Origin of the sequence: Chitiniphilus eburneus, from assembly GCF_005048205.1 — a bacterium.
In the GTDB taxonomy this organism is placed as follows: Bacteria; Pseudomonadota; Gammaproteobacteria; order Burkholderiales; family Chitinibacteraceae; genus Chitiniphilus; species Chitiniphilus eburneus.
The window spans coordinates 1-57,671 of the sequence record NZ_SUMF01000012.1; the positions used below are offsets into that span (position 1 = coordinate 1).

Here is a 57,671-nt window from a genome sequence, read left to right on the forward strand (position 1 = left end):
TGCAGTGCGCCGGACTGCAACAGGCCGCGGGACAGGTTGTCCAGCCAGATGCGTTGGCCCAGGGGTTTGATGGCGGCGATCTTGCTCATGACGAAACACCTCACAGATTGAAGTCGGTAAAAGAAAGCGTCGCCACAGGACGGCGACATCAGCGCGCATTATCCGTCAAGGCCGGGCGTTTGGCATTTGCGGGAGCGCAAGGAGCCTGTGCGGACCAATTACCGATCGATAGGCACCGGACGACGATTGGTGGCTCCGGCAAAACCGGGCGCGCATCCGCTGCGACCGGCGGGCCGGCGAGTCGTTCCGGCTACTTCATCCCTGCCCACGTCGCAGTGCGCCGAATGGCGGGCTTCAATCGACCAGCAGGCGATGCTCGGGAAAGCGCGCGGCGAACTCGCTGCCTTCGCCCAGCCTGGATTTCACCGCCAGTTGCGCCTGGTGGCGTTGCAGGATGTGCTTGACGATGGCCAGCCCCAGCCCGGTGCCGCCGGTGGCGCGCGAGCGGCCCCGGTCCACCCGGTAGAAACGTTCGGTCAGGCGGGGGATATGCTCGGGCGAGACGCCGATGCCGCTGTCGCGCACCGCGAATACCGGCAGGCCTTGCTCCAGCCGCCACGACAGGCCGATGGTGCCGCCGGCCGGGGTGTAGCGGATGGCGTTGGAAACCAGGTTGCCCAGTGCGGAATGCAACTCGTCGTGATTGCCGATCAGTCTGGCGGGTGCGATTTCCTCGACGGCGATCTGGTGCCGGCCCTGCGACAGCCCCTCGGCCTCGGCCTGGAGCAGACGGATCAGTTGCGGTACGTCCACTTCTTCTTCTTTCAACTGCTGGCCGTTTTCCAGGCGCGACAAGGTGAGCAGATCGTCCACCAGCCGTTGCATGCGCTGGGTCTGCTCCACCATCAGGTGCAGTTGCTGGACACGGGTTTTTTCCTCCATCTCCGGCATGTCCATCATGGTTTCGGCGAAGCCACCGACCACGGTCAGCGGCGTGCGCAGTTCATGCGAGACATTGGCGATGAAGTCGCGATGCACCATCTGTACCCGATCAAGCTGGGTGATGTCGCGCGACAGCAGCAGCTTGCGCGTGGAATCGAACGGCACCAGTTGCACCGACAGCACCTGCTCGGCGGGGCGCGTGGTGCGGATGATCTGGGGGTGGGCGAAATCCTGGGTGCGCAGGTATTCGCGTAGTGCGGGTTGCCGCACGATATTGGTCACCACCTGCCAGATGTCCGAAAGCCGGTCGATGCCCAGGTGCAGCGTGGCGGCGTGGTTGCACCATTCGATGCGGTCATGCTCGTCCAGGATGATCACGCCGTCCGGCAACGCCTCGCCTGCACTGGTAAAGCGCTCCAGCGTGTTGGACAGCTTGTCCTGGTTTTTCTGCTGGGCACGCACCTGGGTGTAGAGCCGGTCGAAGACTTCCTGCCAGAGCAGGAAGCTGGTGGGCACATTGTCCACCCGCGGGTGACACACCCAGCGATACAGCCGCCCCAGGTTGTAGAGGTGGAAGCTCGCCGACAGCGCCAGCAGCGCGCAGGCCAGCACCAGCCCGCTGACGCTACCCCAGACCGCGCCGACGAACAGCGAGGCCAGGATCACCGTCAGGTAATAAATGATCGAGCGCAACCAAAGCATTCGGGATTCCGGCGCGAAGAAAGTGGAGGGTTGCGAAGGCGGGCCCGACTGGGGCGGGCTGGCGGCATGCGCTGGGGCCAGTCGTCGAACGATCCGTCACCGCTGCGGGCTCGACCGGCCGCTGGTTCGAAGCGGGAATGGATCATCGGATAACGGGCTTTATGGTGGAGCGATTCTATTACGGTTGTTGCAGACGGCCCCGCACTCGGTGCGTGGTTCTCCGGTAGCGGCGCATTCAATGCGCCGAAAGCCGGTAGCCGGTGCCGCGCACCGTCTGGATCAGCTTGTCGTAGCCGGAGGCCTCCAGCGCCGAACGCAGGCGGCGGATGTGGACATCGACGGTACGCTCTTCGACGAACACATGATCGCCCCACACCTGATCGAGCAATTGCGAGCGCGAGTGCACGCGTTCCGGGTGCGTCATGAAGAAATGCAGTAGGCGGAATTCGGTGGGCCCCAGGTCGATGGCGGCATTGTTGCCGGTGACGCGGTGCGTCGCCGGGTCCAGGCGCAGGCCCTGCACTTCGACCATGTCGTCGGTGATCTGCGGCGAGCGGCGACGCAGCACTGCCTTGATCCGTGCCTGTAGTTCGCGCGGTGAGAACGGCTTGGTGATGTAGTCGTCGGCACCGGTTTCCAGGCCGACGATCTTGTCCTGTTCGTCCGAGCGCGCCGTCAGCATGATCAGCGGGATCTGCCGGGTGCGTTCCTCGCCGCGCAGCTTGCGCGCGAAATCGATGCCGGACATCCCCGGCAGCATCCAGTCGAGCAGGATCAGATCGGGCAGGGCGTGCCGCACGATCTGCTGGGCGGATTCCACCGAATCGGCGCGCATCACATGGTGGCCGGCTTGCGACAGGTTGAAGGCGATCAGTTCCTGGATGGCGGGTTCGTCTTCGACGAGCAGGATATTGGCAGGCATGCGCTACCTCGCGGGGCAGGGGCGTTGGGAATGTTGCGAGATTAAGGCTCGTCTGTGAACGTAATATTACAAGTCGCACGACATACCGCTTGCGGTGTCGCTGGCGCGACAGGCGTGAGCGGCGGCGCGTGGGTTCCCGCGCACGCACGCGGCTGGCGGCAACGTTTCGGGCCTTTTTTGTATGAACAGCCCCGGGCCAAGGCGCTATCATTGCGGCTTGCCGTACACCGACCCGAAGGCATCTCATGGCCGGGCTGAATCCCGATTCCGCTGTACCCACGGACATTATCCTGCATCGCGTCAGCGCCACGCTCGAGCTGGCCTTCGACGACGGCGCCCGTTTCACCTTGCCCGCCGAATATCTGCGCGTCCATTCGCCCTCCGCCGAGGTGCGCGGCCACGGCGCCGGCCCGGGCGTCCTGCAGGTGGGCAAGCGCGGTGTGAACATCACGGCAATCACGCCGGTGGGCCATTACGCCATCAAGCTGGTGTTCGACGATGGCCACGATTCCGGCCTGTATTCCTGGGACTACCTGCACCAACTGGGCCGTGAACATGCCGCCCGGTGGGCCGATTACCTCGACCGTCTCGCCGCCGCCGGCGGCTCCCGAGACCCCGCCTGAAAGAGAATTCCATGTCCGATCCCACTACTCATTTCGGCTACAAGACCGTCAACGAATCCGACAAGGCGCAGAAGGTGGCCGAAGTCTTCCATTCGGTGGCGCAGAAATACGATGTGATGAACGACCTGATGAGCGCCGGCCTGCATCGCGCCTGGAAGTTCTTCACCATCGAGACCAGCGGCGCCAAGCCGGGGGACCGCGTGCTGGATATCGCCGGCGGCACGGGCGATCTGTCCAGGGCATTCTGCAAGAAGGTGGGCAAGACCGGCCAGGTATGGCTCACCGACATCAACAGCTCGATGCTGGGCGTGGGGCGCGATCGCCTGCTGGACGCCGGCTATGCCGTGCCCACGGCGCAATGCGATGCCGAGAAGCTGCCTTTTCCGGACAACTATTTCGACATCGTCACCGTCGCCTTCGGCCTGCGCAACATGACGCACAAGGATGTCGCGCTGGGCGAGATGTATCGCGTGCTGCGCCCCGGTGGCCGGTTGCTGGTGCTGGAGTTCTCCAAGGTATGGACGCCGCTCAAGCCGGTGTACGACCTGTATTCGTTCAAGTTGCTGCCGTTCATGGGCAAGCTGGTGGCGCAGGATGCCGATTCGTACCAGTACCTGGCGGAATCGATCCGCATGCATCCGGACCAGGAAACGCTGAAGGCCATGATGCAGGACGTTGGCTTCGGCCGCGTCGAGTACCACAACATGTCGGCCGGCATCGTCGCGCTGCACAAGGGGTACAAGTTTTGATCCTGTCCCGGCTGCTCAACCGCCTGCTGGCGCACGATGCGGCGGCCACGGCCGAGCTGGGCCGGTACGCCGGGCGCACGGTGCGGCTGGTGTTTCCGGTCATTTCCGATACGCTGACCATCAGCGCCGAAGGCCGCTTCGCCGACCATGACCAGCCCGCGGAGGCCACGCTGCGATTGCCGCTGGCCTTCTTCATTGCCTTCATGTTCGACCGCACCGCCGCGCAACAGCGCCTGGCGCTGGAAGGCGATGCCGAGCTGGCGGCCGGCGTGGGGCGCGTCCTGGGTGGTATCCGCTGGGATCTGGCCGATGAATTGTCGCAACTGGTGGGCGACGTGGCGGCCAACCGGCTGGTGTGGCTGGCGGGCAAGGTGGGCGGTGTTCCGGGCGCCATCGGCTCGCGCATGGCGCTGCATCTGATCGAATACTGGCGCGACGAAGCCTCGCTGCTTGCCGATAAGGACGCCGTGGCGCGTTTCTGCGGCGAGGTCGATACGCTGCGCGACGATGTGGCGCGGTTGGACAAGCGCCTGCAACAACTGCTCAAGAAATCCGCCTGATGCGCCTGTTTCGCCTGTTCAAGATCGCGCATGTGATTGTCCGCTACGGACTCGATGAATTCCTGCTGGGCCACGAGCGCGTGCATGGCCTGCGCCCGCTGATCAATGGCCTGTTCTTCTGGCGCCGGCTGGAGGCACCGCGTGCGGTGCGCTTGCGGCTGGCGCTGGAAAGCCTGGGGCCGATCTTCGTCAAGTTCGGTCAGGTGCTGTCCACCCGTCGCGATCTGCTGCCCGAGGATATCGCCGACGAACTGGCGCGTTTGCAGGACCGCGTGCCGCCGTTCCCCGGCGACGTGGCGGTGGCGGTGATCGAAGCCAGCCTGCGTAAACCGGTGGCGGCGCTCTACGCCGAATTCGACCGCACGCCGGTGGCGTCCGCGTCGATCGCCCAGGTGCATCGTGCGCGCCTGTTCAATGGCCAGCCGGTGGCGGTGAAAGTGTTGCGCCCCGGCATTGCGCCGGTGATCGAAAGCGATCTGGCGCTGATGCGGGTGATGGCGGCGCTGGTGGAAAAGCTGTTCGTCGATGGCAAGCGCTTGCGCCCGCGCGAGGTGGTGGCCGAATTCGACAAATACCTGCACGACGAGCTGGACCTGATGATCGAGGCCGGCAATGCCGCGCAGTTGCGTCGCAACTTCCTCGGCTCGGACCAACTGATCGTGCCCGAGGTGTATTACGACTGGACCAGCCGCGAGGTGCTGACGCTGGAATGGATGGACGGCATCCCGGTCGGCCGGGTGGATGAGTTGCTCGCGGCCGGGATGGACCTGAAGAAACTGTCGCGTTTCGGTGTGGAAATCTTCTTCACCCAGGTGTTCCGCCACGGGTTTTTCCACGCCGACATGCATCCCGGCAATATCTTCGTCGCCGCCGACAACCGCTATATCGCGCTGGACTTCGGCATCGTCGGCACGCTGTCGGACAGCGACAAGCAATACCTTGCGATCAATTTCCTGGCGTTCTTCAATCGCGATTACCGCCGCGTGGCGACGGCGCACATCGAATCGGGCTGGGTGCCGAAAGAGACGCGCGTCGAAGAGCTGGAAGCGGCGGTGCGCACCGTCTGCGAGCCGATCTTCAACAAGCCGATCTCCCAGATTTCATTCGGGCAGGTGCTGCTGCGCCTGTTCGAAACCAGCCGCCGTTTCAACGTGGAAATCCAGCCGCAACTGGTACTGCTGCAAAAGACCCTGCTCAACATCGAGGGCCTGGGCCGGCAACTGGACCCGGACCTGGACCTATGGCAGACCGCCAAGCCGTTCCTGGAGCGCTGGATGAACGAACAGATCGGCTGGCGTGGTTTGCTGGCCAACCTGAAGCACGAAGCGCCGCTCTGGGCCACCGTACTGCCCAGCCTGCCGCGCCGTCTGTCCGAACTGGCCAGCGTCGATCACGTCGGACTGCTGGTCGAGGGCTACCAGGGCCTGATGGGCGAACAGCGCAAGCGCAACTGGCTACTGGGCGCCATCGCCGCGTTGCTGGCGGCGTTGCTGGTGACGCTGTGGTGGTAAATCCAGACCCCACACCTTGAACCACTGAGGACACGGAGAACAGTGAGGTCCACAGCGGACAAACAGGAACTCACGGAAACGGTGTTCTCTGTGCGACTCGGTGTTCTCACCGTTCTCCGTGGTTCAGGATTTAGGGCGTGTCGTCACCTGTTTCGCGGCAGCGCTGGGCCGAAAAAGCACCAGCCACCAGGCGCATGACGCAGGCAATAACCAGTTATTGGCAAGGCGTGCAACGCGGTGGATGGTTTTCTTTTCGGCCCAGCCCTGCGGGTTCGGCGCATTTCGGGCGCAGCGCGGTGTCGCTGGCCGCTTGCGGTATCCATACCGCCGCGCGTCCAGCGCCTGGCGCGGCATCCCGAACTGCACCGAACGCTGCCGCGAAACAGGTGACGACACGCCCTAGGGTTTAAAACCCCTCACCACTCGATCTCGCCCCCACCCACCCGCCACACCTTGCCGCCGACGCGCACATGGCGGGCGTCATCCACGTGCAAGTGGAGCACCGACAGGCGCGTGACCAGGCGATGGATGGTGTGGCCCTGTTCCAGCTTGAGCGAGAATGGCGGTTTGCCGCCCTGGTTCAGCATCCAGCCGCCGATGGCGGCGGCGGCGGTGCCGGAGCCGAATTCCTCGTACAGATTGAATTGATCCGAATTGAAGACGCGCAGGGTGGCGAGGTCGCCGTCGCGACACCACACCGCTGCCGCCGCCACCTGGCCGGGCACCTGCGCGTGCTGGGCCAGCAGCGCCGCCTGGGGCGCGGCCTGCAAGACACTCTGCCGGCTGCGGGTTTCCACCAGCAGGATGTCCATGCCGGCATTGACCAGGCGGGGTGTGCCCACGACGTCCTGCGGCAATAGCCCCAGCCCGGCCAGCAGCGTTGGCGTGGCCACGCCGCTCGGCCGCGCGGCGGCGGGGCGGGAATGGAACCACCACAGGTCATCGTGCGGCCACACCCGCGTATCGCCATGGGCGCCGTAGAACAGTTGCGGTTCGCGCACCCCTGTCAGGTGCGCGCAGGCGGCGGCCGCCGCCAGCATGGCCTGGCCGGAGAATGGCTGTTCATATTGGGGGGTGTAGACGCGCAGCCGGCGGTGGGCCACATCGAGGAAAACGGTTTCGGGCGCCTGGAGCTGGTATGCCAGTGCCTGCATGGTGCGCGGGTCAGGAAATTCGGGGGTTTCGCAGACGACCACGCCGCCGCCGCCGGTGCGCCGTTCGCCGAAAACATTGAAATGGTGAAAGCGCAAGAGCAGGGGCATGGGTATTCAGTACGCTGCAATGAAGCGACCAAGGCAGGTCTTTATTGATACAATGCCGCGGATTTGTCCACAAAACGTACCCATAGTCCCCACCGCCATGTCCGTATTAGAACCGATTGCTGAGAAAGACCTGCCGCTTAAGCGCGACCTTGATCTGTTGGCCCGGGTGTTGGCCGATACCATCCGTGAACAGACCGGCCCGGCGACGGCGGAGCGCATCGATGCAATCCGTGATCTGGCGTTCCGCTATGTTCAGGGCAACGATGCCGAAGCCGGCCGCGCGCTGTCACGCTCGTTATCGTCGCTCGATCCCGAAAGCACCGTGGCCCTGGTGCGTGCCTTCAGCTATTTCTCGCATTTGTCGAACATAGCGGAAGACCTGCATCACAACCGCCGCCGTCGTGCCCATCGCATGCAAGGCTCCGCGCCGCAGCACGGCAGCATCGCATCCGCCATTGATGCGCTGATCGAACGTAATGTGAAGCCTCATGACATCCTGGGGCTATTGGGTGAAACACTCATCGCACCGGTCCTGACCGCCCATCCCACCGAGGTGAAGCGCAAGACCATCCTCGATTGCCATCGTGCCGTGGCGGAGCTGTTGTCGCAGCGCGACCGCTATGCGATGACGCCGGAAGAGGAAGTCGCCAATCAGGAGGCGCTGGAGCGCGTGCTGCTCACCCTGTGGCAGACCCGCGAAATCCGTACCTTCAAGCTGACGGTGCAGGACGAAATCGAAAACGGTTCGACCTACTTCCGCAATACTTTCCTGCACGAAGTGCCGCGCCTGTACCTGGATCTGGAAGACCGGCTGTCCAAGCTGACCGACCAGCCGGTGGCACTGTCGAATTTCGTGCATATCGGTAGCTGGATCGGCGGTGACCGCGACGGCAATCCGTTCGTGACCGCCGAGGTGCTGCGTTACGCCATCTCGCGTCAATCCGGCCTGGCGCTCGATTACTACTATCAACAACTGGGCAAGCTCGAAAACGAGCTGTCGATGTCCACCCGCCTGGTGCAGGTGGATCAACGCCTGCAAAAGCTGGCGGAGCAGTCGCAGGTCAACCTCGCGCGCCGCGCCGAGGAACCGTACCGCGTCGCGGTCGGCCATATCCGCGCCCGCGTCTTTGCCACTGCCACCCAGATCGGCACCTTCCACCACGCGCTGCATGATGTGGCCCATGCCCCGGCCTATACCAGCGCGCACGAACTGGAAGCCGACCTGGAAACCGTCTTCGATTCGCTGATCGCGCATGGCGCGGGCAAGCTGGTCAACGGTCGCCTGCGTCGCCTGCGTCGCGCGGTATCGGTATTCGGCTTCCACCTGGCGCCGGTCGACATGCGCCAGCACGCCGGCACCCACGAGCGCGTGGTCGCCGAGCTGTTCGAGAAGGCGGGGCTGGAGGACTACCTGGCGCTGGACGAAGCATCGCGCCGCGTGGTGCTGCTGCGCGAGCTGGCCAGCCCGCGTCCGCTGATCTGCCCGTATATCGATTACAGCGCCGACGTGCAGAAGGAGATCGACATCCTGCGCGCCGCCGAGGAAATGCAGAATCGCTACGGCGAGGCTGTGTTGCCCAACTACATCATCTCCAATTGCGAGTCGGTCTCCGACATGCTGGAGGTGGCGGTGCTGCTGAACGAAGTGGGGCTGGTCCAGTTGTCGCCCACGGTGCGCAGCAAGATCAACATCATTCCGCTGTTCGAAACCATCGGCGACCTGCGCGGTTGCGGCCAGATCATGACCGATCTGTTCTCGCTGCCGCAGTGGCGCCAGTTGCTGTCCTGCCGCGATCTGGTGCAGGAAGTGATGCTGGGCTACTCCGACTCCAACAAGGACGGCGGTTACCTCACGTCGAACTGGGAGCTTTACAAGGCCGAGCTGAACCTCGTGGAGGTCTTCAAGCAGGCTGGCTTCAAGATGCGTCTGTTCCATGGCCGCGGCGGTACCGTCGGCCGTGGCGGTGGCCCGGCCTACGACGCGGTGCTGGCGCAGCCGGCCGGTTCGGTCAACGGGCAGATTCGCATCACCGAGCAGGGCGAAGTGATTGCGGCCAAGTACGCCGACCGTGAAGTGGGCCGGCGCAACCTGGAAATCCTGATCGCCGCCACGCTGGAGGCCAGCTTCCCGGAGCCGATGCCGGAGGATTTCGATCCCACCGATCGCCGTCGTCTGATGGAAGGCCTGTCGCTGCGTGCCTACCAGGCCTACCGCGACCTGGTATACGCAACGCCGGATTTCATCACTTATTTCCGCGAAGCCACGCTGATCAACGAGATTCCGAACCTGAACATCGGTTCGCGTCCCGCCGCGCGCAAGAACACCAACTCCATTGCCGATCTGCGCGCCATTCCCTGGGTGTTCAGCTGGTCGCAATGCCGGTTGTCGTTGCCGGGCTGGTATGGCTTCGGCACTGCTATCTCGGAATACCTGAAGGACAAGGGCGACGAAGGGCTGGAAACGTTGCGCGAACACTATCGCACCTGGCCGTTCTTCCAGGTGACCATCTCCAACATGGAAATGGTGCTGGCCAAGTCCGATATCGCCATCGCGGCGCGTTACTCCGAACTGGTGAACGATCAGGACATCGCCAAGCGCATCTTCGAACGCATCAAGGGTGAATGGCAGCGTTGCGTCGACGCGGTGCTGGCGATTACCGAGCATCCGGAGCTGCTGGGCGACAACCCGATGCTGGCCCGTAGCCTGGATAACCGCCTGCCGTACCTCGATCCGCTGAACCACTTGCAGGTGGAGCTGCTCAAGCGCCTGCGCGGCGGCGAGGAGAGCGAAGAGCTGCGCCACGCGGTCCACCTCACCATCAACGGTATCGCGGCCGGCCTGCGCAATAGTGGCTGAGATCGTTGTGTCCCAGAAGAAGCCCGGTATTTGCCGGGCTTTTTCTTTGTGGCGAAGGATGGCTGGCCCGGCCACCGCGCACATGGCTATCATGCAAGCCATGTTCGCCAATCTGCGCCTGTTGCCACTGTTGTTGCTGCTGGGTCTGCCCACGCCGGGATCCGGCGCGGGTAAGGGTGGCAGCGTGCCGACCCACTTTGGCGACCGGATGGAAGCGGCGCTGACCTGCCGTTCCGAGTTTTCCACCGCGCACTGGCGCGATTACTTCCGTACCTATCTGGGCACGCCGCTGCGCACCTGGGGGGAGGCGGAATGGTTCGACTCCCATAACGCCGTGCTGGCGGGTAACCAGTCGAAGGAAGTTTTCGTCAATGTCCCGGAAAGCGGGGCCTTGATCGTCGGCGCGCTGATCCCGGCGCCGGTTGCCGATGTCCGGCGCAATATCGAACAGCGTCTGTCGATCCGGTTCGAGCCATTGCCCGGCCCCTATCCGCGCTATCTCTCCAAGTTCGGCAGCGTGCTGGTCGGGCTGCCCAATCGGCAGACCAAGTGGTACTGCGCGCGCTGGCATCTGGGCAATCGCCCTTAGGGTGAATCGACCTTCAAACGTGGGTGCGAAGGAGGAAGGCCGGATGCAGGGCAAGGCACAACGCAGCCATGCGCCCGGCCTTCGTCCTTCCCTGCGGGTTGGTCCGTGGGCCGGTGTCTGCTTTGTCGCACGGCTTGCAGAGAGGAAGGCTCTCTGCGGCGCCGCGCTTCGCGCAGCCATCCGGCCCACGGACCAACGCATCCCATGTTTGAAGGTCGATTCACCCTAGGGCGATCCGACCCAACACCTATCCCCTCCGGCTGGCTAATACCATTTGCGCCACTGGATTTGTCAGTTTGGTGCTTGCAAAGATTTTGTCCGCACGCCATTTTCAATATTCCCTTTTTCTAATGAAGTAGGCGGTTGTTGGAAAGTCGAAAGTATTGCTGGAAGGCGGGGGGATAGCCGTTTACTTTCTCTTACTGCATTTCGTCGGCGACAGGCGTGTATTGCACGTAGCGACTAATAGCAAAACTACGAACAACCTTGCACCATATCTACATCAGATAACGTTTATATTGCGATGCAACATGGTGCGGCTGTGGCTGCAAACGGCGTTTTCATTGCGCCCATTACCGGTGCTGGTGCGGCGCAATCAGGCGCCAATTGGTGCATTTTGTAGTTCGATTACAGTTTGGTTTTCTGCCGATGAACGGCATAAAAGAGGGAGTGCAAGGTGTTGGTTGACATCGAGTAGGCCATCAGCGGTAATGAAGCCTGTCTACGCCGACTACACGCCCAGGTAGTCAGGCGCCGGAAAATGAAACGAGCGATGCTGTCAATAATCTGACATCGCAGTGGACCGGCAAGACCAGTGGATGCGCGTGAATAACGCCAATCAAGAGGATGGAGACTAATAAGATGTCGCAACTGAATCGCTTTGTACTCGCAGCAATTCCGGCCGCCTTGGTAGCAGTCCAGGCATACGCCGCCTACCCGGCCTGGCAAGAGGGTAATACCTATGCCGCCGGCACCATGGTCAGCTACAGCGGCCATGACTATCAGGCTCTGGTGACGCACACCGCTTATGTGGGCGCCAACTGGAATCCCGCTTCCACCCCCACGCTCTGGCAGGACAAGGGCGCTTCCACCGGTACGCCGACCCCCACCCCGACGCCGACCCCCGTTGTAACGCCGACGCCGACTCCGGTCGTGACGCCGACGCCGACCCCGGTCGTCACTCCCACCCCATCCGTCACCCCGACGCCCACCGCCACCTGCTACGCCGCGTGGAATGCCTCCACCGCTTATACGGCACCCACCCGCGTGACCTACAACGGCCGCAATTACGAAGCCAAGTGGTGGACGCAGGGCGACAACCCGGCGCAATCCGGTGAGTGGGGTGTGTGGAAGGATCTGGGCGCTTGCGGCGGTGCTACGCCGACGCCGGTGGTCACCCCGACCCCGACGCCTGTTGTAACCCCGACGCCGACGCCGGTTGTGACGCCCACCCCGACGCCGGTGGTGACCCCGACGCCGACCCCGGTCGTGACGCCGACTCCGACGCCTGTCGTTACCCCGACTCCGACGCCTGTGGTCACGCCGACGCCGACCCCCGTGTCGCCCACGCCGGTGGCCGGCAAGATCGTCGGTTCGTACTTCGCCCAGTGGGGTGTGTACGGTCGTGGCTACGAAGTTGCCGATATCGTGTCCAGCGGCTCGGCCAGCCAGCTCACCTTCCTGAACTACGCCTTCGGTAACCTGTACGTGAAGAACGGCGGTTACGAGTGCGACATCCTCACCCGTACCGAAACTGGCAATGGTGACGGTGGCGATGCCTGGGCCGACTTCGGCCGTACCCCGAGCCGTCGTGTCGACCCGAGCGATGCGATCAAGTGGGACGACAAGATGGCCGGTAACTTCCGCGAGCTGAAGGCGCTCAAGGCCAAGTTCCCCAACATCAAGAACATGATCTCGCTGGGTGGCTGGACCTGGTCCAAGTGGTTCTCCAATGCCGCTGCCACCGACGCGCTGCGCAAGCAACTGGTGAAGAGCTGCATCGACATCTACATCAAGGGCAACCTGCCGGTGGTGGATGGTCGCGGTGGCGCCGGTGCCGCAGCCGATGTGTTCGACGGTATCGACATCGACTGGGAGTTCCCGGGTGTCCAGGGTGTGGGTTACAACACCGTGGCGGCCAACGATGGCGAAAACTACCGCCTGCTGCTGGCCGAGTTCCGCAAGCAGCTCGACGATCTGGGTGCCACGACTGGCAAGCACTACGCGCTGACCATCGCGCTGGGTGTGGGTAAGGACAAGCTCGACAAGATCAACGTCGGCTCGTACGCACCGTACCTCGACTGGATCAACATGATGACCTACGACTACAACGGTGCGTGGGATCTGACCCAGACGAACTTCCAGTCGCACCTGTATCGTGATCCGGCCGCACCGAACGACAAGTGCAGCGGCAAGGCTGGCGACACGTGCTTCGGTGACCGTAGCCTGGTGTCGTTCTACAACACCGACGACGCACTGAACCAACTGCTGTCGCAAGGTGCGCCTGCCAGCAAGCTGGTGCTGGGCCTGCCGTTCTACGGCCGTGGCTGGACCGGTGTGCCGAACGTCAACAACGGTCTGTACCAGAAGCCGACCGGTGCCGCTCGCGGTACCTACGAAGCGGGTATCGAAGACTACAAGGTGCTGAAGAACGCAGCCGGCACCGTGTATGTCCACCCGGTGACCAAGCAATCGTACAAGTACGATGGCACCAACTGGTGGAGCTACGACACCCCGGCCGTGATCCAGACCAAGGTCGACTATGCCAAGTCGAAGGGCCTGGGTGGTGTGTTCAGCTGGGAGCTGGATGGCGATACCACCGACGGCGAACTGGCCAAGGCCATGGGCAAGATGCGTCAGTAAGATCAAGCAACAATAAACAGCAGTACTCGACTAACCCTCCCGTTCGCGGGAGGGTTTTTTATTGCCGCCTGGCGCGTGTCGACTCGGTAAGCCTTCGGTCTGCCTGGAATCCGGCAGGCCTTTCCCGTGGCGACCAGCCATTGCGGTGGTGCTAAATCACCGAACGCTGATTATTGAATTGGCCCGAAGGTGGCATCTTTGCAATGTTTACAAGGATGGATTGCTGGCGATGAAAGGCGGTATTACGGCGATTGAAGGGGATGAGAATTAGAGAAAGGTTGTTGATTTTATGGGGTAAGGGGCCGATGATAATTGCGGGTTGTCACAAGATTGACAACCTTTAATAAATTAGAAAAAACGGATGGATGGATGGAGATGGAACCCAATGGCGCCACCACGCGATTGTACGCCGCTGCATGCCTGTTCCGGGCGTGCCGTCTTTCCCCGCGCACCGCGCATCCGGCAGGATGCCACATGGCGGGTCACCGCTGAACGCAAGGCGCGGCGCCGCGTTTCCCTCTTTCGCACCCCGGCATGCCTCGCGCTGCGTACCCCGTACCGGCGTCCGTTCCGGGCCGATGGCGTTGCTGCCGATTTCTCCGTCACGTTGCGCTGCCCGGCAATTGCCTGGCGATTGGTATTGTCGTCCCTGAGGGCTGATACCAATCCGCTCATTCCTGACAAGCGTATTGGCCGGGTATTCCAATTGGCGCTTTCCGCCAATTGGCTGCATGGCGATGCTGACTCCGTAGATTCCAATTCGATTACATCCGCCATCCGCGATTGGAAGCAATTGCCGAAATTGCGGGCGATGAACGATGCAGCGGCCTCCCAGGGCGGCGCTGCCCCCATTGGCGCCCCAGCGCGCTTTCCCTTCGGTTGAACGAATTTCGGCGGCATCCGCTGCCGGATAGCAGGTGGTCCAGCACTGCCTGTCTTGCCATATCCGTGCCCCCGGGCCCCGGATCTTTGCAAAGCGTATCGATGGCCTCTCCGCCATGCAGAACGGGGCGGGGCAGTTGGCCATCACTGATAGAGGATGGAGTGAGAATGTTAAACAAAGCCAAAGGGCGCGCGCGTCATGCCGTCCTGATCACCTTGTTGTCGCTGTCGGCCGGCGTTTTCGCCGCGCCGGCCTGGCAGGAAGGCAATACCTATTCCGCCGGCACCGTGGTCAGCTACAACGGCCATGACTACAAGGCCCTGGTGAGCCACACCGCTTATGCCGGTGCGAACTGGAACCCCGCCGCCACGCCGACACTGTGGCAGGATCTGGGCGTGACCACCGGCACCACGCCGACCCCGACCCCGGTCACTCCCACCCCGGCCGTGACCCCGACGCCGACCCCCGTCGTCACCCCGACCCCGAGCGTCACGCCCACGCCGTCCACCTCCACCTGCTACCAGGCCTGGACCAGCAGCGGCGTCTACAACGGCGGTGCGCGCGTGACCTACAACGGCGTGAACTACGAAGCCAAATGGTGGACGCAAGGCGACAACCCGGCGCAGTCCGGTGAGTGGGGCGTGTGGAAGAACCTGGGTAACTGCTCGGGTGGCACCACCCCGACGCCGACCCCGGTGACGCCCACGCCGACGCCGGTCACCCCGACGCCGACCCCCGTCACGCCGACGCCGACGCCGGTCACGCCGACGCCGACCCCTGTGACGCCGACGCCGGGTATTGCCCGTCAGGCCGGTTCGTACTTCGCACAATGGGGCGTGTATGGCCGTGGCTACGAAGTGGCGGACATCGCCAGCTCCGGCGCCGCAGCCAAGCTCACCTTCATCAACTATGCCTTCGGCAACCTGTACCAGAAGAATGGCGGCTACGAGTGCGCCACCGGCATCGACAAGCTGGAACAAGGGGCGACCAACCCGAATGCGCCGGACGCCGGCACCGGCGGCGACGCCTGGGCCGACTACGGCCGCACCCCGGCCCGCCTGGTCGATCCGAGCAAGCCGTACACCTGGGATTCGCCCGTTGCCGGTAACTTCGGCGAACTGAAGGCGCTGAAGGGCAAGTACCCGAACCTGAAGGTGCTGATCTCGCTGGGCGGCTGGACCTGGTCCAAGTGGTTCTCGGCCGCGGCCAAGACCGATGCGCTGCGCAAGCAACTGGTGACGTCGTGCATCGACACCTTCATCAAGGGCAACCTGGCCAGCTACAGCGGCCGTGGTGGTCCTGGCACCGGTGCCGGCATCTTCGACGGTATCGATATCGACTGGGAATTCCCGGCCGTGATCGGTCAGCCGTACAACACCGTTGCGCCGGAAGACAAGCAGAACTTCACGCTGTTGCTGGCCGAGTTCCGCAAGCAGCTCGACGCGCTGGGTGGCGGCCACAAGCTGCTGACGGTGGCGATCGGCGCCGGCAAGGACAAGATCGACCAGACCGAACCGGCCAAGTACAGCCAGTACCTCGACTGGATCAACGTCATGACCTACGACTTCCACGGTGGCTGGGATGCGCAGGGCCCGACCAACTTCCAGTCGCACCTGTACCCGGATCCGGCCGATCCCTCGATCGGTGTCTCGCGCAGCTACAACATCAGCGACGCGATCACCGCATTGAAGGCTGCCGGTGCACCGGGCAACAAGCTGATCGTCGGTATCCCGTACTACGGTCGCGGCTGGACCGGCGTGGCTGCCGGCGGCAACAACGGTCTGTACCAGGCCGCCACCGCACCGGCTCGCGGGACGTACGAAGCCGGCATCGAGGACTACAAGGTGCTGAAGAACGCAGCCGGCACCGTGTACGTCCACCCGGTGACCAAGCAGTCGTACAAGTACGACGGCACCAACTGGTGGAGCTACGACACCCCGGCGGTGATCCAGACCAAGATCGACTACGTGAAGTCGCAAGGCCTGGGCGGGATGTTCAGCTGGTCGCTCGACGGTGACCTGAACGGTGAACTGACCGGCGTGATGAGCGCTGTGAAGTAAGCCGGAACACCGGTATTGCCCCGCCCCGGCAACGGGGCGGGGCATTTGGCGCGGCGCGTTTTCCGACAGGGAAGGGCGCCGCCCATTCGCCCGACCACGGCATCAGACCGTAGCGGGCAAACCTGCCAAGCAGGTTGGGGACGGTTTCGCCGGCCATGCCGCTGGAGCCCCTGAGCAAACGCCGGACAGGCGTCATTCAAACGAGATGGAGTGAGCAATATGAACCGTAACAATCGCAATCCTCGCCGATTGCTGGTGGCCGGCCTGGTGGCGCTGTTTACCGCCGCCGGACTGTACGCTGCCCCCTGGGCGGAAGGCAGTACCTATTCCGCCGGCACCATCGTGCAATACAACGGCAAGAACTATAAGGCGCTGGTGACCCACACCGCCTATGTCGGCACCAACTGGAATCCCGCCGCCACGCCCACGCTGTGGCAGGAAGTGGCCGTCACGCCGACCCCGACGCCCACACCCGTGGTGACGCCGACCCCGACCGTCACCCCCACCCCCATCGTCACGCCGACCCCGGTGGTGACCCCGACTCCCACGCCGGTGGTGACACCCACCCCGACGCCCGTGGTGACGCCGACCCCGACGCCGGTCGTCACTCCCACGCCCACCCCGGTGACGCCGACTCCGCCCGCAGGCACCTGCCCGACCTGGGCGCCCGGCCTGTCGATCACCGCCGGTTCGTCGCTGCTGTACAACGGCAAGAGCTACAAGGCCCTGGTCACCCATACCGCGCAGGCCGGCTGGGATCCAGCCAGCGTCGCCGCGCTGTTCCAGCCCGACACCGCATGTGGCGGCACCACGCCGACCCCGACCCCGGGCGGCCCCACCCCGACGCCTGCGCCGACCACGCCGTTCTGCGCACCGGAATGGGCAGCCACCAAGATCTACCCGAAGGGCAAGGTCGTCGGCTACAAGGGCGCCGCGTATGAGGCACTGGTCGATACCTATGCCATTCCGCCCGACAGCACGGTCTACACCAACCAGTGGAAGCTGGTCGGCGTGCCCAATGGCGATCTCTGCCCGGTATCCGTGCCGAACAACATCAACTACGGCACCGCGCAGCCGGTGACCGGCAACGCGAACTCCGGCGTGGTCAAGCCCGCGGGCGCCGTCAGCGCCACCCGCATTGCCAATACCGCGTCCACCGCGCCGGCCGGCACGCGCGGCGGCATCAACCCTGCCACCGATCCGGGTGGCAACCATCCGGGCTTCGATGCCGATACCGGCGGCCGCGTCGCCAAACTGCCCCCCGGCACGCTGACCACGCAGCACAACGTCTACAGCACCGCCGCTGGCCAGGAACGCGTGGCCTACCTGGGCGACTGGGCGATCTATGGCCGCCGCTTCGACTTCAGCAAGCTGCCGGTGAAGAACCTGGACCGCCTGGTGTACGGCTTTGCGGGCATCTGCTTCCCCGCCGCCAAGAACACCCAGGACCCGGGTTTCCCGACCACCGCGCCGGCCGCGGTCAACCGGACCTGCGGCCTGGGCACCACCAAGCTGCCGGACGGCGCGATGGCGATGGCCGACTACGAAGCCGCATTCCTGCGTAACCAGCCGGGCGGCCAGACCGCCAAGATTTCCGGCATCGAAGGGATGTACGAGATCGGCAAGGACGACGTGGGCGGTGTGTTCGGCGTGCTGTACAACCTGCGCAAGGCCAATCCGAATCTGAAGCTCGATCTGTCGGTGGGTGGCTGGACGCTGTCCGAGGGTTTCCCGTGGATGGCTTCCGATGCCACGCGGCGCAAGGTGTTCGTCGATTCCATCGTTGCGTTCCTGGAGCGCTACGACTTCGACGGCATCGACATCGACTGGGAATACCCCGCCAGCGACGGCGCGGTGCCTGGCATGGCGCGTCCCGACGATCCGCAGAACTACCTGCAACTGCTGAAGGATCTGCGCGCGGCGCTGGACTGGCTCACCGTCAAGACCGGCAAGAAGTATCGCCTGTCGTCGGCGATCCCGGCCACGCAGGGCAAGATCGACAAGCTGGCCTGGACCGAAATCAACAAGTACCTCGACCGGCTGTACGTGATGACCTACGACCTGACCGGTGCGTGGGAACGCAACATCAGCCATCACACCCCGCTCTACAACAACCCGAACGCCAATGGCTCGTCCACCGGCTCGTCGGCGAGCTGGATGATCGAGTACCTGAACCGCCAGTACGGCGTGCCGTTCAACAAGATGATGATCGGCGTGGCCAACTACCACCGCTCGAAAGCCATCCTGCCGGGCGACATCACCGAGTACACCAACGGCCTGAAGGGTGATTCCAGCTTTGGCGATCCGAACTGGAGCGGCATGGCGTTCATCACCGGCATCGCCGGCGTGGGGAGCTGGGAAGCAGGCGTGGTCGAAGGCTACGACCTCTACCAGAACTATCTGGATCGCGAGATCAAGCCCCGTAACGGCTACCACCTCTACACCGACAAGCAGTCCAACGCCGACTTCGCGGTGAACCCGATCGGGGCCAGCGGCTGGTCGTACATCTCGCTGGAAACGCCGCGCACCGCCGGCCTGAAGGCGCAGTACGCCAAGGACAAGGGCCTGGCCGGGGTGTTCTTCTGGCAGATCGAACAGGACAACGGCTACAACCTGAACGCCGTGAATCACGTGCTCGGCAACACGCTGGTGAGCGACGTGGCGGACGGCAAGCCGCAAGACCAGATCGCCACCTGCGGCGAGAACGTCACCGCGGCCGAGTGCAAGGAGCTGATCAAGTCGATCAAGTAAAGCGTTTTTGAAGCCGCCAGCCCCGCTCCCGATTTCGGGGCGGGGCGCCGGCTTTTGGTCGGGAGCGCGCCGGTGCGCGCCACCCATTGCAGTGCCCATAAGGAGGATGGAGAGTGAAGTACCCCAATAAATTGATGACCCGTATCCTGGCCAGCGCGGTCTTCGCGCTGGGTGTGATGGCCGCGCATGCCGCGCCGGCCTGGCAGGAAGGGAACACCTACGCCGCCGGCACGGTGGTGAGCTACAACGGCCACGACTACAAGTCGCTGGTGACGCATACTGCCTATGCGGGCGCCAACTGGAACCCGGCCGCCACGCCGACGCTGTGGCAGGACCTGGGTGTCAGCACCGGCACGCCGACGCCGACGCCCACGCCGACGGTCACCCCGACTCCGACGCCGGTGGTGCCGACGCCGACTCCGGTCGTGACCCCGACGCCCACGCAGGTGGTCACCCCGACGCCTTCCGCCTGCTACCAGACCTGGAACAGTGGCTCGGTCTACACCGGCGGCCAGCGCGTGACCTACAACGGCGTGAACTATGAAGCCAAGTGGTGGACGCAAGGCGACAACCCGGCGCAATCGGGCGACTGGGGCGTGTGGAAGAACATCGGCAACTGTGGCAGCACCACGCCGACGCCGGTGACGCCGACCCCCGTCACGCCGACCCCGACGCCGGTCACCCCGACGCCGACCCCGGTGACCCCGACGCCGACGCCCGTCACACCCACCCCGACTCCGGTGACCCCGACGCCGACGCCTGGTAGTGACGGCCTGCCCAAGCATGTGCTGGTCGGCTATCTGCACGCCAGCTTCGCCAATGGCTCGGGTTATATCCGCATGGCGGACGTATCGGATGCCTGGGACGTGATCAACCTGTCGTTCGCCGAGCCGACTTCGTCGACCAGCGGCCAGGTCGCGTTCAAGCAGTGCCCGGCCACCGAGTGTCCCAACGTCGAATCCGAAGCCGAATTCATCGCCGCCATCAAGGCCAAGCAGGCCAAGGGCAAGAAGGTGCTGATCTCGATCGGTGGCGCCAACGGCCAGGTGCGCCTGGAAAGCCCCTCCGCCGCGACCGCCTTCGTCAATTCGGTGTCGGCCATCATCGACAAGTACGGCCTGGATGGCCTGGATGTGGACTTCGAAGGTCACTCGCTGCAACTGAACGCGGGGGACAACGATGTCGCCAACCCGACCTCGCCGGTGATCGTCAACCTGATCAGCGCGCTGAAGCAGTTGAAGGCCAAGTACGGCAGCAAGTTCACGCTGACCATGGCGCCGGAAACCTTCTTCGTACAACTGGGCTACAGCTTCTACGGCGGCACCTGCTCCGGCTGCGACACCCGCGCTGGCGCCTACCTGCCGGTGATCTACGCCCTGCGTAACGATCTGACGCTGCTGCACGTGCAGGACTACAACTCCGGCCCCATCACCGGGCTGGACAACCAGTACCACACGATGGGCAACGCGGACTTCCACGTCGCAATGACCGACATGTTGTTGAAGGGCTTCAAGGTGGCTGGCACCAACTTCAACTTCCCGGCGCTGCGTCCGGAGCAGGTGGCCATCGGCCTGCCGGCCAATGGCAATGCGGGCGGCGGCTTCACCAGCGTGGCGGATGTTCACACCGCGCTGAACTGCCTGATGAAGGCCACCAGCTGCGGCAACTACAAGCCTTCGGCCAGCTACCCCAACATGCGCGGCCTGATGACGTGGTCGATCAACTGGGACAAGTTCAACAACTTTGAATTCTCGACCCAGCATCGCGCGTACTTCAACGCCATGCCTTGATGGCTTAGCAGCATCGGCCCGGCGCAAGCCGGGCCCATAAGCGCCGAGGACAACCCCTCCTGGCGGCATCGTGTTCACGGGTCGTACCACGTGTTCGCGCTGCTTGTCGGGATGTCTTGCCGGGTGTTGTCACCGGCGCGCAAAAAGCCGCCACCGATCCGGGGGCGATGACGCCGAGCGGTCGGCCCGTCATCGCTTCCGGACCGGGAGCGCGGTTCCGGCGGAAAGACCCATCAGGGCGCCGCCACCCCCATTCGGGATATGGAGAGTGTGAAATGCAGAGCGTAATCAAGGCACGCCATCGGCGTGTGCTGGGCGGGCTGTTGTTCGCCCTGACCATCATGGCCGCGCAGGCCGCACCCGCCTGGCAGGAAGGCAGCAGCTACGCGGCCGGTGCCGTGGTCAGCTACAACGGCCACGACTACCAGGCGCTGGTTGCCCACACCGCCTATGCCGGCGCCAACTGGAACCCGGCCGCGACGCCGACGCTCTGGCGCGATCTGGGCGCCAGCAGTGGTGGCAATCCCACCCCGACTGCGACGCCCACCGCGACGCCGGTACCGACACCGACCCGAACACCCACCCCGAACACCACGCCCGCGCCCGCCACCTGCTATGTGGCCTGGAGCAGTGGCGCGGTCTACAACGGCGGCGCGCGAGTGACCTACAACGGCGTGAACTACGAAGCCAAGTGGTGGACACAGGGCGACAACCCCGCCCAGTCGGGCGAGTGGGGGGTGTGGAAGACGCTGGGCAACTGCGGCGCGACCACGCCGCAACCCACGCCGACCCCGCCACCCACGGCTACGCCGACGCCACGACCCACGCCTACCCCCACGCCCTCCTGCGCCGACTGGACCGCCAGCGGCAGCTATGGCGAAGGCACCGTGGTGCGCTATCAGGGCCAGAACTATCGGGCGCTGCTGCCGCATACGCTGGGGCCGGGCATCAACTGGGTACCGTCGAACTCGCCGCTGCTCTGGCAGGCGGGCGGCACGTGCCCCGGCACCGCGGCCACGCCGCCGCGATTCGCGGCGCCACCGGCGACCTGGCAGGAGCACTGGTTCGAGCATCAGCAGAACATGGCGCTGATCGCTTACAACGACACCGTCGCCATCTACTTCGATGCCGAGGTGAATCGCGACGCCGGTAAGTGGATGCTGCCGTACCTGACCCGGATGTGGCAGTACGCGCAGAAAACCTACGGTACGGCGCTGAGCACTGATCGCCTGTATTCGCTGCATCACGAAAGCAAGTACTGGGGCGGCCATCCCTCCACCGTTTACGACGCCTCGCACGACTACCGCAATGTCAGCGATGTGGGGGGCGGTAACTGGATCAATCCGCAGTACGAGGTGGTCACGCACGAGACGGGGCACGTGGTCGAATCGATCGCCAGCGGCAAGCATGGTTCACCCGCCTTCCCATTGTGGGGCGACAGCAAGTGGATGGAGTTCTACATCTACGACGCCTACGTCGCGCTCGGCATGACCCAGCAGGCCAGCGATGTCTACAACCGCTGGATCGTCGGAAGCGACAGTTTCCCGCGTGCCGGCACCTACTGGTTCCGCGACTGGTTCTACCCGTTGTGGCGTGACCATGGCCATGCGCAGGTGATGGTGAAGTACTTCCAGTTGCTGGGGCAGTACTTCCCCAACAACGGTCGCGACTACACCCGCAACCTGAACTGGGGCGAGTACATCCACTTCATGAGTGGCGCCGCCGGCAAGGATCTCAAGCCGATGGCGACGCAGGCCTTCGGCTGGCCGGCCGAGCGGGAAGCCCAGTTCCAGCAGGCGAAGCGGGATTTTCCGAACATCCGCTACTGAGCGGATTCACCGTCGCCGGCGCCGGTACGGGCCGGCGGCGGGCATGACGCAGTACGTCAATCACAAGGAGGATGGAGACGATGAAACAGCAAACCTCGCGCATGACGCGACTGCTGCTGGCCGCAGTACTGGCCGGTGGCGTGATGGTCGCGCACGCCGCGCCGGCCTGGCAGGAAGGGAACACCTACGCCGCCGGCACGGTGGTGAGCTACAACGGCCACGACTATAAGTCGCTGGTGACGCATACCGCCTATGCGGGCGCCAACTGGAACCCGGCCGCCACGCCGACGCTGTGGCAGGACCTGGGTGTCAGCACCGGCACGCCGACGCCGACCCCCACGCCGACGGTCACCCCGACGCCGACGCCGACCCCGGTCGTGACCCCGACGCCCACGCAGGTGGTCACCCCGACGCCGACGCCTTCCACCTGCTATCAGGCCTGGACCAGCGGCGGTGTCTACACCGGTGGCGCCCGCGTGACCTACAACGGCGTGAATTACGAAGCGCGGTGGTGGACGCAAGGCGACAACCCGGCGCAGTCGGGCGAATGGGGTGTCTGGAAAAACATCGGCAACTGTACCGGTGGCGTTACGCCGACCCCGACGCCGGTGACGCCGACTCCCACACCGGTGACCCCGACGCCCACCCCCACCACGCCGACTCCCACGCCGGTATCGTCGATCCGCTTCGCGCCGTACATCGACGTGAGTGGCAGCATGGATCTGTCGGCCTGGGCGCAGGCCACGGGCGGGCGCTATGTCTCGCTGGCGTTCTTCAACTCGGCGGGCGGTTGCAACGGTGGCTGGCCGACCGGCGAAGCGGGCCTCCTCAGTCAGGCCAACTCGCTCAAGGCGTTCGGCGGCAATGTGATCGTGTCCTCGGGTGGCTGGAATGCCAACGACCTGGCGCGTAGCTGCACTGACGCCTCCGCGCTGGCAACCACCTACGAGAACGTGCTGGATCGCTTCGGCACCAACCGTCTGGACCTCGACCCCGAAAATGCCCCGGGCAACAACAACCTGGAGCAGGCCGTGGTCGATCGCCGCAATGCCGCGGTGAAGATCCTGCAGGATCGCGCCAAGGCCAAGGGCAAGACCGTGTTCGTGTCGTACACCCTGGGGGTGAACCCGGACGGCGGTTTCAACGGCGAGAACCTGTACGTGCTGCAATCGGCCAAGAATGCCGGCGTCGAGGTCAGCCTGGTCAATCCGATGATCATGGATTACTACGACGGCGTTTCCGGTAACCAGATGGGCGCCCGCTCGATCCTGGCGTTGCAGAAGGTGCATGCCCAGATCAAGAACCTGTGGCCCGGCAAGACCGATGCCCAGTACTGGGGCATGTTGTCGGCCACCGCGATGATCGGTCAGAACGACACCCCCGTCGAAGTGTTCACTCTCGCCGATGCACGCCTGGTGCGCGACTTCGCCAGGCAGCAGGGGATGGGGATGCTGACCTTCTGGTCGCTGGGCCGTGACAACGGTAACTGCGCCGGCAGCACCGTCGCCAACTGGCAGTGCAGCGGTATCGTGCAGAACCAGTGGGACTTCAGCCGGATCTTCATGGACTTCTAACCGAGAGTGCTGAGTCGGCCTTCGTCTTGATGACGAAGGCCGACTCATTTTGTGCATGTCTGGGCATAAATGCGCGCATCGTCGCGCAATGGCGATTTTCTGACACCCGCTGGTATGCGAATGTCCTGACAAGTGAGCCGGATAACACTCGGAATATGCCGATAATCGTTGGATTTCACCGTATGAACGGATTTATCCAGCAAGTATCTGTTTTTTCTAATTTTCCCGGCGTGTCCAGGCGATTGACATGCCTTACAGCGCGGCGTAAACAGAGAGCGCACGGCAGGTGACCCCGTCAACCGGCCGACTAGACGAAAAACCATGGATGGAGGAATCCAATGAACGCACGTATCACCCCCCGGGTGAGCCGGCTGCTGGCCGCGCTCGTCGTTGCATGTGGCGTCATGGCCGCGCACGCCGCGCCCGCCTGGCAGGAAGGCAGCACCTACAACGCCGGTGCCGTGGTGACCTACAACGGTCACGACTACAAGGCACTGGTCACCCATACCGCCTATACCGGCGCCAACTGGAACCCCGCTTCCACGCCGACGCTGTGGCAGGACCTGGGTGTGACGACCGGCACCCCGACGCCGACACCGACCCCCGCCGTCACCCCGACGCCCACTCCGGTGGTGCCGACCCCGACGCCGATCGTGACGCCCACCCCGACTCAGGTGGTGACCCCGACTCCCGCGAACACCGCTTGCTATCAGGCCTGGGCTGCCGGTTCGGTCTACAACGGCGGTGCCCGTGTGACCTACAACGGCGTGAATTACGAAGCCAAGTGGTGGACGCAGGGCGACAACCCCGCTCAATCGGGCGATTGGGGCGTGTGGAAGAACCTGGGCAACTGCGGCAGCACCACGCCGACGCCAGTGGTGACCCCCACCCCGACGCCGGTCGTGACGCCGACGCCGACCCCCGTGGTCACCCCGACGCCGACTCCGGTCGTAACGCCGACCCCGACGCCGGTGGTCACTCCCACCCCGACCCCGGTCGTGACGCCGACTCCGACACCGATCCCGGGCAACGATGGCCTGCCCAAGCATGCGCTGATCGGTTACTGGCACAACTTCACCAACCCGGCAGGCCCGACCATGCGCATCCGCGACGTGTCGGATGACTGGGACGTGATCATGCTGTCGTTCGGTGAAGATGCCGGTAACGGCAATGTGACCTTCACGCTGGACGCCAACGGCGGTACCGAGGCCGAGTTCATCGCCGACATCGCCGCCAAGCGCGCCAAGGGCAAGAAGGTGGTGCTGTCGCTGGGTGGCCAGGAAGGCCGGATGACGTTGAACACCACGGAAAACGTGAACAACTTCGTCAACAGCCTGTACAACCTGATCAACAAGTACGGCCTGGACGGTATCGACCTGGATCTGGAAAGCGGCGCGGGTGTGGTGCTCGGTACTCCGATCATCAACAACCTGATCACCGCGATGAAGCAACTGAAGGCCAAGGTCGGCCCGACGTTCTATCTGTCGATGGCGCCGGAGCACCCGTACGTGCAGGGCGGCTACGTGGCGTACTCCGGTATCTGGGGGGCCTACCTGCCGATCATCGATGGTCTGCGCGACGATCTGACCATGATCCACGTGCAGTACTACAACAACGGTGGCCTGTGGACGCCGTATGGCCAGCTCAACGAAGGCACGGTCGATGGTCTGGTCGGCGGCAGCCTGATGCTGATCGAAGGCTTCAAGACCGTTGGTGGCGCGGGTTGGGAATTCAAGGGCCTGCGTCCGGACCAAGTGGCCTTCGGGGTACCGAGCGGCCGCAGTTCGGCCAACACCGGCTTCGTGACCACCGATGTGATCAACAAGTCGATGAACTGCCTGACCAAGCTGGTCGATTGCGGCACCGTCAAGCCGAAGCAGGCCTATCCGACCACGCGTGGCGTGATGACCTGGTCGATCAACTGGGACAAGCACGACGGCTACAACTTCTCCGCGCCGGTGAAGAGCCACCTGAAGACTCTGCCGTAATCCCGGCGGAGTGTGGTAAGAAAAACCGGGGCCCTGGCCCCGGTTTTTTCATGTGCAACAGCAGAGGACTGCCGGTGCGATCTCAGTTGCTGCTGGGACCGCCACGCATCTGGATGCGCATCATCACGTTGTCCGGCTTTTCGTCGTTGGGCACGTTGAGGTTGCGGTATTGAGGCGGGGCATTGGCGACAGTGGAGTCGTTCTCGCTGAGCGTGGAAGCGTCATCGGCGAAAGCAGGCACCGTGCTCAGCGCAAGCAAGCCGGCAAGCAAGCCGATCGTAGCTGTACGTACCATGATTGATCTCCTAGTGGTCCGGGAAAGGACTCCACTATGAGAGATCGTGAGCGGCGTTGGTTCCGGGATGAACGGTAGCGCCGATCAGTGGATGAGCATTTCGGCCGTGTATCGAAATGGCCTGTCAATTTCACCGCCATTGACCTATTTCAAGGAAATTTGCCTGGCTAGGGTTCGCCCCGATGGCGGTAGCGCGGTGGATGCCTAGCATGCCTGGATGGAATCCACTTCATTTCTTTCTGCCTTCGTCCTGCTGCTGCTGGTGACCGACCCATTCGGCAGCCTGCCGATCTTCGTTTCCCAGATGCGCAACGTGGCGCCACAGCGACGTACGATCGTGGTGGTCCGCGAAATTGCCGTGGCGTTTTGCGTGCTGTTCGCCTTCATGCTGTTCGGACGGCAGTTCCTGCATGTGATGCATCTGTCGGAAACGTCCCTGGGCATCGCGGGCGGCGTGATCCTGTTCCTGATCGCGCTGCGCATGGTGTTTCCGGCGCCACATGGCAACGGTGCCGACCACCCGACGGACGAACCGTTCGTGGTACCGCTGGCGATTCCGCTCATCGCCGGGCCATCGGCGCTGGCGACGGTGCTGCTGCTGGTATCGCGCGAGCCGGCCCGGTTGTGGGAATGGGTGACCGCCCTGGCGCTGACCATGATCGTCTGCGCGCTGACGCTGGCTTTCGCGGAGAAGATCAGCCACTGGCTGGGCGAACGGGTGACCACGGCGTTCGAGCGCCTGATGGGGCTGGTGCTCACCGCGATCGCGGTCCAGATGCTGCTCGACGGCATCCGGGATTACATCTCCAGCCTTGTTTGAGTACGCGGCGGCCACACTGGCTGGCGCCGCTTGATCGCGAGCAGAGGGCGTGCCAAGGTTTGGCACTACAATCCTCGCCATTTTCCCGCATGCGAACCAGGAGCCATCGATGAACCAAGACGAAATGAAACGCGCCGCGGCCGAAGCCGCCATTGCCCATATTCCGGAAGACTGCATCGTCGGCGTTGGTACGGGGTCCACCGCCAATTACTTCATCGACGCGCTGGCGAAGATCAAGGGGCGCATCGTGGGCGCGGTATCGTCGTCGGAGGCGTCGGTGGCGCGCTTGAAGGGCCATGGCATCGCCGTGTTCGACCTCAATGGCATCGATGCGTTGCCCGTCTATGTGGACGGCGCGGACGAGATCAACCACCAGTTGCAGATGATCAAGGGCGGCGGTGCCGCGTTGACGCGCGAGAAGATCGTCGCCGCCGTGGCGGAACGCTTCGTCTGCATTGCCGACGAAAGCAAGTACGTCAGCGTGCTGGGACAGTTTCCGCTGCCGGTGGAAGTGATTCCGATGGCGCGCTCCTACGTGGCGCGCGAGCTGGTGAAGCTGGGTGGACATCCCGCCTATCGCGAGGGCGTGGTGACCGATAACGGCAACGTCATTCTCGATGTGCACGGGCTGTCGATCACCGAGGCCACCAAGCTGGAAACCGAGATCAACCAGATCGTCGGCGTGGTGACCAATGGCATCTTCGCGCGTCGGCGTGCCGATGTGCTGTTGCTGGGCACGCGCGACGGCGTCAAGACCTATAGCTGAACGGCGCCACATTCCGGCCGGGGGCGCTCGCCAAGGCAGGCGGGCGCCTCTACACTGATTGCCTGGGGCCCGTGCACACTGCGTCGCCATGACGATTCGATCATTCCGATGTGAACGGGTTTTGAAACATTTATGTAACCTGGACCTGCTAATTTGCCATGATCAGTAAGCCGGAGAAACGACGCATGTCCGAACATATTTCCAAGCAGTTCGATGCCGAGCTCGAAGCCATTCGTTCGAGCGTGCTGGGCATGGCCGGCTTGGTTGAAGAACAGGTTCGGCTGGCAATGCAGGCGCTTGCCACGGGCGACATGAGCATCATCGAAAAGGTGCTGGAGCAGGAAGACCGCGTGGACCAGATGCACCTGGATCTGGACGACATGTGTATCCACATGATCGCGCGTCGCCAGCCCGCCGCGGGTGACCTGCGGATGGTAATGACGGTGATCAAGTCGGTCGAGGATCTCGAACGCATCGGCGACAAGGCCTCCCGCATCTGCCAGCGCGCCAAGAACATCTACGAAGCCGGCAAGCTCCAGGTGCCGCGCTTTGCCGAACTGAATCACATCGCACAACAGGCGCTGGACATGCTTTCGCGCGCGCTGGATGCCTTTGCCCGGCTCGATGCCGTGCCCGCCACGGAGGTGAAGCGCGCCGACCAGGTGCTGGATGCGGAGTACCGCGGCCTGCAACGGCAATTGATCACCGTGATGATGGAAGACCCGCGTTCCATTTCGTTGACGCTGGATATCCTGTGGATCGCCAAGGCGATCGAGCGGATCGGCGATCTGGCGGTGAACGTGGCCGAGCAGGTGGTTTATCTGGTCAAGGGCCAGGACGTGCGCCACAAGAGCGTCGAAGAGATGGACCGCGTGGTGACGGCCTCGCCGAGCGAGTAACCCTGTCCTTCTGCGATCGAGGCGGCTTCGGCCGCCTTTTTCGTTGCCGCGCCGCGCCGGTGTTTGCAAAAGGCCGGGGCCACCGCTATGTTAGGCGCCATCTTTCCCGACGGACCGCGCCATGCCGGATCGCCCCCTGATCGCCGCTGTCGATCTCGGTTCCAACAGTTTTCGCCTGCAAGTGATCCGGGTCGTCAGTGGCAGTCCCCGCCCGGTGACGACCTTGAAGGAAACGGTGCGACTGGGCGCCGGTCTGGACGGGGAGGGGACATTGACCGCCGCCGCGCAGGACGAAGCGGTGGCCGCGCTGGCCCGCTTCGCGCCGGTGCTGGCCGAACTGGGGCCGGACCAGGTGCGTGCCGTCGCGACCAATACCTTCCGGGTGGCCAACAATGCCACCGTATTCCTGCCACGCGCCGAAGCCGCGCTGGGTTTCCCCATCGAGATCATCGGCGGGCGCGAAGAGGCCCGGCTGATCTATCTGGGGGCCGCGCACAGCCTGCCGTCTTCCAAGGAACGTCGCCTGGTGGTCGATATCGGTGGTGGCTCCACCGAGCTGATCGTCGGGCGCCAGTTCACGCCGTTGTGTACCGAGAGCGTACCGCTGGGTAGCGTTTCCTGGAGCGCGCGATTCTTTCCCGATGGGGGCCTTTCCGAAGCGCGGTTGCGCGAGGCGGAGCTGGCGGCGCGGAGTGCCTTGCAACCCTTCGAGGCGGATTTCGGCAAGGCGCACTGGCAATCCTCGATCGGAACGTCCGGTACCGCGCGCGCGCTGGCGGATGTGCTGGAGGCGAATGGCCTGTCATCGCGAGGTATTTCGCGGTCCGGCCTGGGGCAACTACGGCAGGCGCTGTTGCGCGCCGGGCACATCGACCATGTGAAGCTGGCCGGCATCCGCGAGGATCGCCGTCCCGTGATGGGCGGCGGCTTTGCCATCATGGCGGCGGTTTTCGACGCATTCGGCATCGAGCAGATGGACATCACCTTCGGGGCATTGCGGGACGGGGTGATGTACGACCTCATGGCACGTCGTCGCGCGGTCGATGTGCGGGATCGCACCGTTGCCGCGTTCGCGAGGCATTGCCGGGTCGATGGCGCGCAGGCGGAGCGTGTGGCATTGCTGGCAGGAAGCCTGTTCGACCAGGTGACATCCGACGAGCCGGCGTTACGGCGGAGCCTGGCGGATGCGGCATTGCTGCACGAAGTGGGCGTGAGTATCGCGCAGGCTGATTTTCACAAGCATTCGGCGTATCTCTTGCGGCATGCTGACCTGGCGGGGTTTTCGCTACCCGAGCAGGAGCGGATGGCGGTACTGGTCTCGGCGCAGCGTGGCGTGCTGAGGGTGCCCGTTTCGCCATCGATGTGGCATGCGGTGCTGGCGTTGCGGCTGGCAACGCTGCTGTATCGCGCCCGTGCGGCATCGCCGCACCTGCCGTCGTTGGCCCTCGCAACCACAGGCGATGGCTATTGCCTGACGCTGCCGTCGCGCTGGCTGGACCAGCAACCCGTGATCCGATTCGCTTTGAACGAGGAAGCCGACGTATGGCAAAAGGCCGGAAAGCCGCTGCGCATCCAAGCCGTCTGAGACATCACCCCCGTGCGGACAAGGCGGGCAGCCCGCCGGGAACGCTGCGCTATGTCGGACCGGACAATCCGGAAGACACACTGGCCACATTGATCGAGTTCGGCCCGGACGAAGGGGCGTTCTTCGAAACGCGCTTTACTTCGCTGGAGGAAGGCAAGCAGTACACGCCACAGCAGAAGACTTTCTGGCTCAACCTGCATGGTCTGGGCAATGTGGAACTGCTGAAGTATGTGGGGCGGCGCTTCAATCTCCACCCGCTGGTGATGGAGGACATCCTCAACACCGAACAGCGCCCCAAGGTGGAAGTCTACGCGGGCTATCTTTTCATCATCGCGCGACTGGTACACCTGGAAGAAGGCGATCAACTGGGTAGCGAACAGATCGCCATCGTCCTCGGTCGCGGCTTTGTGCTCACCTTTCAGGAAAAGCCGACCGGCACCTTCAACAGCATCCGCGAGAGCCTGAAGAACGCGCAGTCGCAGATTCGCAAGCTGGGCGCGGATTATCTCGTCTACTCGCTGCTGGACAAGCTGGTGGATCGCTATTTCGGTGTGGTGGAAAAGTTGGGCGAGCGGATCGAGCTGGTGGACGACGACATCGCCGCCGGCCCGGTGCCGGAACATATGAACGAAATCCAGAATCTACGGCGCGCGCTGCTTTATCTGAAACGCGGGCTGTGGCCCACGCGGGAAGTGGTCAACGTCATGCAGCGCGACGACCCGGATTTCTTTCATGCCGAAACGCAGCTCTACCTGCGAGATGTCTACGATCATACGGTGCAGTTGATCGAAAGCACGGAAGCGCTGCGGGATTTGGTGGGCAGCTTGCAGGACACCTATCTGGCGTTGCAGTCCAATCGGATGAACCTGCAGATGCGGATGCTGACCGCCGTGACCACCATTTTCATGCCGCTCTCACTGGTGGCAGGCATCTACGGCATGAACTTCGACAACATGCCGGAGCTGCACTGGCAGGACGGGTACTTTCTGGTGCTGGGGGCGATGGGTATCCTAGCGGCGGGGCTGATTGGCTATTTCAAGCTGCGACGCTGGTTTTGACACGAGTTGTGGCGGATGCTCGCGGCGTTCGTCGCCGCTGCGACGGTCGTAGAGCACCAGGCCTTCCTCGGTTACGTAAGGCGGCTCCATAGCGACCACCTTGCGACGTTCTTCGCTACGGTTGACAAAGAAAAGCAACTCTTCTTGGGGTAATGGCAAGCTGGACATGGGCATCTCCTGCGAGAGCTTGTCAAGAAATGTTAGCGCAGAGCCGACAAACTGAACAAAAGTTTCGCTCAACGGTTACCAGAACCACGCTACGGCAAAAACGCCCAGCATGGCTAGCGCTACCGCAATCTTTGCCACTGCGCCGAGGATCAATCCGATCCACGTAGCGATACCCACCTTGCCGGCTCGTTCCAGATCGCGTCGCGCATAATATTCGCCCAGCGCGGCGCCGACGAATGGGCCCAGCAGCAGGCCCGGCAGGCCGGCAAAGATGCCCAGCAGCGAGCCCAGGATCGAACCCCAGAGCGCTTCCTTGCTGGCGCCGTATTTCCTGGCGCCCAGCGCGCCCGCCACGTAGTCGAGCACGATGGACAGCAGGAGCAGGATGCCCAGGACGATGAAAGGCAGCCAGCCGACTCGTTGAAATCCGTCTGCCCAGGCGGCAACCAGCATGCCGCCGAAGATCATGGGTGTGCCCGGCAGCATCGGCAGCAGCGTGCCGAGGAAGCCGACCAGCACCAGCACCGCAGCCAACAGGTACCAGCCGGCCTGGGCCGTCATCAGTTCAGTCATGGGGAATCCGACAAGGAGACATGTCGGAGGGAGCCCGCAAGCTGGATGAAGTTCCGCTTGCGGGCGAGTGGCTCAACGCGAGCGAGAGCTCCACCACAGCATGTGGGCGCCGATCAGGATCATGGGCAGCGATAGCCACTGGCCCATCGACAGGTTCATGGCCAGCAGCCCGAGGAAGTCGTCCGGCTCACGGGTGAATTCGGCGATGAAGCGGAACAGGCCATAGCCGAGCAGGAACATGGCCGAAACCTGGCCCGTCTTGCGTGGCTTGCCGGAATACCACCACAGCAGGGCGAACAGCGTGAGGCCTTCCAGGGCGAACTGATAGAGCTGGGAAGGATGGCGCGGCAACATGCCGTATTGCAGCAGCCACTCCTGCCACTGGGGGGTGGTCAGCGCGCTGCTGGCATCCGCCGCGCGGGCCTGCGGAAAGCCCATGGCCCAGGGCGCATCGATCCGGGTGACCCGGCCCCACAGCTCCCCGTTGATGAAATTTCCCAGCCGGCCGAATGCCAGTCCCAGCGGAACCAGCGGGGCGATCAGGTCGGTCACCTGCAGGAAGGTGCGCCCCGTCTTGCGACCGAACAGCCACATGGCGACCAGCACGCCGAGGAAGCCGCCATGAAATGCCATGCCACCTTCCCAGACCTTGATGATGTCGATGGGGTGGTGCAGGTAGAAGTCCGGCTTATAGAACAGTACGTAGCCCAGCCGCCCGCCAAGAATGACCCCCAGTACGCCATAAAACAGCAGATCGTCCATCTCCTGGCTCTGCCAGCCCGGGGGATTGCCGCGCTTGATGCGCCAGCGGCCCAGGCCGAGGAACAGCAGGAAACCCACCAGATACATCAATCCGTACCAGTGCACCGACACGGGGCCGAGCGAAAAGGCAATGGGGTCGAATTGCGGATGGACGAGCATGGGCAGGGGCTTTCCGATAAAATCGGCGCATTATACCTGCTTCGCCCGGCATCCCTTCGTTGTCAGTCCCGCATTCCGTCCCAGACTTTCCAGGTGGACGAAAAACCTTGCAGCAACAATCGCTTGTGCGGGGCAGACGCGAATTCAGCGTCATACGCTGGTATCGCTTGCGCGGATGCGACACGTTTTTTTGAACCGGCTTTTCCGAGGATTTGCTTCATGCCCGCCTATCGTTCCCGCACTTCCACCCATGGCCGCAACATGGCCGGCGCACGTGCCTTGTGGCGTGCAACCGGCATGAAAGAAGGCGATTTTGGCAAACCCATCATCGCCATCGCCAACTCGTTCACCCAGTTCGTGCCGGGGCATGTCCACCTGCATAACCTGGGGCAACTGGTGGCGCGCGAGATCGAAAAGGCCGGCGGCATTGCCAAGGAATTCAATACCATCGCCGTGGACGACGGCATTGCCATGGGCCATGGCGGCATGTTGTACAGCCTGCCGTCGCGCGACCTGATCGCGGATTCGGTGGAGTACATGGTCAACGCGCATTGTGCCGATGCGCTGGTGTGCATCTCCAATTGCGACAAGATCACCCCGGGCATGCTGATGGCCGCGCTGCGGCTGAACATCCCCGTCGTCTTCGTTTCCGGCGGCCCGATGGAGGCCGGCAAGGTCAACTGGCGTGGCGAAGAGCGTCATCTGGACCTGGTGGATGCGATGGTCGAGGCTGCCAACCCCGATGTATCGGATGAGGAAGTGGCGGAAGTCGAACGTAGTGCCTGTCCCACTTGCGGCTCTTGTTCCGGCATGTTCACCGCCAATTCGATGAACTGCCTGACCGAGGCGCTGGGCCTGTCGCTGCCGGGCAACGGCTCGTTGCTGGCCACCCACGCCGACCGCAAGCAATTGTTCCTGCAAAGCGGCCGTACCATCGTCGAACTGGCGCGTCGCTATTACGAACAGGAAGATCACTCGGTCCTGCCGCGTTCCATCGCAACGTTCGAGGCGTTCGAGAACGCCATTGCGCTGGATATCGCCATGGGTGGCTCGACCAACACCGTGCTGCATTTGTTGGCGGCGGCCAACGAAGCGGGTGTCGATTTCAAGATGACCGACATCGACCGCATGAGCCGCAAGGTGCCCTGCCTGGCCAAGGTGGCGCCGGCAACCGCGAAGTACCATATGGAAGACGTGCATCGCGCTGGCGGCGTGGTCGGCATCCTGGCCGAGCTTTCCCGCGCCGGCCTGATCCATCGCGACAACCCGACGATCCATGCCGCCACGCTGGGCGAGGCGCTGGACAAATGGGACATCGTGCAACAGCCGGCCGACAGCGTGGCGCACCATTTCTATCGGGCGGCACCGGGCGGCATCCCGACCACCATCGCGTTCTCCCAGTCGATGCGCTACCCGGACCTGGATCTGGACCGCGAAGAAGGCTGCATCCGTAACAAGGCGCATGCCTATAGCCAGGACGGTGGCCTGGCTGTGCTGTACGGCAACATTGCCGAGCGCGGTTGTATCGTGAAAACGGCTGGTGTGGACGACAGCATTCTCAAGTTCTCCGGGCGTGCCCGCATTTTCGAGAGTCAGGATGCGGCGGTGGAGAGCATCCTGGCCGACCAGATTGTCGCAGGGGACCTGGTGTTGATCCGCTACGAAGGCCCCAAGGGCGGCCCGGGCATGCAGGAAATGCTTTACCCGACCAGCTACCTGAAGTCCAAGGGGTTGGGCAAGGCATGCGCCTTACTGACGGATGGCCGTTTTTCGGGCGGTACCTCTGGCCTGTCCATTGGCCATGTCTCGCCGGAGGCTGCGGAAGGTGGCGCGATCGGCCTGGTAGAAGAGGGCGACATCATCCTGATCGATATTCCCAATCGCACCATCGAGTTGCAGGTGAGCATGGAAGAACTGGCTCATCGTCGCACCAGGATGGAGGCAAAGGGACGGGATGCCTGGAAGCCGGTGAACCGAGAGCGTTATGTCTCGCCCGCGTTGCGTGCCTATGCAGCGATGACGACCAGTTCCGATACCGGCGCGGTGCGGGATGTGTCGCAGGTGGAACGCAAGTAAAAGGCGGTTGCTTGCAACAGGACTGAAACGGGACGGCCTTGCCGTCCCGTTTTATTTGGTCGAGAGGAGTCTTTGCGATGAAATCGAACAGTGCCGGAGTCCGGCAGGCCATTCGCGCCGTTGTCGCGCGCATTCCCCATGCGCACGTTTGTACCTACGGCACGATTGCGCGCCTGGCGGGCTACCCGCGGCATGCCCGCCTGGTGGGGCGTTGCCTGGACGATGCGCTGCCGTGGCAGCGGGTGGTGAACCATCAGGGGCGGATCAGCCCGCGCGGGCTGGATGGCAATGATGATTTACAGCGAATGCTGCTGGAAGCAGAGGGCGTGGAGTTCGATGAAAAAGGTCGAATCGATCTGAAGCGATATGGCTGGGAAGGCGGTGAACCATAAAAAACAAGCCAGGACATCGCCTGGCTTGTTTTTCTACTGGGTATCGCTCAGGGGCAAATGCCAGGGTAATCGCTATCGATGTTGAACGGGCTGCATCGCCCTGGGGGGGATACCCCCTGGGTTTGATAGTCGTTGACAATCCCGATCAGGGAGAACTCGGAGACATCGCTGGCGTTGCCGGTGCTCAATGTCGCCGTGGCGGTCAGTCGTACATCCGCCCATCTCGCGAAATTCTTCGCATAGATGACATTGAAGAAGGCGAAACCATTGCTGTCGGTAACGACAAGGGCGGGGTTGACGGTCGCAGGCTTGCACTCGCCGCCTGTAGTGCAAGTGGTCAGCGCGCTGGCAAAAATCTGCCAGGCTGCGGGAGGCCCGGCATTCCAGTCCTGATAGCCCTTGAAATAGCGGATCGGTTCCAGCGTCAATGCAACGCTGGCATTCTTGACCGGCAAGCCATTCGCATCGGTGACCAGTACATTGAAGGGCTTGGAGTACTGGGTCTCGGTCGGCTGACTGGTCACGGAGGCAGTGCCCAGCTTCACGGACTTGGCGAGGTTACCCACCACAGTTACCGTAGTGTGGGCGGTGGCCGACCCGCTGGTTGCGGTAATGGTGATCGTGCGTGGGGTGGGATCGCCACCGGTCGTGACATCCCCGCCCACTTGTCCGGCGTCGTTTGTTTTGTTGGTCACATTGGTCAGGCTGCCGCTGTCCACCGACAGCACGACATCCGCGCCGCTGATGATCTTGTTGCCGCTATCCATGACTGTTGCGGTCACCGTTACCGAACTGTTGTTGGGTAGCTCTTTGCTGCTGAGCAGGAAGTCGATGCGGCTGGCTTGGGTGCTGGGAGTCGGTGTTGGGGTGGGGTCGGTACCGCCATCGCTATCTCCACCGGCGGAGCCATTGCAGCCAACAAGCAATGCGAGCGTAGCCACGGCGGCTATCTTTGCCGCGTGGGAATACCCGCGCAGCATCAGTGTCCTGATGTCCATTTCCTATTGAATCCTTTGATGGGTTTGCTGCTGAGTGTAAACAGCGCGCATTTAACCCTGATTCGTCCGTCGCGGGCAAATATTGGCACGTGGCTGTGTGCGACAAGCGACAGAAATGTTGGGGGGTGTTGTAAGTACAAGGATGGAATGCAAAAAGCCGCCTCTGTTGAGGCGGCTTTTTGCGTAAAGCTTGTGGTGGCCAGTCGCGGAATCGAACCACGGACACGCGGATTTTCAATCCGCTGCTCTACCAACTGAGCTAACTGGCCGCTGAAGAGAGGCGCATTAAACACCACCGGATTTGACGTGTCAACGCCTATCGCAAAAAAGCCTATCCCTGAGTGCGCTGCCACCTTTTGCTATCGCCTGCCTGCGCGGTTGAGCTCGGGGGGCTCCAGCAAGGGTGCCTGCCTAACAGCATGCGTGCCAGAAACCGGGGGCGGACGATATGCAGACGTTCAAGCGCCGTTGTTGCGTGCTGTGGTGCCGGTCTGTTGTGGCGTGGGCGGAATGAAACCTCCTTGCTGCCTCGCCAAAAAACGCATCGCTGTCGATATGGCATTGCTGGAGGGGCGATCCAGTAGGGCTGCGTCACCTGGCTGACTCTTGGCCGGGTAACGCCAATGGGCAACCTCCGGTGAAGGGGGTGTACGCCGGTTGCTGGAACCACGATTGCCAAGGGGCTGGAAGAATCATGGTGACCCGACCACATCTCTATAGCGTTTCTTGTTCACTGCTCCGCGACCAGGTTGTGAAGTTGATTGGGATATACAACTCCGCCGGATGCGGTGATTGAAGGCATCTCTTCACTATCACGCAGGCGGAGGTGTGTGGAGACGCTGGATTGGTTATGTCACAAACGCGGCTGCGTTCGTGGTACTGAATGGAAGAGCGGTTGAGGCAATGAGCTGCTGATAAACCCCTGCCGTGACAAAAATCGCATTGCATGCACGGCGTGAGTAAGGGGCCAAGGGAAGCAAAAACAGTTCTTGCGAGGGATTGCCTGAAGCAAATTTCCTTTTGGATCAGTCGTGTGTCCGATTTTTCCTGGCTGTTGCCGCAAAAGCGTTTGACACACCGAGGGGCGTTACCCATAATGCCGGTCTCTTGCAGGAGGGGTTCCCGAGCGGTCAAAGGGATCAGACTGTAAATCTGACGGCACTGCCTTCGAAGGTTCGAATCCTTCCCCCTCCACCAAATGCTGCTTCGCGGTGTGAAGTCTGCGTTACTGCTAGTGAAGCTAAGTCCTGCGGGTGTAGCTCAATGGTAGAGCAGAAGCCTTCCAAGCTTATGACGAGGGTTCGATTCCCTTCACCCGCTCCAAGACGCGCCGATGTAGCTCAGGGGTAGAGCACTCCCTTGGTAAGGGAGAGGTCATGGGTTCAATTCCCATCATCGGCTCCATTTTTACGCTGGCATATTTCAGGTTCTCGAGAAGGAAATATCATGGCAAAGGAAAAGTTCACGCGGACGAAGCCGCACGTAAACGTTGGCACGATTGGCCACGTTGACCACGGCAAGACGACGCTGACCGCTGCGATCACCACGATTCTGTCGAAGAAGTTCGGCGGCGAAGCCAAGGGCTACGACCAGATCGACAGCGCACCGGAAGAAAAGGCTCGCGGTATCACCATCAACACCGCGCACGTCGAATACGAAACCGAAACCCGCCACTACGCGCACGTCGACTGCCCGGGCCACGCTGACTATGTGAAGAACATGATCACCGGCGCCGCGCAAATGGACGGCGCCATCCTGGTGTGCTCGGCCGCCGACGGCCCCATGCCGCAAACCCGCGAGCACATCCTGCTGGCTCGCCAGGTTGGCGTGCCGTACATCATCGTGTTCCTGAACAAGTGCGACATGGTGGACGACGCCGAACTGCTGGAACTGGTCGAAATGGAAGTGCGCGACCTGCTGTCCAAGTACGACTTCCCGGGCGACGACATCCCCCTGATCAAGGGTTCCGCACTGAAGGCGCTGGAAGGCGACCAGTCGGAAATCGGCGAACCGGCGATCTTCCAACTGGCAGCGGCCCTGGATAGCTACATTCCGGAACCGGAACGCGCCATCGACCTGCCGTTCCTGATGCCGATCGAAGACGTGTTCTCGATCTCGGGTCGCGGCACCGTGGTGACCGGCCGTGTCGAACGCGGCATCGTCAAGGTTGGCGAAGAAATCGAAATCGTCGGTATCAAGCCGACGACCAAGACCACCTGCACCGGCGTGGAAATGTTCCGCAAGCTGCTGGATCAAGGCCAGGCTGGCGACAACATCGGCGCCCTGCTGCGCGGCACCAAGCGTGAAGACGTCGAGCGTGGCCAAGTGCTGGCCAAGCCGGGTTCGATCACCCCGCACACCAAGTTCACCGGCTCCGTGTACGTTCTGAGCAAAGAAGAAGGTGGTCGTCATACCCCGTTCTTCAACGGCTATCGTCCGCAGTTCTACTTCCGTACCACCGACGTGACCGGTTCGGTCGAGCTGCCGGCGGGTACCGAAATGGTGATGCCGGGTGATAACGTCGAAGTGGTGGTGTCGCTGATTGCGCCGATCGCCATGGAGCAAGGTCTGCGCTTCGCCATCCGTGAAGGCGGTCGTACTGTTGGCGCCGGCGTCGTCGCCAAGGTCATCGAATAAGTACTTCTCAAGAAGGGGTTGGATTGGTATAATCCTGCCCTTTCCCCGTAGGCGAGTAGCTCAATTGGTAGAGCACCGGTCTCCAAAACCGGGGGTTGGGGGTTCGAGACCCTCCTCGCCTGCCACGGTTTAGCTACAGGGCCGTTTCCCAGGGAACGGCCCTATGGCTATCCGCATTCCAGAACAGGCTCATGGAAAGCGTAGATAAATTAAAAGTTGCGGCGGCATTGTTGCTGGTCGTCGTTGGGGTTGGTGGCTACTACTCGTTGCCTGCCGATCAGGGGCTGCTGCGTGTGTCGGCCGTAGTGGTTGGTCTTCTTTTTGCCGCGCTGGTGCTGTGGTTTTCCCGGCCGGGCAAGGATTTTGTCGATTATGCGCGCGACTCCGTCAAGGAGGCGCAGAAAGTCGTCTGGCCGAACAAGAAGGAAACCTGGCAAATGACAGGGCTGGTGTTCCTGTTTGTCGGGGTTCTGGCGCTGTTTATGTGGGCGGTGGATTCCGGTCTTGCCTGGGTCTTCTATGACCTGATTCTTGGGCGTGGCTAATCGGCGTACGGGGTAGACGATGGGAATGCGTTGGTATGTGGTGCACGCTTACTCGGGTTTCGAGAAGAGCGTGCAAAAGGCATTGAAGGAGCGTATCGAGCGCTCCGAAGTGGCTCATATGTTTGGCCAGATTCTGGTGCCGGTCGAAGAGGTCGTCGAGATCAAGGGTGGCCGCAAGGCACTGACCGAGCGTAAGTTTTTCCCGGGCTACGTGCTGGTCGAAATGGATATGACCGACGAAACCTGGCACTTGGTGAAGTCGACCCCCAAGGTCACGGGCTTTGTCGGTGGCACGGGTAACCGGCCTACGCCCATCACCCAGCGCGAAGTCGATTCGATCCTTCACCAGATGCAGGAAGGTGTCGAGAAGCCGCGTCCCAAGGTGCTGTTCGAAGTGGGTGAGGTGCTGCGCGTGACCGATGGTCCGTTCGCGGACTTCAACGCCACTGTCGAAGATGTCGATTACGACAAGAGTCGTCTCAAGGTTTCTGTGCTGATCTTTGGCCGCGCAACGCCGGTCGATGTGGATTTTGCGCAAGTCGAGAAGGTTTGATCGGCTTGTTTCAGTGCTGGTCTTCGGATCGGTTTTGGTTGGGGAGCGAGGGTTCGTCCCTCGCGTTTGACCCGTTCAAGGAGTAAATCGTGGCAAAGAAGATTGTCGGCTATGTAAAGCTGCAAGTGCCCGCTGGCAAGGCCAACCCGTCGCCCCCTATCGGCCCGGCGCTCGGTCAGCGTGGTTTGAACATCATGGAATTCTGCAAGGCGTTCAACGCCCAGACCCAGGGCGTCGAGCCGGGTCTGCCGATTCCGGTGGTGATTACCGCCTACGCGGACAAGTCCTTCACTTTCGTGATGAAGACCCCGCCGGCCACCATCCTGATCAAGAAGGCCGCTGGCATTCAAAAGGGTTCGAGCAAGCCGCATACCGATAAGGTCGGCACCATCACCCGCGCCCAGCTGGAAGAAATTGCCAAGACCAAGCAGCCGGATCTGACCGCTGCCGACATGGACGCCGCCGTGCGTACCATCGCCGGTTCCGCTCGCTCCATGGGTCTGAACGTGGAGGGTGTGTAAATGGCTAAGGTTTCCAAGCGTCTGGCCGCTCTGAAGGCCGCCGTCGATCGCAACAAGCTGTACGCCGTTGATGAAGCCCTGGCGCTGGTCAAGGGCGGTGCAACTGCCAAGTTCAACGAATCCATCGACGTTGCCGTGAATCTCGGCGTCGATCCGCGCAAGTCGGACCAGGTGGTTCGTGGCGCCGTGGTGCTGCCCAAGGGTACCGGCAAGAGCGTGCGCGTTGCCGTGTTCACCCAGGGTGCCAACGCCGAAGCGGCCAAGGCCGCTGGTGCTGACATCGTCGGTTTCGAAGACCTGGCCGAACAGGTCAAGGCCGGCAACATGGATTTCGACGTGGTCATTGCCTCGCCGGATGCCATGCGTATCGTCGGCCAACTGGGCCAGATCCTCGGCCCGCGCGGCCTGATGCCGAATCCGAAGGTCGGTACCGTGACCCCGAACGTTGCCGAGGCCGTGAAGAACGCCAAGGCCGGTCAGGTTCAATACCGTACCGACAAGGCCGGTATCATCCACGCCACCATCGGCCGTGCTTCGTTTGAAGTGGCCGATCTGAAGGAAAACCTGGTTGCGCTGGTCGATGCCCTGCAAAAGGCCAAGCCCGCTGCTGCCAAGGGTGTGTACTTCAAGAAGCTCGCCGTCTCCAGCACCATGGGTGCCGGCGTGCGCGTGGATACCGTCACGGTCACGCAATAACAAACTTTGGGCCCGCGCCGGCTTGCCGGGGCGGGATTGTCAAAGACCGTAGGCGCCGCAAGGCTTAATCGTCAGCACTTTCGAGCGCTGCCAGCCCACGCAGACGGTGTGCCCAATCAAGGTTTTGCCCGGGAGCGTTCGCTTCCGGGGTCTCCTGAATGAAGGTCGCCGTTGGGGGTGCGAGTGATCGCGCCATATCTCTTGCAAGTGGAGGTAGACCTTGAGTCTCAATCTCGAAGACAAGAAGGCCGTCGTAGCTGAGATCGCGGTAGAAGTTGCCAAGGCTCAGACCATCGTCGTTGCCGAGTATCGGGGTATCGGGGTTGCCAACATGACTCAACTGCGCAAACAAGCGCGTGAGTCCGGCGTTTACCTGCGTGTTCTGAAGAATACGCTGGCACGTCGTGCGGTTCAGGATACGCCGTTCGCCGGTTTGGCTGACCATATGGTCGGTCCGCTGGTTTATGGCATTTCCGAAGACCCGGTTGCTGCAGCCAAGGTACTCAACAGTTTTGCCAAGAAGGACGACAAGATCGTCGTCAAGGCCGGTTCTTATGAAGGCAAGGTGCTGGATGCCGCCCAAGTGGCTGCGCTGGCCTCGATCCCGAGCCGCGAAGAACTGCTGTCCAAGCTGCTTTACGTCATGAAGGCACCGCTGTCGGGCTTCGCTCGCGGCCTGGCTGCCCTGGCGGAAAAGAAGCAAGGCGAAGCTGCTTAATTCGAACCCAATTCGTTTTACCGATTTTCAGGAGTTTTACAAATGGCTCTGTCCAAAGAAGATATCCTCGAAGCCGTTGCTGGCTTGACCGTGATGGAACTGAACGACCTGGTGAAGGCGTTCGAAGAGAAGTTCGGCGTGTCCGCCGCTGCCGTGGCTGTGGCTGCTGGCCCGGCTGCCGCCGCTGCCGTGGAAGAGAAGACCGAATTCGACGTCATCCTGACCGGCGCTGGCGCCAACAAGGTTGGCGTGATCAAGGTCGTGCGTGAAGTGACCGGCCTGGGCCTGAAGGAAGCCAAGGATCTGGTTGACGGCGCTCCTAAGGCAGTCAAGGAAGCCGTTGCCAAGGCCGACGCCGAAGCAATCCAGAAGAAGCTGGTTGAAGCGGGTGCTACCGCTGAAGTCAAGTAATACTCTGGTTCACTGCTAGAGCGGCAGGCGGAGCGATCCGCCTGCCATTTTGCGTTTGTCCGTGCGGGGTGATCCCGTCCAGGCAGGCGGCAAACCGGAAACCGCTCCACCTGCGTTTTGCGGTTTGTCCTTTGCGCCCCACTCCATGGAGAGCTTGTGAGTATGAATTACTCGTTCACTGAGAAAAAACGCATTCGTAAAAGCTTTGCGAAGCGGGCCAGTGTGCTCGACGTGCCGTTTCTTCTCGCGACCCAGATCGACTCCTACACCGATTTCCTGCAGCAGGAAGTCCCGGTCGGCGAGCGCAAGAATGCCGGCCTTCAGGCCGCTTTTACCTCGATTTTCCCGATCGTCTCGCACAACGAGAACGCACGCCTGGAATTCGTGCACTTCAACCTGGGCGATCCTCCCTTCGACGTGATCGAGTGCCAGCAACGCGGCATCACCTTTGCCGCGCCGCTGCGCGCGCGCGTGCGTCTGGTGATCATGGACCGCGAAGCGGCCAAGCCGACCGTGAAGGAAGTGAAGGAACAGGACGTGTACTTCGGCGAAATCCCGCTGATGACGCGTAATGGCTCGTTCGTGATCAACGGAACCGAGCGGGTGATCGTTTCCCAGCTCCACCGTTCGCCTGGTGTGTTCTTCGAACACGACAAGGGCAAGACCCACAGCTCGGGCAAACTGCTGTTCTCCGCACGCGTGATTCCCTACCGCGGCTCCTGGCTGGACTTCGAGTTCGACCCGAAGGACATGCTGTTCTTCCGGATCGATCGTCGTCGCAAGATGCCGGTCTCGATCCTGCTGAAGGCACTGGGCTACACCCCGGAACAGGCCCTGGCCGAGTTCTACGAAACCGATACCTTCATGATGGGCAAGGATGGCCTGTTCCTGGAACTGGTGCCGGAACGCCTGAAGGGCGAAGTCGCCAAGTTCGACATCATTGCCGACGATGGCAAGGTGCTGGCGCAGAAAGACAAGCGCATTACCGCCAAGACCATCCGTGATATCCAGACTGCCGGCCTGAAGAAGCTGTCGGTGCCGATCGATTTCCTGATCGGCCGCCTGCTGGCGCATGACGTGGTCAATGCCGATACCGGCGAGCTGGTGGCGCGCGCGAACGAGGAAATCACCGAAGAAACGGTGATCAAGTTCGAGCAGGCCAGTGTCGAGCAGGTCAAGGTGCTGTACGTCAACGATCTGGACCAGGGCGCATACGTGTCCGCCAGCCTGCGTGCCGACGAGACCACCGACCAGTACGCCGCCCGCGTGGCCATCTACCGCATGATGCGCCCGGGCGAGCCGCCCACCGAAGATGCGGTGGAAGGCCTGTTCAATGGTCTGTTCTTCGCCGAAGAGCGTTACGACCTGTCCGCCGTGGGCCGGATGAAGTTCAACCGCCGCGCCTATGCCGAGCTGGACGAGAAGGCAGCCGGCTGGCGCCGTCGCTTCGCCGAGCGCATCGGTCCGCAGGGCGATATCGGTCCGGGCGTGCTGTCGGTGGCCGACATCATCGCGGTGATCGGCATCCTGCTGGAGCTGCGCAATGGTCGCGGCGAAGTCGACGATATCGATCACCTGGGCAACCGTCGCGTGCGTTCGGTGGGCGAACTGGCCGAAAACCAGTTCCGCGCCGGCCTCGTCCGCGTCGAGCGTGCTGTGAAGGAACGTCTGTCGCAAGCTGAATCCGACAACCTGATGCCGCACGACCTGATCAATGCCAAGCCCGTTTCGGCCGCGATCAAGGAGTTCTTCGGTTCGTCGCAACTGTCGCAGTTCATGGACCAGACCAACCCGCTGTCCGAGATCACGCACAAGCGTCGTGTCTCCGCGCTGGGCCCGGGCGGTCTGACCCGCGAGCGCGCCGGCTTCGAAGTGCGCGACGTGCACCCGACCCACTATGGCCGCGTCTGCCCGATCGAAACGCCGGAAGGCCCGAACATCGGTCTGATCAACTCGCTGTCCTGCTATGCCCGCACCAACGAATACGGCTTCCTGGAAACCCCGTATCGTCGCGTGGTCGATGGCAAGGTGACCGACCAGATCGATTACCTGTCCGCCATCGAGGAAGGCAAGTACGTGATCGCCCAGGCGAACGCCGAGATCGATGCCAGCGGTACGCTGATCGACGAACTGGTGACCTGCCGCGAACACGGCGAAACCATAATGGCCGGCCCGGATCGCGTGCAATACATGGATGTGGCTCCGAGCCAGATCGTGTCCGTGGCCGCGTCGCTGATTCCGTTCCTGGAGCACGATGACGCGAACCGCGCGTTGATGGGCGCCAACATGCAGCGCCAGGCCGTGCCTTGCCTGCGCGCTGCCGCACCGTATGTCGGCACCGGTATCGAACGCACCTGCGCGGTCGACTCGGGTACCGCCGTGGCCGCGCTGCGTGGCGGCCTGGTCGACTACGTCGATGCCAACCGCGTCGTGGTCCGCGTCAACGATGACGAGACCCTGCCGGGCGAAACCGGCGTCGATATCTACAACCTGGTCAAGTTCACCCGTTCCAACCAGAACACCAACATCAACCAGCGTCCGATCGTGAAAAAGGGCGATCGCATCGCCAAGGGCGACGTGGTGGCCGATGGCGCATCGACCGATCTGGGCGAAATGGCGCTGGGTCAGAACATGACCATCGCGTTCATGCCGTGGAACGGCTACAACTTCGAAGACTCGATCCTGATCTCCGAGAAGGTCGTGGCAGAGGATCGCTATACCTCGATCCACATCGAAGAACTGAACGTGATGGCCCGCGATACCAAGCTGGGCCCCGAGGAAATCACCCGCGACATTTCCAACCTGTCCGAGCGTATGCTGGGCCGTCTGGATGAGTCGGGCATTGTCTACATCGGCGCCGAAGTGGAAGCCGGCGATGTGCTGGTCGGCAAGGTGACGCCCAAGGGCGAAACCCAGCTCACGCCGGAAGAAAAGCTGCTGCGTGCGATCTTCGGCGAAAAGGCGTCCGACGTGAAGGACACCTCGCTGCGCGTGCCGTCGGGCATGACCGGCACCGTCATCGACGTACAGGTGTTCACCCGCGAAGGCGTGGAGCGCGACAAGCGTGCCCAGTCCATCATCGACGAGCAACTGCGTCGCCATCGCCAGGATTTGAACGACCAACTGCGTATCGTCGAGAACGATCTGTTCGAGCGTATCGGTCGCATGATCGCGGGCAAGGTCGCCAATGGGGGGCCGAAGCGCCTGGCCAAGGGCGCCGAGATCACCATGGAATACCTGGATGATCTGCCTTCCAAGCACGACTGGTTCGATATCCGCCTGGCCGACGAAGAAGCCGCGCGCCAGCTGGAAGCGATGAAGGACCTGATTGCGCAGATGCGTGCCGACTTCGACCTGAAGTTCGAGGACAAGAAGCGCAAGCTGACCCAGGGCGATGAACTGCCGCCGGGCGTGATCAAGATGGTCAAGGTCTACGTGGCCGTGAAGCGCCGTCTGCAACCCGGTGACAAGATGGCCGGCCGTCACGGTAACAAGGGCGTGGTGTCGAAGATCCTGCCGGTGGAAGACCTGCCGTACATGGCCGACGGTACGCCGGTGGACATCGTGCTGAACCCGCTGGGCGTGCCGTCGCGGATGAACATCGGCCAGATTCTGGAAGTGCATCTGGGCTGGGCGGCCAAGGGAATCGGCCAACGCGTCGAAGCCATGCTGCGCGAGCAGCGCAATGCGGCGGAGCTGCGCACCTACCTGGACAAGATCTACAACTCCGCCGGCCGCGTCGAGGATATCGCCTCGTTGTCGGACGCCGAAGTGCTTGATCTGGCCCATGGCCTGCGTACCGGCATGACGTTTGCCAGCCCGGTGTTCGATGGTGCGAAGGAATCCGAAATCCGCACCATGCTGGATCTCGCCTATCCGAGCGACGATGCGCGTACCCAGTTGCTGGACTTCAACGACAGCAAGACACAGATGCAGTTGTTCGATGGCCGTAATGGTGAACCGTTCGAGCGCAAAGTAACTGTTGGCGTCATGCACTACCTGAAACTGCATCACTTGGTGGACGACAAGATGCATGCGCGTTCCACCGGCCCGTACTCGCTGGTGACCCAGCAGCCGCTGGGCGGTAAGGCGCAGTTCGGTGGTCAGCGCTTCGGTGAGATGGAAGTGTGGGCGCTGGAAGCCTATGGCGCCGCGTACACCCTGCAGGAAATGCTGACGGTGAAGTCGGACGATGTGAACGGCCGGACCAAGGTCTACGAGAACATCGTCAAGGGCGATCACCGCATCGACGCCGGCATGCCGGAATCCTTCAACGTGCTGGTGAAGGAAATCCGCTCGCTCGGTATCGATATCGATCTCGAAACCTATTGATCGTGTGAGGTGTGAGGGGTGCCTGCCAGGGCGGGCGCCTCACACCTGACTCCTCACCCTCACAGGAGAAAGATTCAATGAAAGGCTTACTCGAGCTCTTCAAGCAAGTCACGCAAGACGAAGAATTCGACGCGATCAAAATCGGGCTGGCCTCGCCCGAGAAGATCCGTTCCTGGTCGTTCGGCGAAGTGAAAAAGCCGGAAACCATCAACTACCGTACGTTCAAGCCGGAACGCGACGGTCTGTTCTGCGCGCGTATTTTCGGGCCGATCAAGGATTACGAATGCCTGTGCGGCAAGTACAAGCGCCTGAAGCATCGCGGTGTGATCTGCGAGAAGTGTGGCGTTGAAGTCACGCTGTCCAAGGTGCGCCGCGAGCGCATGGGCCATATCGAACTGGCCTCGCCGGTTGCCCACATCTGGTTCCTGAAGTCGCTGCCGTCGCGTCTGGGCATGGTGCTGGACATCCCGCTGCGCGATATCGAGCGCGTGCTGTACTTCGAAGCATTCATCGTGATCGAGCCGGGCATGACCCCGCTCAACCGTGGTCAGTTGCTGACCGAGGACGACTACTTCAACAAGGTTGAAGAGTACGGCGACGAGTTCGTCGCGATGATGGGCGCCGAGGCCGTGCGCGAACTGTTGAAGAACCTCAACAGCGACCAGGAAATCGCCACGCTGCGTCAGGAACTGGAAGCCACTGGTTCCGATACCAAGATCAAGAAGATCGCCAAGCGCCTGAAGGTGCTGGAGGCATTCTCCAAGTCCGGCATCAAGCCGGAATGGATGATCATGGACGTGCTGCCGGTGCTGCCGCCCGAACTGCGTCCGCTGGTTCCGCTGGATGGCGGCCGTTTCGCCACCTCGGACCTGAACGACCTGTATCGCCGCGTCATCAACCGGAACAACCGTCTGAAGCGCCTGCTGGAGCTGCGCGCGCCGGACATCATCGTGCGCAACGAAAAGCGCATGTTGCAGGAATCGGTCGATTCGCTGCTGGACAACGGTCGTCGCGGCAAGGCGATGACCGGCGCCAACAAGCGTCCGCTGAAGTCGCTGGCCGACATGATCAAGGGTAAGGGCGGTCGCTTCCGTCAGAACCTCTTGGGCAAGCGCGTCGACTATTCCGGCCGTTCCGTGATTACCGTGGGCCCGTACCTGCGTCTGCATCAGTGCGGCCTGCCCAAGCTGATGGCCCTGGAGCTGTTCAAGCCCTTCATCTTCCACAAGCTGGAAGTGCTGGGCCTTGCCACCACGATCAAGGCTGCCAAGAAGATGGTGGAAAGCCAGGAAGCCGTGGTGTGGGACATTCTGGAAGAAGTCATCCGCGAACATCCGGTGCTGCTGAACCGCGCGCCGACGCTGCACCGCCTGGGTATCCAGGCGTTCGAGCCGGTGCTGATCGAAGGCAAGGCGATCCAGTTGCACCCGCTGGTCTGCGCCGCGTTCAACGCCGACTTCGACGGTGACCAGATGGCCGTTCACGTGCCGCTGTCGCTGGAAGCGCAGATGGAAGCCCGCACACTGATGCTGGCGTCCAACAACGTGCTGTCGCCCGCCAACGGCGAGCCGATCATCGTGCCGTCGCAGGATATCGTGCTGGGCCTGTACTACATGACTCGCGAAGCCATCAATGGCAAGGGCGAGGGTACGGTGCTGGCCGACGTGGCCGAAGCGCATCGCGCCTATGCCAGCAAGGCAGTCACGCTGCAGACGCGCGTCTCGGTGCGCCTGAAGGAATGGTACAAGGACGACAACGGCGACTGGCAGAGCCGCATGGTGCGCAAGAACACCACCGTGGGCCGTGCCATCCTGTCGGAAATCCTGCCCAAGGGCCTGGACTTCAGCCACATCGACAAGTCGCTGAAGAAGAAGGAAATCGGCCGGCTGATCAACGCCTCCTTCCGTAGCTGCGGCCTGAAGGACACCGTGGTGTTCGCCGACCAGCTGATGTACACCGGTTTCAGCTACTCCACCCGTGGCGGTATCTCGATCTGCGTGGACGACATGCTGGTGCCGAAGGAAAAGGCCGAACTGCTGGGTGCGGCCAATGCCGAGGTCAAGGAGATCGAGCAGCAGTACACGGCCGGTCTGGTGACCCAGGGCGAGCGCTACAACAAGGTGGTCGATATCTGGGGCCGTGCCGGTGACCAGATCGCCAAGGCGATGATGGCCCACCTGGGCAAGGAAAAGGTCGTCAACGCCGAAGGCAAGGAAGTCGACCAGGAATCGTTCAACTCGATCTACATGATGGCCGACTCGGGCGCCCGGGGTTCCGCGGCGCAGATTCGCCAGTTGGCCGGTATGCGGGGCCTGATGGCCAAGCCGGACGGCTCGATCATCGAGACGCCGATTACCACCAACTTCCGCGAAGGCCTGACCGTTCTGCAGTACTTCAACTCGACCCACGGTGCCCGTAAGGGTCTGGCCGATACCGCGTTGAAGACCGCGAACTCCGGTTACCTGACACGTCGTCTGGTCGACGTGACGCAGGATCTGGTGGTGACCGAGGACGATTGCAACACCAAGAACGGCGTGACGATGAAGGCGGTGGTGCAGGGCGGCGACGTGATCGAAGCGCTGCGCGACCGTATCCTGGGTCGTGTCGCAGCGGTGGACATCATCGACCCGGCCACGCAGGAAACCGTGATCGAAGCCGGCACGCTGCTGACCGAAGAACTGGTGGAGCAGATCGATGTCAGCGGTGTGGACGAAGTCAAGGTGCGTACCCCGCTGACCTGCGAAACCCGCTACGGCCTGTGCGCCAAGTGCTATGGCCGCGATCTGGGCCGTGGCCATCTGGTGAACTCGGGCGAAGCGGTCGGCGTGATCGCCGCGCAATCGATCGGTGAGCCGGGCACCCAGCTGACCATGCGTACCTTCCACATCGGTGGTGCCGCGTCGCGGGCCGCTGCGGCCAGCCAGGTCGAATCGAAGTCCAACGGCAAGGTCGCCTACAGCGCCAACATGCGCTATGTGACCAATGCCAAGGGCGATCCGGTGGTGATCGCGCGTTCCGCCGAAGTGCTGGTGCTCGACGAGCACGGCCGTGAGCGCGAGCGCCACAAGGTGCCGTACGGTGCCACGCTGCTGGTCAAGGACGGCGATGCCATCAAGGCCGGCTCGGTACTCGGCACATGGGACCCGCACGCGCGCCCCATCATTACCGAGTACGCCGGTCAGGTGCGCTTCGAGAACGTCGAAGAAGGCATCACCGTCGTCAAGCAGGTGGACGACGTGACCGGTCTGTCGACCCTGGTCGTGATCAACGCCAAGACCAAGGCAGGCTCCAAGGGTGTGCGCCCGCTGGTGCGCCTGCTGGACGAGCGCGGCAACGAAGTGAAGCTGACCGGTACCGATACGCCAGTCACCATCGGCTTCCAGCCGGGCGCGATTATCACGGTGAAGGACGGCCAGCAGGTTGGCGTGGGTGAAGTGCTGGCGCGGATTCCGCAGGAATCGGCCAAGACCCGCGACATTACCGGTGGTCTGCCGCGCGTGGCGGAACTGTTCGAAGCACGTTCGCCCAAGGATGCCGGCATGCTGGCCGACATCACCGGCACGATCAGCTTCGGCAAGGAAACCAAGGGCAAGCAGCGTCTGGTCATCACCGATCCGGACGGCACGCCGCACGAATACCTGATCCCGAAGGAAAAGCACGTGATGGTGCACGACGGGCAGGTGGTGAACCGTGGCGAAATGATCGTCGATGGGCCGATCGACCCGCACGACATCCTGCGCCTGCAAGGTATCGAAGCGCTGGCGCGTTACATCGTCCAGGAAGTGCAGGAGGTCTATCGCCTGCAGGGTGTGAAGATCAACGACAAGCACATCGAAGTGATCGTGCGGCAGATGTTGCGCCGCGTGGTGATCTCGGATGCCGGTCATTCCGACTTCATCCAGGGTGAGCAGGTCGAGCGTGCCGAAGTGCTGATCGCCAACGACAAGCTCGAAGCCGACGGTAAGGAACTGGCCAAGTTCGACAACGTTTTGCTGGGTATCACCAAGGCATCGCTGTCGACCGATTCGTTCATCTCCGCCGCGTCGTTCCAGGAAACCACCCGCGTGCTGACCGAAGCCGCCATCATGGGCAAGGTGGACGATCTGCGCGGCCTGAAGGAAAACGTGATCGTCGGCCGTCTGATCCCGGCCGGTACCGGCCTGGCCTACCATCGCAGCCGCAAGCAACAGGGCAACAACCCGTTCGATCTGAGCGGTGAGCCGCAAGCAATCGAAAGCGCCACGGTCGGCAGCGAAGAAACGCTCTGATCCGGCCGGCTTGACGACAAGGGCTTGATTTTTTTACAATCCCGAGTCTTTTTTGGCGACACCCGGTTTCCGGGTGTCGCCGGCTTTATTTGGGGTGCCGTTCAGCTGGTATCCCGAGTAGTCCCCGCAAGGGGTTTTTACACTGAGGAAGTTGAATCAATGCCAACCATCAACCAGCTGGTCCGCAAGGGCCGTGAGAAGGAAGTGGCGAAGAGCAAGGTTCCCGCGCTCGAAGCCTGCCCTCAAAAGCGTGGCGTATGCACTCGCGTGTACACCACCACACCGAAGAAGCCGAACTCCGCGCTGCGTAAAGTGTGCAAGGTTCGTCTCACCAACGGGTTCGAAGTCATTTCGTACATCGGCGGTGAAGGCCACAACCTGCAAGAGCACAGCGTCGTGTTGATCCGCGGTGGTCGTGTGAAGGATTTGCCGGGTGTGCGTTACCACACCGTGCGCGGTTCGCTCGATACCGCCGGCGTCAAGGATCGCAAGCAGTCGCGTTCCAAGTACGGCGCCAAGCGTCCCAAGGCTTAATGCCGGACGCAAACGGCGGAAGGTCGCTGATGCGACGCCGTCGAGTAAGTGGTCGTTCCCATGGACGACCGCGGGGCGGATGGCCCCAACTGAATGTCACATCAAGGATAGAGAATCATGCCAAGACGTAGAGAAGTTCCGAAGCGCGAAGTGCTGCCGGATCCGAAGTTCGGTTCCACGGAACTGACCAAATTCATGAACGTGGTCATGATCGACGGCAAGAAGGCCGTGGCTGAAGGCATCATCTATGGTGCCCTGGCCCAGATCGAAAAGAAGACTGGCAAGAACGCCATCGAAGTCTTCACCACCGCCATCAACAACGCAAAACCGATCGTCGAGGTGAAGAGCCGTCGCGTCGGTGGTGCGAACTATCAGGTGCCGGTCGAAGTCCGCCCCAGCCGTCGTTTGGCATTGGCGATGCGCTGGTTGCGTGACGCGGCCCGCAAACGTGGCGAGAAGTCCATGGATCTGCGCTTGGCAGGTGAGTTGCTCGACGCGGCCGAAGGTCGTGGCGGCGCGATGAAGAAGCGCGACGAAGTGCACCGCATGGCCGAAGCGAACAAGGCGTTTGCCCACTACCGCTTCTAATGCACAACGCTTAAGGAATCAACCGTGGCTCGTAAGACCCCCATCGAGCGGTACCGCAACATCGGTATTTCCGCTCACATCGACGCCGGCAAGACCACTACGACCGAGCGTATCCTGTTCTACACCGGCGTGAACCACAAGATTGGTGAGGTTCACGACGGCGCTGCCACCATGGACTGGATGGAGCAAGAGCAGGAGCGTGGCATTACCATTACTTCGGCTGCGACCACGACCTTCTGGAAAGGCATGGGCATGCAGTTTCCGGAGCACCGCTTCAACATCATCGACACCCCGGGGCACGTGGACTTCACTATCGAGGTGGAGCGTTCCATGCGCGTTCTGGATGGTGCCTGCATGGTGTACTGCGCGGTAGGTGGTGTGCAGCCCCAGTCGGAAACCGTCTGGCGCCAGGCCAACAAGTACCAGGTGCCGCGTCTGGCGTTCGTCAACAAGATGGACCGCCAGGGTGCGAACTTCTTCCGCGTCGTCGAACAGATGAAGACGCGCCTGAAGGCCAACCCGGTGCCTATCGTCATCCCCATCGGCGCCGAAGAGCACTTCGTCGGTGTGGTCGACCTGCTGAAGATGCGCGCCATTTTCTGGGACGACGCTTCGCAAGGCATGAAGTTCGAGTACCGCGACATCCCGGCCGAGCTGCAAGGCACGGCGCAGGAATGGCGCGAGAAGATGGTCGAGACCGCCGCCGAGGCGACCGAAGACCTGATGAACAAGTACCTGGAAGAGGGTGACCTCAGCGAGGAAGAAATCGTTGCGGCGCTGCGCCAGCGCACCCTCGCCTGCGAAATCCAGCCGATGCTGTGCGGTACCGCGTTCAAGAACAAGGGCGTGCAACGCATGCTCGACGCGGTGATCGAACTGTTGCCGTCGCCGATCGACATCCCGCCGGTCAAGGGCACGGATGATCGCGAACGGGAAACCGAGCGTGCTCCTTCCGACGAGGCACCGTTCTCCGCCCTGGCTTTCAAGCTGATGAATGACCCGTATGTGGGCCAGCTGACCTTCTTCCGCGTCTACTCCGGTGTGGTGAAGTCCGGCGACAGCGTGCTGAACTCGGTGAAGGACAAGAAGGAACGGATCGGCCGTATCGTGCAGATGCACGCCAACGACCGTCATGAAATCGACGAAGTGTGCGCTGGCGACATCGCCGCAGCGATTGGCCTGAAGGAAGTCACCACTGGTGAAACCCTGTGTGCCCTCGATGCGCCGATCATCCTCGAGCGTATGGAATTCCCCGAGCCGGTGATTCACGTTGCCGTCGAGCCGAAGACCAAGGCCGACCAGGAAAAGATGGGCGTTGCCCTGAACCGCCTGGCCAAGGAAGACCCGTCGTTCCGCGTGCGTACCGACGAAGAATCGGGCCAGACCATCATCTCCGGCATGGGCGAGTTGCACCTCGAGATCATCGTGGATCGCATGCGCCGTGAATTCAGCGTCGAAGCCAATGTTGGCGCACCGCAGGTGGCGTATCGCGAAACCGTGACCCAGGTTGCCAAGGATGTGCAAGGCAAGCATGCCAAGCAGTCCGGCGGTAAGGGTCAGTACGGTGATTGCGTGATCACGCTCGAGCCGTCCGGCGAAGGCAAGGGTTACCAGTTCATCGACGAAATCAAGGGTGGCGTGATTCCCCGCGAATTCATCCCGTCGGTGGACAAGGGTATCCAGAACACGCTGAAGGCTGGCGTGCTGGCTGGCTTCCCGGTGGTGGACGTGACCGTGCGCCTGACCTTCGGTTCGTACCACGATGTCGACTCGTCGCAGATCGCCTTCGAACTGGCTGGTTCCATTGCTTTCAAGGAAGCCATGCGCCGTGCCGGTCCGGTGATTCTCGAACCGATGATGGCCGTGGAAGTGGAAACGCCCGAAGAGTACATGGGCGACATCATGGGCGATCTGTCGTCCCGTCGCGGCATCGTGCAAGGCATGGACGACAACCCTGCCGGCGGCAAGATGATCAAGGCGGAAGTGCCGCTGTCCGAGATGTTCGGTTACTCGACCACCCTGCGCTCCATGTCGCAAGGTCGTGCCACCTACTCGATGGAATTCAAGCACTACTCCGAAGCGCCGAAGCATGTCGCTGACGCCATCATGGCCAACAAAAAGTAAACGGTTAACGGATTAAAGGAATAAAGAAATGGCAAAGGAAAAGTTCACGCGGACGAAGCCGCACGTAAACGTTGGCACGATTGGCCACGTTGACCACGGCAAGACGACGCTGACCGCTGCGATCACCACGATTCTGTCGAAGAAGTTCGGCGGCGAAGCCAAGGGCTACGACCAGATCGACAGCGCACCGGAAGAAAAGGCTCGCGGTATCACCATCAACACCGCGCACGTCGAATACGAAACCGAAACCCGCCACTACGCGCACGTCGACTGCCCGGGCCACGCTGACTATGTGAAGAACATGATCACCGGCGCCGCGCAAATGGACGGCGCCATCCTGGTGTGCTCGGCCGCCGACGGCCCCATGCCGCAAACCCGCGAGCACATCCTGCTGGCTCGCCAGGTTGGCGTGCCGTACATCATCGTGTTCCTGAACAAGTGCGACATGGTGGACGACGCCGAACTGCTGGAACTGGTCGAAATGGAAGTGCGCGACCTGCTGTCCAAGTACGACTTCCCGGGCGACGACATCCCCCTGATCAAGGGTTCCGCACTGAAGGCGCTGGAAGGCGACCAGTCGGAAATCGGCGAACCGGCGATCTTCCAACTGGCAGCGGCCCTGGATAGCTACATTCCGGAACCGGAACGCGCCATCGACCTGCCGTTCCTGATGCCGATCGAAGACGTGTTCTCGATCTCGGGTCGCGGCACCGTGGTGACCGGCCGTGTCGAACGCGGCATCGTCAAGGTTGGCGAAGAAATCGAAATCGTCGGTATCAAGCCGACGACCAAGACCACCTGCACCGGCGTGGAAATGTTCCGCAAGCTGCTGGATCAAGGCCAGGCTGGCGACAACATCGGCGCCCTGCTGCGCGGCACCAAGCGTGAAGACGTCGAGCGTGGCCAAGTGCTGGCCAAGCCGGGTTCGATCACCCCGCACACCAAGTTCACCGGCTCCGTGTACGTTCTGAGCAAAGAAGAAGGTGGTCGTCATACCCCGTTCTTCAACGGCTATCGTCCGCAGTTCTACTTCCGTACCACCGACGTGACCGGTTCGGTCGAACTGCCGGCTGGTACCGAAATGGTGATGCCGGGTGACAACGTCGAAGTGGTGGTGTCGCTGATTGCGCCGATCGCCATGGAGCAAGGTCTGCGCTTCGCCATCCGTGAAGGCGGTCGTACTGTTGGCGCCGGCGTCGTCGCCAAGGTCATCGAGTGAGCGAGAAAAAAGTCATGCAAAGTCAAAAGATTCGCATCCGCCTGAAGGCGTTCGACTACTCGCTGATCGACCGTTCCGCGCAGGAAATCGTCGAGACCGCCAAGCGCACCGGCGCCGTGGTCAAGGGCCCGGTTCCGCTGCCGACCAAGATCGAGCGTTTCGACGTGCTGCGTTCGCCGCACGTTAACAAGACTTCGCGCGACCAGTTCGAGATCCGCACCCACCAGCGTCTGATGGACATTGTCGATCCCACCGACAAGACCGTTGATGCGCTGATGAAGCTGGATCTGCCGGCTGGCGTGGACGTCGAAATCAAGCTCCAGTAATCGGAGCGTGCGCAGGCAGGCGGCCTTTTCATCGGGCAGCCTGCTTCGCCAGAAACAGATTGGTGATCCGCTTTCGCAGTGGATTTGCCAGAAGTGCAGCAACAGGCTTTGGTCGCGCTAAGTGCTTGCGGCGAAAGAAAAAGCTGTGCTAGTATCCCGGGCTTGCCGTTTTCAGGACGGCAAGTCCGTTTTTTTTATTCACTGGTTATTGCCGATCAATCGTAATCGGCCCTGAAAAGGAAATAACTATGAGCTTAGGTCTTGTCGGACGCAAAGTCGGCATGACCCGCGTCTTTGCCGAGGATGGTGCGTCCATCCCGGTGACGGTGCTGGATCTGTCCGCAAATCGCGTCACGCAAATCAAGACGCCGGAAACCGATGGCTATGCAGCCGTTCAGGTGACCTTCGGCGCAAAGAAGGCCAATCGTGTCAACAAGGCGGAAGCCGGTCACTTCGCGAAGGCGGGTGTCGAGGCTGGTCTGGGACTCGTCGAGTTCCTGATCTCCGCTGAAAAGGCTGCCGAACTGAAGGCCGGCGACGCATTGTCCGTCGAGCTGTTCGCTGTCGGCCAGTTGGTCGATGTCAGTGGCACCACCCAGGGTAAGGGTTTCTCTGGTGTGATCAAGCGTCACAACTTCAGCTCCAACCGCGCTTCGCACGGTAACTCCCGTTCGCACAACACGCCGGGCTCCATTGGTCAGGCGCAGGATCCGGGTCGTATTTTCCCCGGCAAGCGTATGGCCGGTCAGTACGGCAACGTGAGCTGCACTGTGCAAAACCTGGAAGTCGTTCGCGTCGATGCCGAGCGTCAACTGCTGTTGGTCAAGGGCGCAGTCCCGGGCTCCAAGGGCAATGACGTAGTGGTTCGTCCGAGTGTCAAGGCGGGTGCGTAATGGAACTGAAAGTCATCAATGCTAACGGCGAGGCGCAAGCCGCCGTCGCCGGGTCCGATACCCTGTTTGCTCGCGATTTCAACGAAGCGCTGGTCCACCAGGTTGTGACCGCCTACTTCGCCAACGCGCGCAGCGGCAATCGTGCCCAGAAAGACCGTGAAGACGTCAAGCACACCACCAAGAAGCCCTGGCGTCAGAAGGGTACGGGTCGCGCCCGTGCCGGTATGACTTCGTCGCCGCTGTGGCGCGGTGGTGGTCGGACCTTCCCGAACAGCCCGGACGAAAACTTCTCGCAAAAAGT

General features: G+C 62.3%; 46 protein-coding genes and 5 tRNA genes (1 of these 51 running past the window's edge). 41 read left to right on the forward strand and 10 right to left on the reverse strand.

The window, feature by feature from the left end:
• Positions 1 to 354: 354 nt before the first annotated feature.
• Positions 355 to 1,644: a phosphate regulon sensor histidine kinase PhoR gene (phoR, locus tag FAZ21_RS11460; RefSeq protein ID WP_136773587.1), complete on the reverse strand. Its 1,290-nt coding sequence runs from the start codon at positions 1,642 to 1,644 to the stop codon at positions 355 to 357.
• Between the two features lie 235 nt (positions 1,645 to 1,879).
• Complete coding sequence (gene phoB / locus FAZ21_RS11465) at positions 1,880 to 2,566, reverse strand: phosphate regulon transcriptional regulator PhoB (protein ID WP_136773588.1); 687 nt, start codon at positions 2,564 to 2,566, stop codon at positions 1,880 to 1,882.
• A 245-nt stretch (positions 2,567 to 2,811) separates the two neighbouring features.
• On the opposite strand from phoB, the gene FAZ21_RS11470 reads away from it, so the two are divergent.
• Genes FAZ21_RS11470 through ubiB form a run of 4 tightly spaced genes read left to right on the forward strand, consistent with a single transcriptional unit; the run spans position 2,812 to position 6,009 of the window.
• Positions 2,812 to 3,189, forward strand: coding sequence for a gamma-butyrobetaine hydroxylase family protein (locus FAZ21_RS11470; RefSeq protein WP_136773589.1), 378 nt, complete (start codon positions 2,812 to 2,814; stop codon positions 3,187 to 3,189).
• Between the two features lie 11 nt (positions 3,190 to 3,200).
• Positions 3,201 to 3,938: a bifunctional demethylmenaquinone methyltransferase/2-methoxy-6-polyprenyl-1,4-benzoquinol methylase UbiE gene (gene ubiE / locus FAZ21_RS11475; RefSeq protein WP_136773590.1), complete on the forward strand. Its 738-nt coding sequence runs from the start codon at positions 3,201 to 3,203 to the stop codon at positions 3,936 to 3,938.
• The gene (locus tag FAZ21_RS11480; protein ID WP_136773591.1) at positions 3,935 to 4,498 is read left to right on the forward strand and encodes a ubiquinone biosynthesis accessory factor UbiJ; all 564 of its coding nucleotides are present in this window, start codon (positions 3,935 to 3,937) and stop codon (positions 4,496 to 4,498) included. The genes ubiE and FAZ21_RS11480 overlap by 4 nt, the downstream gene beginning before the upstream one ends.
• On the forward strand, positions 4,498 to 6,009 hold the full coding sequence (gene ubiB, locus FAZ21_RS11485) for a ubiquinone biosynthesis regulatory protein kinase UbiB (protein ID WP_136773592.1): 1,512 nt from the start codon (positions 4,498 to 4,500) through the stop codon (positions 6,007 to 6,009). Before FAZ21_RS11480 ends, ubiB begins: the two co-directional genes overlap by 1 nt.
• Positions 6,010 to 6,425: 416 nt before the next feature.
• Here the strand turns inward: ubiB and FAZ21_RS11490 are convergent, their stop codons facing one another.
• Positions 6,426 to 7,271 (reverse strand): PhzF family phenazine biosynthesis protein, encoded by an 846-nt coding sequence (locus FAZ21_RS11490; RefSeq protein WP_136773593.1) that lies wholly within the window; start codon positions 7,269 to 7,271, stop codon positions 6,426 to 6,428.
• A 97-nt stretch (positions 7,272 to 7,368) separates the two neighbouring features.
• Between FAZ21_RS11490 and ppc the strand changes: the two genes are divergently transcribed.
• The 10 genes from ppc (at position 7,369) to FAZ21_RS11540 (ending at position 26,454) form a co-directional block, all read left to right on the forward strand.
• Positions 7,369 to 10,128, forward strand: a complete 2,760-nt coding sequence (gene ppc / locus FAZ21_RS11495) for a phosphoenolpyruvate carboxylase (protein ID WP_136773594.1) — start codon at positions 7,369 to 7,371, stop codon at positions 10,126 to 10,128.
• 82 nt (positions 10,129 to 10,210) lie between these two features.
• Complete coding sequence (locus FAZ21_RS11500) at positions 10,211 to 10,717, forward strand: hypothetical protein (protein WP_136773595.1); 507 nt, start codon at positions 10,211 to 10,213, stop codon at positions 10,715 to 10,717.
• 861 nt (positions 10,718 to 11,578) lie between these two features.
• Positions 11,579 to 13,579 carry a glycosyl hydrolase family 18 protein gene (locus tag FAZ21_RS11505; protein ID WP_136773596.1) on the forward strand — a complete coding sequence of 667 codons (2,001 nt, stop codon included), beginning with the start codon at positions 11,579 to 11,581 and terminating at the stop codon, positions 13,577 to 13,579.
• A gap of 385 nt (positions 13,580 to 13,964) precedes the next feature.
• The gene (locus tag FAZ21_RS11510; protein WP_136773597.1) at positions 13,965 to 14,462 is read left to right on the forward strand and encodes a hypothetical protein; all 498 of its coding nucleotides are present in this window, start codon (positions 13,965 to 13,967) and stop codon (positions 14,460 to 14,462) included.
• A 167-nt stretch (positions 14,463 to 14,629) separates the two neighbouring features.
• Positions 14,630 to 16,522 (forward strand): glycosyl hydrolase family 18 protein, encoded by a 1,893-nt coding sequence (locus FAZ21_RS11515; RefSeq protein ID WP_136773598.1) that lies wholly within the window; start codon positions 14,630 to 14,632, stop codon positions 16,520 to 16,522.
• A 219-nt stretch (positions 16,523 to 16,741) separates the two neighbouring features.
• Positions 16,742 to 19,273: a glycosyl hydrolase family 18 protein gene (locus FAZ21_RS11520; protein WP_136773599.1), complete on the forward strand. Its 2,532-nt coding sequence runs from the start codon at positions 16,742 to 16,744 to the stop codon at positions 19,271 to 19,273.
• A 134-nt stretch (positions 19,274 to 19,407) separates the two neighbouring features.
• Positions 19,408 to 21,063 (forward strand): chitinase, encoded by a 1,656-nt coding sequence (locus FAZ21_RS11525; RefSeq protein ID WP_136773672.1) that lies wholly within the window; start codon positions 19,408 to 19,410, stop codon positions 21,061 to 21,063.
• Between the two features lie 275 nt (positions 21,064 to 21,338).
• A complete protein-coding gene (locus FAZ21_RS20860) occupies positions 21,339 to 22,892 on the forward strand; it encodes a carbohydrate-binding protein (protein WP_246038613.1) in 1,554 nt (517 codons plus the stop codon).
• 80 nt (positions 22,893 to 22,972) lie between these two features.
• Entirely contained in the window at positions 22,973 to 24,466 is a 1,494-nt protein-coding gene (locus tag FAZ21_RS11535) for a carbohydrate-binding protein (RefSeq protein ID WP_136773600.1), read from the forward strand.
• A gap of 338 nt (positions 24,467 to 24,804) precedes the next feature.
• Complete coding sequence (locus FAZ21_RS11540; RefSeq protein WP_136773601.1) at positions 24,805 to 26,454, forward strand: chitinase; 1,650 nt, start codon at positions 24,805 to 24,807, stop codon at positions 26,452 to 26,454.
• Positions 26,455 to 26,536: 82 nt separating this feature from the next.
• Here FAZ21_RS11540 and FAZ21_RS11545 read toward each other — a convergent pair whose 3' ends face one another.
• Positions 26,537 to 26,749 (reverse strand): hypothetical protein, encoded by a 213-nt coding sequence (locus tag FAZ21_RS11545; RefSeq protein ID WP_136773602.1) that lies wholly within the window; start codon positions 26,747 to 26,749, stop codon positions 26,537 to 26,539.
• Between the two features lie 217 nt (positions 26,750 to 26,966).
• Between FAZ21_RS11545 and FAZ21_RS11550 the strand changes: the two genes are divergently transcribed.
• The 5 genes from FAZ21_RS11550 to corA all read left to right on the forward strand — a co-directional run bounded on the left by FAZ21_RS11550 (position 26,967) and on the right by corA (position 31,877).
• Positions 26,967 to 27,569 carry a MarC family protein gene (locus tag FAZ21_RS11550; protein ID WP_136773603.1) on the forward strand — a complete coding sequence of 201 codons (603 nt, stop codon included), beginning with the start codon at positions 26,967 to 26,969 and terminating at the stop codon, positions 27,567 to 27,569.
• A gap of 109 nt (positions 27,570 to 27,678) precedes the next feature.
• Entirely contained in the window at positions 27,679 to 28,335 is a 657-nt protein-coding gene (gene rpiA / locus FAZ21_RS11555; RefSeq protein ID WP_136773604.1) for a ribose-5-phosphate isomerase RpiA, read from the forward strand.
• A 185-nt stretch (positions 28,336 to 28,520) separates the two neighbouring features.
• A complete protein-coding gene (gene phoU / locus FAZ21_RS11560) occupies positions 28,521 to 29,234 on the forward strand; it encodes a phosphate signaling complex protein PhoU (protein WP_136773605.1) in 714 nt (237 codons plus the stop codon).
• A 121-nt stretch (positions 29,235 to 29,355) separates the two neighbouring features.
• Complete coding sequence (locus tag FAZ21_RS11565) at positions 29,356 to 30,819, forward strand: Ppx/GppA phosphatase family protein (protein ID WP_136773606.1); 1,464 nt, start codon at positions 29,356 to 29,358, stop codon at positions 30,817 to 30,819.
• Positions 30,777 to 31,877, forward strand: coding sequence for a magnesium/cobalt transporter CorA (corA, locus tag FAZ21_RS11570; RefSeq protein WP_246038614.1), 1,101 nt, complete (start codon positions 30,777 to 30,779; stop codon positions 31,875 to 31,877). Before FAZ21_RS11565 ends, corA begins: the two co-directional genes overlap by 43 nt.
• On the opposite strand, the gene FAZ21_RS11575 is transcribed toward corA, so the two are convergent.
• The 4 genes from FAZ21_RS11575 to FAZ21_RS20300 form a co-directional block, all read right to left on the reverse strand.
• The gene (locus FAZ21_RS11575; protein WP_136773607.1) at positions 31,830 to 32,045 is read right to left on the reverse strand and encodes a hypothetical protein; all 216 of its coding nucleotides are present in this window, start codon (positions 32,043 to 32,045) and stop codon (positions 31,830 to 31,832) included. The genes corA and FAZ21_RS11575 overlap by 48 nt on opposite strands.
• 75 nt (positions 32,046 to 32,120) lie before the next feature.
• Entirely contained in the window at positions 32,121 to 32,618 is a 498-nt protein-coding gene (locus FAZ21_RS11580; RefSeq protein ID WP_136773608.1) for a DUF456 domain-containing protein, read from the reverse strand.
• A 72-nt stretch (positions 32,619 to 32,690) separates the two neighbouring features.
• Positions 32,691 to 33,539, reverse strand: coding sequence for a prolipoprotein diacylglyceryl transferase (gene lgt / locus FAZ21_RS11585; protein WP_136773609.1), 849 nt, complete (start codon positions 33,537 to 33,539; stop codon positions 32,691 to 32,693).
• 62 nt (positions 33,540 to 33,601) lie between these two features.
• Positions 33,602 to 33,760 carry a hypothetical protein gene (locus tag FAZ21_RS20300; protein ID WP_169307374.1) on the reverse strand — a complete coding sequence of 53 codons (159 nt, stop codon included), beginning with the start codon at positions 33,758 to 33,760 and terminating at the stop codon, positions 33,602 to 33,604.
• On the opposite strand from FAZ21_RS20300, the gene ilvD reads away from it, so the two are divergent.
• Together ilvD and FAZ21_RS11595 are read left to right on the forward strand one after the other, a co-directional pair.
• Positions 33,759 to 35,615 carry a dihydroxy-acid dehydratase gene (gene ilvD, locus FAZ21_RS11590; RefSeq protein ID WP_136773610.1) on the forward strand — a complete coding sequence of 619 codons (1,857 nt, stop codon included), beginning with the start codon at positions 33,759 to 33,761 and terminating at the stop codon, positions 35,613 to 35,615. The genes FAZ21_RS20300 and ilvD overlap by 2 nt on opposite strands.
• A gap of 77 nt (positions 35,616 to 35,692) precedes the next feature.
• On the forward strand, positions 35,693 to 36,007 hold the full coding sequence (locus FAZ21_RS11595) for an MGMT family protein (RefSeq protein ID WP_136773611.1): 315 nt from the start codon (positions 35,693 to 35,695) through the stop codon (positions 36,005 to 36,007).
• A 47-nt stretch (positions 36,008 to 36,054) separates the two neighbouring features.
• On the opposite strand, the gene FAZ21_RS11600 is transcribed toward FAZ21_RS11595, so the two are convergent.
• Together FAZ21_RS11600 and FAZ21_RS11605 are read right to left on the reverse strand one after the other, a co-directional pair.
• Positions 36,055 to 37,005 (reverse strand): Ig-like domain-containing protein, encoded by a 951-nt coding sequence (locus FAZ21_RS11600; RefSeq protein ID WP_136773612.1) that lies wholly within the window; start codon positions 37,003 to 37,005, stop codon positions 36,055 to 36,057.
• A 193-nt stretch (positions 37,006 to 37,198) separates the two neighbouring features.
• Positions 37,199 to 37,274: transfer RNA gene (locus tag FAZ21_RS11605), tRNA-Phe, on the reverse strand.
• An 843-nt stretch (positions 37,275 to 38,117) separates the two neighbouring features.
• Between FAZ21_RS11605 and FAZ21_RS11610 the strand changes: the two genes are divergently transcribed.
• The 20 genes from FAZ21_RS11610 to rplD all read left to right on the forward strand — a co-directional run.
• Positions 38,118 to 38,202, forward strand: a tRNA-Tyr gene (locus FAZ21_RS11610).
• Positions 38,203 to 38,254: 52 nt separating this feature from the next.
• A tRNA-Gly gene (locus FAZ21_RS11615) sits at positions 38,255 to 38,328 on the forward strand.
• A 6-nt stretch (positions 38,329 to 38,334) separates the two neighbouring features.
• Positions 38,335 to 38,409 (forward strand) — tRNA-Thr (locus tag FAZ21_RS11620).
• A 42-nt stretch (positions 38,410 to 38,451) separates the two neighbouring features.
• The gene (gene tuf, locus FAZ21_RS11625; protein WP_136773613.1) at positions 38,452 to 39,642 is read left to right on the forward strand and encodes an elongation factor Tu; all 1,191 of its coding nucleotides are present in this window, start codon (positions 38,452 to 38,454) and stop codon (positions 39,640 to 39,642) included.
• Between the two features lie 49 nt (positions 39,643 to 39,691).
• A tRNA-Trp gene (locus FAZ21_RS11630) sits at positions 39,692 to 39,767 on the forward strand.
• Between the two features lie 66 nt (positions 39,768 to 39,833).
• Complete coding sequence (gene secE, locus FAZ21_RS11635; RefSeq protein WP_136773614.1) at positions 39,834 to 40,187, forward strand: preprotein translocase subunit SecE; 354 nt, start codon at positions 39,834 to 39,836, stop codon at positions 40,185 to 40,187.
• A 19-nt stretch (positions 40,188 to 40,206) separates the two neighbouring features.
• Entirely contained in the window at positions 40,207 to 40,740 is a 534-nt protein-coding gene (gene nusG, locus FAZ21_RS11640; RefSeq protein ID WP_136773615.1) for a transcription termination/antitermination protein NusG, read from the forward strand.
• Positions 40,741 to 40,829: 89 nt separating this feature from the next.
• On the forward strand, positions 40,830 to 41,261 hold the full coding sequence (rplK, locus tag FAZ21_RS11645) for a 50S ribosomal protein L11 (RefSeq protein ID WP_136773616.1): 432 nt from the start codon (positions 40,830 to 40,832) through the stop codon (positions 41,259 to 41,261).
• A complete protein-coding gene (gene rplA, locus FAZ21_RS11650) occupies positions 41,262 to 41,957 on the forward strand; it encodes a 50S ribosomal protein L1 (RefSeq protein ID WP_136773617.1) in 696 nt (231 codons plus the stop codon).
• A 220-nt stretch (positions 41,958 to 42,177) separates the two neighbouring features.
• Entirely contained in the window at positions 42,178 to 42,675 is a 498-nt protein-coding gene (gene rplJ, locus FAZ21_RS11655; protein ID WP_136773618.1) for a 50S ribosomal protein L10, read from the forward strand.
• Positions 42,676 to 42,717: 42 nt separating this feature from the next.
• Positions 42,718 to 43,086 (forward strand): 50S ribosomal protein L7/L12, encoded by a 369-nt coding sequence (gene rplL / locus FAZ21_RS11660; protein ID WP_136773619.1) that lies wholly within the window; start codon positions 42,718 to 42,720, stop codon positions 43,084 to 43,086.
• A gap of 162 nt (positions 43,087 to 43,248) precedes the next feature.
• Positions 43,249 to 47,418, forward strand: coding sequence for a DNA-directed RNA polymerase subunit beta (gene rpoB, locus FAZ21_RS11665; RefSeq protein WP_136773620.1), 4,170 nt, complete (start codon positions 43,249 to 43,251; stop codon positions 47,416 to 47,418).
• 77 nt (positions 47,419 to 47,495) lie between these two features.
• Positions 47,496 to 51,686, forward strand: coding sequence for a DNA-directed RNA polymerase subunit beta' (gene rpoC / locus FAZ21_RS11670; protein WP_136773621.1), 4,191 nt, complete (start codon positions 47,496 to 47,498; stop codon positions 51,684 to 51,686).
• A 159-nt stretch (positions 51,687 to 51,845) separates the two neighbouring features.
• Positions 51,846 to 52,220 (forward strand): 30S ribosomal protein S12, encoded by a 375-nt coding sequence (gene rpsL / locus FAZ21_RS11675; protein WP_018748551.1) that lies wholly within the window; start codon positions 51,846 to 51,848, stop codon positions 52,218 to 52,220.
• Positions 52,221 to 52,337: 117 nt separating this feature from the next.
• On the forward strand, positions 52,338 to 52,808 hold the full coding sequence (rpsG, locus tag FAZ21_RS11680) for a 30S ribosomal protein S7 (protein ID WP_136773622.1): 471 nt from the start codon (positions 52,338 to 52,340) through the stop codon (positions 52,806 to 52,808).
• A gap of 24 nt (positions 52,809 to 52,832) precedes the next feature.
• The gene (fusA, locus tag FAZ21_RS11685; protein WP_136773623.1) at positions 52,833 to 54,932 is read left to right on the forward strand and encodes an elongation factor G; all 2,100 of its coding nucleotides are present in this window, start codon (positions 52,833 to 52,835) and stop codon (positions 54,930 to 54,932) included.
• 28 nt (positions 54,933 to 54,960) lie between these two features.
• Entirely contained in the window at positions 54,961 to 56,151 is a 1,191-nt protein-coding gene (tuf, locus tag FAZ21_RS11690; RefSeq protein ID WP_136773613.1) for an elongation factor Tu, read from the forward strand.
• Between the two features lie 14 nt (positions 56,152 to 56,165).
• Positions 56,166 to 56,477, forward strand: a complete 312-nt coding sequence (gene rpsJ, locus FAZ21_RS11695; protein WP_136773624.1) for a 30S ribosomal protein S10 — start codon at positions 56,166 to 56,168, stop codon at positions 56,475 to 56,477.
• A 248-nt stretch (positions 56,478 to 56,725) separates the two neighbouring features.
• A complete protein-coding gene (gene rplC, locus FAZ21_RS11700; RefSeq protein WP_136773625.1) occupies positions 56,726 to 57,370 on the forward strand; it encodes a 50S ribosomal protein L3 in 645 nt (214 codons plus the stop codon).
• Positions 57,370 to 57,671 carry the 5' end (the start) of a 50S ribosomal protein L4 gene (rplD, locus tag FAZ21_RS11705; RefSeq protein ID WP_136773626.1) on the forward strand. It continues 319 nt past the right edge of the window, so 302 of the gene's 621 nt are visible here — the first part of the coding sequence; it begins with the start codon at positions 57,370 to 57,372; its stop codon lies beyond the right edge, outside the window. The genes rplC and rplD overlap by 1 nt, the downstream gene beginning before the upstream one ends.

Coding starts and splice junctions, on each gene's coding strand:
- ilvD (WP_136773610.1), top strand. CDS start 33,759: ATGCCCGCCTATCGTTCCCGCACTTCCACCCATGGCCGCAACATGGCC.
- rpoB (WP_136773620.1), top strand. CDS start 43,249: ATGAATTACTCGTTCACTGAGAAAAAACGCATTCGTAAAAGCTTTGCG.
- FAZ21_RS11505 (WP_136773596.1), top strand. CDS start 11,579: ATGTCGCAACTGAATCGCTTTGTACTCGCAGCAATTCCGGCCGCCTTG.
- phoR (WP_136773587.1), bottom strand. CDS start 1,644: ATGCTTTGGTTGCGCTCGATCATTTATTACCTGACGGTGATCCTGGCC.
- rplL (WP_136773619.1), top strand. CDS start 42,718: ATGGCTCTGTCCAAAGAAGATATCCTCGAAGCCGTTGCTGGCTTGACC.
- ppc (WP_136773594.1), top strand. CDS start 7,369: ATGTCCGTATTAGAACCGATTGCTGAGAAAGACCTGCCGCTTAAGCGC.
- rplA (WP_136773617.1), top strand. CDS start 41,262: ATGGCTAAGGTTTCCAAGCGTCTGGCCGCTCTGAAGGCCGCCGTCGAT.
- FAZ21_RS11550 (WP_136773603.1), top strand. CDS start 26,967: ATGGAATCCACTTCATTTCTTTCTGCCTTCGTCCTGCTGCTGCTGGTG.
- FAZ21_RS11575 (WP_136773607.1), bottom strand. CDS start 32,045: ATGTCCAGCTTGCCATTACCCCAAGAAGAGTTGCTTTTCTTTGTCAAC.
- FAZ21_RS20860 (WP_246038613.1), top strand. CDS start 21,339: ATGCAGAGCGTAATCAAGGCACGCCATCGGCGTGTGCTGGGCGGGCTG.
- FAZ21_RS11595 (WP_136773611.1), top strand. CDS start 35,693: ATGAAATCGAACAGTGCCGGAGTCCGGCAGGCCATTCGCGCCGTTGTC.
- FAZ21_RS11525 (WP_136773672.1), top strand. CDS start 19,408: ATGACCCGTATCCTGGCCAGCGCGGTCTTCGCGCTGGGTGTGATGGCC.
- phoB (WP_136773588.1), bottom strand. CDS start 2,566: ATGCCTGCCAATATCCTGCTCGTCGAAGACGAACCCGCCATCCAGGAA.
- FAZ21_RS11545 (WP_136773602.1), bottom strand. CDS start 26,749: ATGGTACGTACAGCTACGATCGGCTTGCTTGCCGGCTTGCTTGCGCTG.
- FAZ21_RS11540 (WP_136773601.1), top strand. CDS start 24,805: ATGAACGCACGTATCACCCCCCGGGTGAGCCGGCTGCTGGCCGCGCTC.
- rpsG (WP_136773622.1), top strand. CDS start 52,338: ATGCCAAGACGTAGAGAAGTTCCGAAGCGCGAAGTGCTGCCGGATCCG.
- FAZ21_RS11565 (WP_136773606.1), top strand. CDS start 29,356: ATGCCGGATCGCCCCCTGATCGCCGCTGTCGATCTCGGTTCCAACAGT.
- FAZ21_RS11580 (WP_136773608.1), bottom strand. CDS start 32,618: ATGACTGAACTGATGACGGCCCAGGCCGGCTGGTACCTGTTGGCTGCG.
- lgt (WP_136773609.1), bottom strand. CDS start 33,539: ATGCTCGTCCATCCGCAATTCGACCCCATTGCCTTTTCGCTCGGCCCC.
- FAZ21_RS11510 (WP_136773597.1), top strand. CDS start 13,965: ATGGCGCCACCACGCGATTGTACGCCGCTGCATGCCTGTTCCGGGCGT.
- ubiE (WP_136773590.1), top strand. CDS start 3,201: ATGTCCGATCCCACTACTCATTTCGGCTACAAGACCGTCAACGAATCC.
- rpsL (WP_018748551.1), top strand. CDS start 51,846: ATGCCAACCATCAACCAGCTGGTCCGCAAGGGCCGTGAGAAGGAAGTG.
- FAZ21_RS11500 (WP_136773595.1), top strand. CDS start 10,211: ATGGCTATCATGCAAGCCATGTTCGCCAATCTGCGCCTGTTGCCACTG.
- corA (WP_246038614.1), top strand. CDS start 30,777: ATGGCAAAAGGCCGGAAAGCCGCTGCGCATCCAAGCCGTCTGAGACAT.
- nusG (WP_136773615.1), top strand. CDS start 40,207: ATGGGAATGCGTTGGTATGTGGTGCACGCTTACTCGGGTTTCGAGAAG.
- secE (WP_136773614.1), top strand. CDS start 39,834: ATGGAAAGCGTAGATAAATTAAAAGTTGCGGCGGCATTGTTGCTGGTC.
- rpsJ (WP_136773624.1), top strand. CDS start 56,166: ATGCAAAGTCAAAAGATTCGCATCCGCCTGAAGGCGTTCGACTACTCG.
- tuf (WP_136773613.1), top strand. CDS start 54,961: ATGGCAAAGGAAAAGTTCACGCGGACGAAGCCGCACGTAAACGTTGGC.
- FAZ21_RS11490 (WP_136773593.1), bottom strand. CDS start 7,271: ATGCCCCTGCTCTTGCGCTTTCACCATTTCAATGTTTTCGGCGAACGG.
- tuf (WP_136773613.1), top strand. CDS start 38,452: ATGGCAAAGGAAAAGTTCACGCGGACGAAGCCGCACGTAAACGTTGGC.
- ubiB (WP_136773592.1), top strand. CDS start 4,498: ATGCGCCTGTTTCGCCTGTTCAAGATCGCGCATGTGATTGTCCGCTAC.
- FAZ21_RS11600 (WP_136773612.1), bottom strand. CDS start 37,005: ATGGACATCAGGACACTGATGCTGCGCGGGTATTCCCACGCGGCAAAG.
- rpiA (WP_136773604.1), top strand. CDS start 27,679: ATGAACCAAGACGAAATGAAACGCGCCGCGGCCGAAGCCGCCATTGCC.
- FAZ21_RS11520 (WP_136773599.1), top strand. CDS start 16,742: ATGAACCGTAACAATCGCAATCCTCGCCGATTGCTGGTGGCCGGCCTG.
- rpoC (WP_136773621.1), top strand. CDS start 47,496: ATGAAAGGCTTACTCGAGCTCTTCAAGCAAGTCACGCAAGACGAAGAA.
- FAZ21_RS11515 (WP_136773598.1), top strand. CDS start 14,630: ATGTTAAACAAAGCCAAAGGGCGCGCGCGTCATGCCGTCCTGATCACC.
- phoU (WP_136773605.1), top strand. CDS start 28,521: ATGTCCGAACATATTTCCAAGCAGTTCGATGCCGAGCTCGAAGCCATT.
- FAZ21_RS11535 (WP_136773600.1), top strand. CDS start 22,973: ATGAAACAGCAAACCTCGCGCATGACGCGACTGCTGCTGGCCGCAGTA.
- rplC (WP_136773625.1), top strand. CDS start 56,726: ATGAGCTTAGGTCTTGTCGGACGCAAAGTCGGCATGACCCGCGTCTTT.
- FAZ21_RS11470 (WP_136773589.1), top strand. CDS start 2,812: ATGGCCGGGCTGAATCCCGATTCCGCTGTACCCACGGACATTATCCTG.
- FAZ21_RS20300 (WP_169307374.1), bottom strand. CDS start 33,760: ATGAAGCAAATCCTCGGAAAAGCCGGTTCAAAAAAACGTGTCGCATCC.